Source organism: Kitasatospora sp. NPDC093102 (genome assembly GCF_040683915.1).
Lineage (GTDB): Bacteria > Actinomycetota > Actinomycetes > Streptomycetales > Streptomycetaceae > Kitasatospora.
This window is the reverse complement of record NZ_JBFBFA010000027.1, coordinates 1-57,671: the sequence shown is the minus strand read 5'-3', so window position 1 is coordinate 57,671 and position 57,671 is coordinate 1. Positions and strand designations below refer to the sequence as shown.

At 69.8% G+C, this 57,671-nt stretch carries 43 protein-coding genes and 1 tRNA gene (1 of these 44 running past the window's edge); 23 read left to right on the top strand and 21 right to left on the bottom strand.

Going from position 1 to position 57,671, the window contains the following annotated elements:
- Window positions 1-696, top strand: partial view of a ribosome biogenesis GTPase Der gene (gene der, locus AB0O11_RS27115; protein ID WP_363392005.1) — the 3' end only. The gene continues 759 nt to the left of window position 1, outside the view; the window shows 696 of its 1,455 coding nt (coding positions 760-1,455); its start codon lies beyond the left edge, outside the window; the stop codon is at window positions 694-696.
- 116 nt (window positions 697-812) lie between these two features.
- Here der and AB0O11_RS27110 read toward each other — a convergent pair whose 3' ends face one another.
- Together AB0O11_RS27110 and AB0O11_RS27105 are read right to left on the bottom strand one after the other, a co-directional pair.
- Window positions 813-1,688, bottom strand: a complete 876-nt coding sequence (locus AB0O11_RS27110; protein WP_363392003.1) for a hypothetical protein — start codon at window positions 1,686-1,688, stop codon at window positions 813-815.
- Window positions 1,689-1,905: 217 nt separating this feature from the next.
- Entirely contained in the window at window positions 1,906-2,760 is an 855-nt protein-coding gene (locus AB0O11_RS27105; protein WP_363392002.1) for a hypothetical protein, read from the bottom strand.
- Between the two features lie 590 nt (window positions 2,761-3,350).
- On the opposite strand from AB0O11_RS27105, the gene AB0O11_RS27100 reads away from it, so the two are divergent.
- The 6 genes from AB0O11_RS27100 (at window position 3,351) to AB0O11_RS27075 (ending at window position 8,968) form a co-directional block, all read left to right on the top strand.
- On the top strand, window positions 3,351-4,127 hold the full coding sequence (locus tag AB0O11_RS27100; RefSeq protein ID WP_363392000.1) for a transglycosylase family protein: 777 nt from the start codon (window positions 3,351-3,353) through the stop codon (window positions 4,125-4,127).
- 390 nt (window positions 4,128-4,517) lie between these two features.
- Entirely contained in the window at window positions 4,518-5,210 is a 693-nt protein-coding gene (locus AB0O11_RS27095) for an alpha-ketoglutarate-dependent dioxygenase AlkB (protein WP_363391998.1), read from the top strand.
- A gap of 182 nt (window positions 5,211-5,392) precedes the next feature.
- Entirely contained in the window at window positions 5,393-6,262 is an 870-nt protein-coding gene (locus tag AB0O11_RS27090; protein ID WP_363391996.1) for an acyl-CoA thioesterase II, read from the top strand.
- Between the two features lie 196 nt (window positions 6,263-6,458).
- Window positions 6,459-7,295: a DUF1684 domain-containing protein gene (locus AB0O11_RS27085; protein ID WP_363391994.1), complete on the top strand. Its 837-nt coding sequence runs from the start codon at window positions 6,459-6,461 to the stop codon at window positions 7,293-7,295.
- Between the two features lie 83 nt (window positions 7,296-7,378).
- Window positions 7,379-8,761, top strand: coding sequence for an MFS transporter (locus AB0O11_RS27080; RefSeq protein WP_363391992.1), 1,383 nt, complete (start codon window positions 7,379-7,381; stop codon window positions 8,759-8,761).
- Window positions 8,762-8,894: 133 nt separating this feature from the next.
- A tRNA-Pro gene (locus AB0O11_RS27075) sits at window positions 8,895-8,968 on the top strand.
- Window positions 8,969-9,362: 394 nt separating this feature from the next.
- Here AB0O11_RS27075 and AB0O11_RS27070 read toward each other — a convergent pair.
- Window positions 9,363-9,731 (bottom strand): tyrosine-type recombinase/integrase, encoded by a 369-nt coding sequence (locus AB0O11_RS27070; RefSeq protein ID WP_363391990.1) that lies wholly within the window; start codon window positions 9,729-9,731, stop codon window positions 9,363-9,365.
- 31 nt (window positions 9,732-9,762) lie between these two features.
- Window positions 9,763-10,632, bottom strand: a complete 870-nt coding sequence (locus AB0O11_RS27065) for a hypothetical protein (RefSeq protein ID WP_363391988.1) — start codon at window positions 10,630-10,632, stop codon at window positions 9,763-9,765.
- Window positions 10,633-10,703: 71 nt separating this feature from the next.
- On the opposite strand from AB0O11_RS27065, the gene AB0O11_RS27060 reads away from it, so the two are divergent.
- A complete protein-coding gene (locus tag AB0O11_RS27060) occupies window positions 10,704-11,825 on the top strand; it encodes a Fic family protein (RefSeq protein ID WP_363391986.1) in 1,122 nt (373 codons plus the stop codon).
- Between the two features lie 190 nt (window positions 11,826-12,015).
- Here AB0O11_RS27060 and AB0O11_RS27055 read toward each other — a convergent pair whose 3' ends face one another.
- The 5 genes from AB0O11_RS27055 to AB0O11_RS27035 form a co-directional block, all read right to left on the bottom strand.
- Complete coding sequence (locus tag AB0O11_RS27055) at window positions 12,016-13,590, bottom strand: serine/threonine-protein kinase (RefSeq protein ID WP_363391984.1); 1,575 nt, start codon at window positions 13,588-13,590, stop codon at window positions 12,016-12,018.
- A 173-nt stretch (window positions 13,591-13,763) separates the two neighbouring features.
- Window positions 13,764-16,970, bottom strand: coding sequence for a type I restriction endonuclease (locus AB0O11_RS27050; RefSeq protein ID WP_363391982.1), 3,207 nt, complete (start codon window positions 16,968-16,970; stop codon window positions 13,764-13,766).
- A 5-nt stretch (window positions 16,971-16,975) separates the two neighbouring features.
- On the bottom strand, window positions 16,976-18,271 hold the full coding sequence (locus tag AB0O11_RS27045; RefSeq protein ID WP_363391980.1) for a restriction endonuclease subunit S: 1,296 nt from the start codon (window positions 18,269-18,271) through the stop codon (window positions 16,976-16,978).
- A complete protein-coding gene (locus AB0O11_RS27040) occupies window positions 18,268-20,259 on the bottom strand; it encodes a class I SAM-dependent DNA methyltransferase (protein ID WP_363391978.1) in 1,992 nt (663 codons plus the stop codon). Before AB0O11_RS27040 ends, AB0O11_RS27045 begins: the two co-directional genes overlap by 4 nt.
- A gap of 88 nt (window positions 20,260-20,347) precedes the next feature.
- Entirely contained in the window at window positions 20,348-22,519 is a 2,172-nt protein-coding gene (locus AB0O11_RS27035) for an N-6 DNA methylase (protein ID WP_363391976.1), read from the bottom strand.
- A 180-nt stretch (window positions 22,520-22,699) separates the two neighbouring features.
- Here AB0O11_RS27035 and AB0O11_RS27030 point away from each other — a divergent pair, with 180 nt between their 5' ends.
- From AB0O11_RS27030 to AB0O11_RS27015, 4 genes are all read left to right on the top strand, one after another.
- Window positions 22,700-25,129, top strand: a complete 2,430-nt coding sequence (locus AB0O11_RS27030) for an AAA family ATPase (RefSeq protein ID WP_363391974.1) — start codon at window positions 22,700-22,702, stop codon at window positions 25,127-25,129.
- Entirely contained in the window at window positions 25,126-25,494 is a 369-nt protein-coding gene (locus AB0O11_RS27025) for a hypothetical protein (RefSeq protein WP_363391972.1), read from the top strand. The genes AB0O11_RS27030 and AB0O11_RS27025 overlap by 4 nt, the downstream gene beginning before the upstream one ends.
- Before the next feature lie 154 nt (window positions 25,495-25,648).
- On the top strand, window positions 25,649-27,262 hold the full coding sequence (locus tag AB0O11_RS27020) for a hypothetical protein (RefSeq protein ID WP_363391970.1): 1,614 nt from the start codon (window positions 25,649-25,651) through the stop codon (window positions 27,260-27,262).
- Window positions 27,263-27,815: 553 nt separating this feature from the next.
- Window positions 27,816-28,688, top strand: coding sequence for a hypothetical protein (locus AB0O11_RS27015; RefSeq protein WP_363391968.1), 873 nt, complete (start codon window positions 27,816-27,818; stop codon window positions 28,686-28,688).
- 17 nt (window positions 28,689-28,705) lie between these two features.
- Here AB0O11_RS27015 and AB0O11_RS27010 read toward each other — a convergent pair whose 3' ends face one another.
- From AB0O11_RS27010 to AB0O11_RS27000, 3 genes are all read right to left on the bottom strand, one after another.
- Entirely contained in the window at window positions 28,706-29,512 is an 807-nt protein-coding gene (locus AB0O11_RS27010) for a hypothetical protein (RefSeq protein ID WP_363392048.1), read from the bottom strand.
- Window positions 29,513-29,562: 50 nt separating this feature from the next.
- Window positions 29,563-30,183 (bottom strand): hypothetical protein, encoded by a 621-nt coding sequence (locus AB0O11_RS27005; RefSeq protein ID WP_363391966.1) that lies wholly within the window; start codon window positions 30,181-30,183, stop codon window positions 29,563-29,565.
- A gap of 921 nt (window positions 30,184-31,104) precedes the next feature.
- On the bottom strand, window positions 31,105-31,263 hold the full coding sequence (locus tag AB0O11_RS27000) for a hypothetical protein (protein WP_363391965.1): 159 nt from the start codon (window positions 31,261-31,263) through the stop codon (window positions 31,105-31,107).
- Between the two features lie 1,451 nt (window positions 31,264-32,714).
- Between AB0O11_RS27000 and AB0O11_RS26995 the strand changes: the two genes are divergently transcribed.
- The gene (locus AB0O11_RS26995) at window positions 32,715-33,893 is read left to right on the top strand and encodes a hypothetical protein (RefSeq protein ID WP_363391963.1); all 1,179 of its coding nucleotides are present in this window, start codon (window positions 32,715-32,717) and stop codon (window positions 33,891-33,893) included.
- 61 nt (window positions 33,894-33,954) lie between these two features.
- Here AB0O11_RS26995 and AB0O11_RS26990 read toward each other — a convergent pair whose 3' ends face one another.
- On the bottom strand, window positions 33,955-35,529 hold the full coding sequence (locus AB0O11_RS26990; RefSeq protein WP_363392046.1) for an IS1182 family transposase: 1,575 nt from the start codon (window positions 35,527-35,529) through the stop codon (window positions 33,955-33,957).
- Between the two features lie 213 nt (window positions 35,530-35,742).
- Here AB0O11_RS26990 and AB0O11_RS26985 point away from each other — a divergent pair, with 213 nt between their 5' ends.
- From AB0O11_RS26985 to AB0O11_RS26965, 5 genes are all read left to right on the top strand, one after another.
- Entirely contained in the window at window positions 35,743-35,967 is a 225-nt protein-coding gene (locus AB0O11_RS26985) for an acyl-CoA dehydrogenase family protein (protein ID WP_363391961.1), read from the top strand.
- 20 nt (window positions 35,968-35,987) lie between these two features.
- Complete coding sequence (locus AB0O11_RS26980; RefSeq protein ID WP_363391959.1) at window positions 35,988-36,545, top strand: hypothetical protein; 558 nt, start codon at window positions 35,988-35,990, stop codon at window positions 36,543-36,545.
- A gap of 210 nt (window positions 36,546-36,755) precedes the next feature.
- On the top strand, window positions 36,756-38,498 hold the full coding sequence (locus tag AB0O11_RS26975) for an ABC transporter ATP-binding protein (RefSeq protein ID WP_363391958.1): 1,743 nt from the start codon (window positions 36,756-36,758) through the stop codon (window positions 38,496-38,498).
- Window positions 38,495-40,252 (top strand): ABC transporter ATP-binding protein, encoded by a 1,758-nt coding sequence (locus tag AB0O11_RS26970; RefSeq protein ID WP_363391956.1) that lies wholly within the window; start codon window positions 38,495-38,497, stop codon window positions 40,250-40,252. Before AB0O11_RS26975 ends, AB0O11_RS26970 begins: the two co-directional genes overlap by 4 nt.
- A gap of 410 nt (window positions 40,253-40,662) precedes the next feature.
- Window positions 40,663-40,884 (top strand): ferredoxin, encoded by a 222-nt coding sequence (locus AB0O11_RS26965; protein WP_363391954.1) that lies wholly within the window; start codon window positions 40,663-40,665, stop codon window positions 40,882-40,884.
- A 104-nt stretch (window positions 40,885-40,988) separates the two neighbouring features.
- Here the strand turns inward: AB0O11_RS26965 and AB0O11_RS26960 are convergent, their stop codons facing one another.
- The 8 genes from AB0O11_RS26960 to AB0O11_RS26925 form a co-directional block, all read right to left on the bottom strand.
- Window positions 40,989-41,627 carry an FMN-binding negative transcriptional regulator gene (locus AB0O11_RS26960; RefSeq protein ID WP_363391952.1) on the bottom strand — a complete coding sequence of 213 codons (639 nt, stop codon included), beginning with the start codon at window positions 41,625-41,627 and terminating at the stop codon, window positions 40,989-40,991.
- Window positions 41,628-41,682: 55 nt separating this feature from the next.
- Window positions 41,683-43,200 (bottom strand): FAD-dependent monooxygenase, encoded by a 1,518-nt coding sequence (locus AB0O11_RS26955; protein ID WP_363391951.1) that lies wholly within the window; start codon window positions 43,198-43,200, stop codon window positions 41,683-41,685.
- Between the two features lie 66 nt (window positions 43,201-43,266).
- Window positions 43,267-44,400, bottom strand: a complete 1,134-nt coding sequence (locus AB0O11_RS26950) for a zinc-binding alcohol dehydrogenase family protein (protein ID WP_363391949.1) — start codon at window positions 44,398-44,400, stop codon at window positions 43,267-43,269.
- 91 nt (window positions 44,401-44,491) lie between these two features.
- Window positions 44,492-45,430, bottom strand: coding sequence for a ketoacyl-ACP synthase III (locus AB0O11_RS26945; protein ID WP_363391948.1), 939 nt, complete (start codon window positions 45,428-45,430; stop codon window positions 44,492-44,494).
- A complete protein-coding gene (locus tag AB0O11_RS26940) occupies window positions 45,427-45,675 on the bottom strand; it encodes an acyl carrier protein (RefSeq protein ID WP_363391946.1) in 249 nt (82 codons plus the stop codon). The genes AB0O11_RS26945 and AB0O11_RS26940 overlap by 4 nt, the downstream gene beginning before the upstream one ends.
- 13 nt (window positions 45,676-45,688) lie before the next feature.
- Window positions 45,689-45,976 (bottom strand): lipoyl domain-containing protein, encoded by a 288-nt coding sequence (locus AB0O11_RS26935; RefSeq protein ID WP_363391944.1) that lies wholly within the window; start codon window positions 45,974-45,976, stop codon window positions 45,689-45,691.
- Window positions 45,973-46,953 carry a transketolase C-terminal domain-containing protein gene (locus AB0O11_RS26930; RefSeq protein WP_363391942.1) on the bottom strand — a complete coding sequence of 327 codons (981 nt, stop codon included), beginning with the start codon at window positions 46,951-46,953 and terminating at the stop codon, window positions 45,973-45,975. The genes AB0O11_RS26935 and AB0O11_RS26930 overlap by 4 nt, the downstream gene beginning before the upstream one ends.
- Entirely contained in the window at window positions 46,953-47,864 is a 912-nt protein-coding gene (locus AB0O11_RS26925) for a thiamine pyrophosphate-dependent enzyme (protein ID WP_363391941.1), read from the bottom strand. Before AB0O11_RS26925 ends, AB0O11_RS26930 begins: the two co-directional genes overlap by 1 nt.
- Window positions 47,865-48,245: 381 nt before the next feature.
- Here AB0O11_RS26925 and AB0O11_RS26920 point away from each other — a divergent pair, with 381 nt between their 5' ends.
- The 5 genes from AB0O11_RS26920 to AB0O11_RS26900 all read left to right on the top strand — a co-directional run.
- Window positions 48,246-48,461 (top strand): MbtH family protein, encoded by a 216-nt coding sequence (locus tag AB0O11_RS26920; RefSeq protein ID WP_363391939.1) that lies wholly within the window; start codon window positions 48,246-48,248, stop codon window positions 48,459-48,461.
- 110 nt (window positions 48,462-48,571) lie between these two features.
- Window positions 48,572-50,194, top strand: a complete 1,623-nt coding sequence (locus AB0O11_RS26915; RefSeq protein WP_363391937.1) for an amino acid adenylation domain-containing protein — start codon at window positions 48,572-48,574, stop codon at window positions 50,192-50,194.
- Window positions 50,194-50,427 (top strand): phosphopantetheine-binding protein, encoded by a 234-nt coding sequence (locus tag AB0O11_RS26910; RefSeq protein ID WP_363391935.1) that lies wholly within the window; start codon window positions 50,194-50,196, stop codon window positions 50,425-50,427. The genes AB0O11_RS26915 and AB0O11_RS26910 overlap by 1 nt, the downstream gene beginning before the upstream one ends.
- Window positions 50,428-50,436: 9 nt before the next feature.
- Window positions 50,437-51,624, top strand: coding sequence for an NAD(P)/FAD-dependent oxidoreductase (locus AB0O11_RS26905; protein ID WP_363391934.1), 1,188 nt, complete (start codon window positions 50,437-50,439; stop codon window positions 51,622-51,624).
- Between the two features lie 51 nt (window positions 51,625-51,675).
- Window positions 51,676-57,671, top strand: a 5,996-nt coding sequence (locus AB0O11_RS26900; RefSeq protein WP_363391933.1) for an amino acid adenylation domain-containing protein, incomplete at its 3' end; no start/stop codon positions are given.

Sequence of the window (57,671 nt, the reverse complement as noted above, 5' to 3'; positions counted from 1 at the left end):
GCCGGCACCACCCGCGACCCGGTCGACGAGATGATCGAGCTCGGCGGCAAGACCTGGAAGTTCGTGGACACCGCCGGCATCCGCCGCCGGGTCCACCTGACCGCCGGCGCCGACTTCTACGCCTCGCTGCGCACCGCCGCCGCGCTGGAGAAGGCCGAGGTCGCGGTCGTCCTGATCGACGCCAGCGAGACCCTCGCCGAGCAGGACACCCGGATCATCTCGATGGCCGTCGAGGCCGGGCGCGCCGTCGTCATCGCCTACAACAAGTGGGACCAGCTGGACGAGGAGCGCCGCTACTACCTGGAGCGCGAGATCGAGCGCGACCTCGTCCAGGTGCAGTGGGCCCCGCGGGTCAACGTCTCGGCCAAGACCGGCCGGCACATGGAGAAGCTCGTCCCGGCGATCGAGACCGCGCTGGAGGGCTGGGAGACCCGCATCCCGACCGCGCGCCTGAACGCCTTCCTCGGCGAGCTGGTCGCGGCCCACCCGCACCCGATCCGCGGCGGCAAGCAGCCGCGCATCCTGTTCGGCACCCAGGCGGGCATCCGCCCGCCGCGCTTCGTGCTGTTCGCCTCGGGCTTCCTGGAGGCCGGATACCGGCGCTTCATCGAGCGCCGGCTGCGCGAGGAGTTCGGGTTCGTGGGGACGCCGATCTCGATCTCGGTGCGGGTCCGGGAGAAGCGCAAGAAGAAGTAGACAGGAGTGGTCGGTCCGCGGACCGACGGCCGGAGGGCCCCGCCACCATCGTGGCGGGGCCCTCCGGCGTCTCCGGGGCGTGGGCCGGGATTCCTGCTCGGGGCGGTGGCCGGGGGTCAGCGGTGGTCGCCGCTGGGGCCCGGGGGCAGGGAGAGCATCTGGCGGTGGCGGCCGCCGGCGGACGGGGTGGGGGCGGCGAGGCCGGTGGCCGTACCCATCACCGGGGAGGGGGCGGGCGGCGCCGGGGGTGCGGGTGGGGGGACCGGCATCGGGTGCGGGGCCGCACCCAGGTAGCCGGCCGCGACCCAGCCTTGACCGTTGGTGAACTGGGCAGCCGGGACGGCGGGTTGGGCCGGGGAAGGGGACGCGGTGGTGTGGCCGGGGCCGTCGTTGGTGGGGGCGGTGGGCTCGGGGTGGCCGGCGGCGTGGCCGCGGTGGTGACCGGTGGTGTGGTTGCCGGTGTGACCGCCGGCATGGTTTCCGGTGTTGTGGCTGTCGGCGGTGTGACTGCCGGTGGTGTGACTGCCGGTGGTGTGACTGCCGGTGGTGTGACTGCCGGTGGGGGTGCCGACGGTCGCGTGGGTGCCGGTGTGGCCGCCGGCGTGCCCGTGCTGCTGAGCACCGGCGTGGCCGTGCTGCCGGCCACCGGTGGCGCCGGAGCCGTGGTGCTGGGGGCCCGGCACGAACTGGGGGAGGCCCGGCGCCTGGCCAGCGAGGGTGTGGAAGGCCTGCTGCTGGGGCGGGTACGCACGCTGCTCGCCGAGCAGTGGGTAGCCGTCGCGGACCGCGAAGCCCGTGAACTTCAGGTCCTCCTCGCCCGAGCGGTCGCCGGGCAGGGCGCGGAAGAGGCGCCGGAACTCGGAGTACAGCTCGTCGTAGATCGGCGTGGTGGAGTGCGGGTGCTCGGCGTCGTACGACGGGCGCATGCCCGGGATCGAGCGGGAGGCGGTGGCGGACCGGCCGGGGGACGCGGAGACGTCGTAGCTGTACACGTAGGGGCCAACGAGTGAGAGGGGCGGGGGATGCGGGATGTGGGGGTGCGGGTGCGTCGACGCGCCGGAGCGTGGAGGGGGCGGGTGTGCCGGGCGGGGCGCAGGTGCGCCGGGGTGTGGTCCGGGCTGCACGCCGGGGAGTGGTGGGCACACGCCCGCCGGAAGGCGGCCGTGGGTGTGGGAGGCCGTCTTCCGGCGGGTCGGGCGCGGAGGCGGATCAGGTGCCGGCGAGCGGGAGGGAGGCGGCCACCACCTGGCCCAGCGCCACCGCCCGTTCCAGCGCCTGGCGGAGCAGGTCCTCGCGGGGCTGGCGGCCGACCATGCCGGCCGGTACGGCGTACATCGTCACTTCGGAGAGCTGGCTCGCGGCCATCCGCCAGGCGTCGGTGACCTGGAGCGGCTGGTGCGCCTGCCACCAGCCGGTGCTGCCGCCGGCCGCGGCGGGCTGGAGGATCGCGTGCAGCTTGCCCATCGCGACCAGGACGGACCATCCGGGCAGCTGATCCGGGGTCTCGTCCAGGTCGGTGACGGGCTGGAAGCCGGCGTCCTGGAGCAGGTCGAGGAACTCGTCCTCGCCCGAGATGCTGCCGGGGCGGCCGACCGGCCCGGTCGGCTCGACCACCAGGGAAGCGTGCCCGACCCTGCCGTGCAGGACCAGCCCGCAGGTGATGCCGAGGATGGCGGCCTGGCCGGGGGCGGTCGGCTGGGTCGGGGCGGGGCCGACGGGCGCGGCCGGGGCCGGCGCGGGGGCGCTCGGCGCGGAGGTGGGGACGGCGAGGTCCGGGCCGCCGGGCTGGGACTGGCTGATGCTGCGGACGGCACCGGCCAGCTGCTCCTCGGAGACCGGTACGACCTGGGAGGGGATGCAGCGGGCGTGCGCGAAGGCGAGGACGGCGGTCTCCTCGCCGACGAACAGCACGGTGCTGGTGGGCTCCACGTGCGTGTCGCCGGGGGTCCGGCAGGAGGTGCACTCGTAGCTGCCGGGGGCGCGGTCGCCGCCTAGCAGGCGGTCGGCCTCGTCGTCGCCGATCTCGGACCGGACCTCGTCGCTGACGTCGAGCATGCGCGGCACAGGGTCTCCTCGGATGGAAGCGGATGGGGTTCGGGGGCGGACACGGGGAGGTCGCCATGCCCAACGGGCTCTTGTGTCAGGCGTCACGGGTGCCCGTCGAGGCTGACGGGAATTGCTTCCGATCCGACCGCGCGTCGTGTTCCGGTGGTCGCAATCTGTCGATGTCGGTACCGGGACTGCCGGAATAAAACGGTGAGGTGAGTCACGCGGCCGAGATGTTTGATCTAGGAATCAGCGGCTAAAGCGGACATTTCGGTCAGGATTGCATGGTCGTTACCGGTGGTAACCCCGGCCTGAGCTGGGCAGACCGCCGGAGTTTTGGTTTCCCCGCCGAACGGCTCGTAGCTTCTTGGTCGGCGCAACGAGCGCTACCCGGGTTCACCCCCGACGCACGGCCCCCCGGCCCGCCGGGCGCGGCAGGTGCCCGCCGACGCGATCGCTCGAACAGGTCGTCGGCGAGCGGCTGGGTGGCCGGGGCGGCAGCGGCACGTCCGACACGTGCACGGCCGCCCGACGGACGCGGCAAGCGATCGAGGCCCTTTCCAGGGCCTGGTTCCGCATGCCCGCCCGGGGCTGTCGAGAGGAACCCCATGACCTTCCGTAACGAGAACGCCGCTGCCACCACCTCCACCGTCACCAAGCGCAACCGCGTGCGGATGGCTGTCGTGGCGGGCGCCGCTGTCGCGGCCCTGCCGGTGGCCGGCCTCGTCACGGCCACCTCGGCCTCCGCCGCCTCCGTCTCCACCTGGGACGCCGTCGCCCAGTGCGAGAGCGGCGGCAACTGGGCCATCAACACCGGCAACGGTTTCTACGGCGGTCTCCAGTTCACCTCCAGCACCTGGGCCGCGTTCGGTGGCACCGCCTACGCCCCGCAGGCCAACCAGGCCACCAAGGCGCAGCAGATCGCCGTCGCCGAGAAGGTCCTCGCCTCGCAGGGCCCGGGCGCCTGGCCCGTCTGCTCCGTCAAGGCCGGTCTGACCAAGGGCGGCGCCCCGGCCGCCGTCGACACCTCGGCGGGTTCCACCTCCACCTCCGGCTCGACGGCCGCCAAGCCGGCGCAGACCCCGAAGGCCGCCGCCAAGCCGGCCGAGGCCCCGAAGGCCGCCCCCAAGGCTCAGGCCGCGCCGAAGGCTGCCGCGCCGAAGAGCGAGGCCGCGCCGAAGAGCGAGGCCGCGCCGAAGGCTGCCACCCCGAAGGCTGCCGCTCCGAAGGCCGCCAAGGGCAGCTACACCGTCAAGGCCGGTGACACCCTGAGCTCCATCGCCCCCGCGCAGGGCCTGGACTGGCACGACCTGTACCAGAACAACGCCAAGGTCATCGGCGGCAACCCGGACCTGATCTTCCCGGGCCAGACCCTGAGCATCTGAGGTCCCCGCGGCCCCCGAGGCACTGCGCGCAGCTGATCCCGGCTGCCCGGGCCTCACCGTGCCGATGCCTGATCGGGCACCGACGCGCCGACCTACCGACGTAGTGACGTACCGATGTGCCCGGCTTCCACGGCCGCTCCTCCGCCGCGCGGGTTCTCCCGCCGGCCGGGGGAGCGGCCTTCGGCGTTTCGCGGTGCTCGGCCCGGTGCCCGGGCGGTGTGAGCGCGGCGTGCCCGGGGTCGGCCGCCGTGCCGAATTCATGTGATGAGCACATAGGTGTGGGGCGGGTCGTGGTGTGGGCGGGCGCCGCCCGTGGCGGTGCTGCCGGCCGCCGCGTCGGGCGGGGTGCGGGGCTGGGCCAGGGTGGGCATGGTGCGGGAGGATGGTGGGGTGAGCCAGGGAGAGCTGTTCAGCGACCCGGGCGGGTCTCCGGGCGCGCGCGAGCGCTCCGAGCCGGCTCCCGGCGCCGTCCTGCTTCCCGGCTGGCTGGATCTCGACGCGCAGCGCCGCCTGGTCGCCGCCTGCCGGGAGTGGGCCCGCCCGCCGGCCGGCCTGCACGCCGTGCGGATGCCCACCGGCGGGATGATGTCCGTCCGGATGGTGAGCCTCGGCCTGCACTGGTACCCGTACGGGTACCGGCGGGTCGCTGAGGACGGCGCGCCCGTCAAGCCGTTCCCGCCGCTGCTCGGGGGCCTGGCCCGCAGCGCTGTCGCCGAGGCGTACGGCGCCGCGCTGGGGGAGGTCGCGGGTGCGGCCTCGTACGAGCCGGACATCGCGATCGTCAACCACTACGCGCACGGCGCGAAGATGGGTCTCCACCAGGACCGCGACGAGCGGGCGGACGCGCCGGTGGTCTCGCTCTCGCTGGGAGACGGCTGTGTCTTCCGGCTCGGGAACACCGAGACGAGGACCCGGCCGTGGACCGACCTGGAACTGCGCAGCGGCGACCTGCTGGTGTTCGGCGGTCCGGCCCGGTTCGCGTACCACGGGGTGGTGCGGACGCTGCCGGGGACGGCCGATCCGGAGCTGGGGCTGGTCGGGCGGCTCAACATCACGGTGCGGGAGTCGGGGCTGGGGGAGTGACCGGGGAGTTTCCCGGAGGTCTCCTGGGTGACAGCGCCGTCTCGTCCGTTCACCTGTTCATTGACTCGTCTACTCGTTCGAGTGAAATGGGGGCTCCGGACCGCTGCACGGGAATGACCCGGGTCGCCGGAGAATTCGAGTGAGCTGGAGAATTCGTTCGGAGTCCGAGAGGAAGCGTGCGCATGGGTACCCCCGTCGACGACCTTGTCGATCTGCTCGACCTTGAGCAGATCGAACTCAACATCTTCCGTGGGCGCAGCCCCGAGGAGGCGCTGCAACGGACGTTCGGCGGCCAGGTCGCCGGGCAGGCGCTGGTCGCGGCAGGGCGCACGGTGGACGACGAGCGCCCGGTCCACTCGCTGCACGCCTACTTCCTGCGCCCCGGGGTTCCCGGCGTGCCGATCGTCTACCAGGTCGACCGGATCCGCGACGGCCGCTCCTTCACCACCCGCCGGGTGCTCGGCATCCAGGGCGGCCGGTCGATCTTCGCGCTCACCGCCGACTTCCACGGACCGGAGGAGGGTGGCATCGAGCACCAGTACCCGATGCCGGCCGTCGCCGCCCCCGAGGAACTGCCCAGCGCCCTGGAGGAGGTCGGCTCCCGGCTCGGCGAGCTGCCCCCGTTCATCAGCCGCCGCCAGCCCTTCGACGTCCGCTACGTCGACCGGCTGCGCTGGACCAAGGAGGAGCTGGAGGGCGTCGAGGCGCGCAGCGGCGTCTGGCTGCGCACCAACGGCCCGCTGCCGGACGACCCGCTGATCCACGTCTGCGCCCTCACCTACGCCAGCGACATGACGCTGCTGGACGCCGTCCGCGCCCCGGTCGAGCCGCTGTGGGGCGAGCGGAGCTTCGACATGGCGTCGCTCGACCATGCGATGTGGTTCCACCGGCCGTTCCGGACGGACGACTGGCTGCTGTACCAGCAGGAGTCCCCGATCGCGCACGGTGCGCGCGGCCTGGCGCGCGGGCAGATCTTCGACCGGCACGGCCAGCTGGTGGTGTCCGTGGTGCAGGAAGGGCTGTTCCGTCCGCTGAAGCGCCGCGACGGATAGGTGCCGGACGGGTAGGTACGGGTAGGTGATGTGTGTGGCCCGTGTGGTGCCCCGTGCCGGCGCGTTGCCACCGTGTTGCAGTTTCGGCGGCTTCGGGCCGACGGGGATGATCCGTCCGGGCGGACGGTGTTGTGGATGACCGAGACGGGCGGCCCGAACGGCGGGCCGTCCGCGGACCGACCGGGAGGGTGGAGCGATGACGGCGACGGCCGCGGAGGACTGGAAGCACTGGAGCGACGGTCGGGCGGCGTCGGTGAGCGCGACGCACGGCCAGCTCGCACTCACCGGCACGCACTGGCTGGAGCCCGAGCCCGCCGAGATCCCCGGCCTGCCCGGGCACTGGTGGGCCGGGGCCGGGGCCGGGGCCGGGGCCGGGGCCGAGGGCGTCCGGCTTCGGGCGGCGGCGTCCGATGGCATCACGGTCAACGGCGCGGGCGCGTCGGTGGAGCGTGAGGGCGCGCCGGTGGACGGCGAGGTACTGCTCCGCCCGGACAGCGACCCGGCCGCCGACACCGCCACCCTGGGCGACCTGCTGCTCGTCCCGATCGAGCGCGAGGGCGAGCTGGCCCTGCGGGTCTTCGACCCGGCCGCGCCGCGTCGGACCGCCTTTGCAGGCATCTCCGCCTACCCGTACGCGCCCGAGTGGGCCGTGCCCGCCGTCTTCACCCCGTTCGAGGACGGCGATGCGCGGTCGGTCGTGGTCCCGAACGCCGACGGCCGGGAGCGCCCGCTGGCCGTCTCCGGGCAGATCGCCTTCACCGTGGCGGGCGAGCACCGCACGTTGACCGTCGGGCGGGCGGGCGGGCGGCTCAGCGGCGTGATCGCGGACGCGACCAGCGGCATCGACACCTACCGCTTCCGCTTCATCACCTTGCCGGCACCGGACGCCGAGGGCCGCACCGTCCTCGACCTGAACCGGGCCTACCTGCCGCCGTGCGCCTTCTCGGACCACTTCATCTGCCCGTTCCCGCCGCCGGGCAATCGGCTGGACTTCGCGGTGGAGGCTGGCGAGAAGCAGGTGCTGAGCCGGTAGCGCGTGCGGGTGGTGACGGGCCCGGGCGCGTGGGCGGGCCCCGGTGCGAGGCCGTCCGGGGATGGAGCGGAGCATGGGGGATTATGTCGAACAATCAACATTCCACGTCCTCCCCCTCGCCCGCGCCGCCCGGCTCCCCCGTGCCCTCCCCGCTCTCCCCGCCGTCCTCTGCTGAGCCCGAACCCGATCCCGGGCCGCGGGACGGACCCGGAACGGAGGCGGTCGTCGACTCACCCTGGTACCGGCGGGCATTCGCCGACCTCAGCCCGCTGCGCGACCACGCAGACTACCGCCGGGTCTGGGCCGGGCAGGCCGTCTCCTCCATAGGCCAGCAGATGACGGCCGTCGCCGTCTCCGTCCAGGTCTACGACCTGACCGGCTCCGCCTTTGCGACCGGCCTGGTCGGCATCTTCTCCCTCGTTCCGCTGGTCGCCTTCGGCCTCTACGGCGGTGCGATCGCCGACACCGTCGACCGGCGCCGACTGGGCCTGATCGGCTCGGCGGGCCTGGCTGCCGTCTCCGCCGTCCTGGCCGCGCAGGCGCTGGCCGGCCTCGGCCTGGTCGCCGTCCTGTACGCCGCCGTCGCCGTCCAAGCCGGTTTCTTCGCGCTCAGCTCGCCCGCCCGCTCCGCGATGATCCCCCGCTTGGTGCCCAGCCACCAGCTCCCGGCGGCGAACGCCCTGAACACCGTCAGCATGAACCTCGGCCTCACCGTCGGCCCGATGCTCGGCGGCGTCCTCATCGGCGCGTACGGCGCCCAGGCCGCCTACCTGATCGACACCGTCGCCTTCACCGGCACCCTCTACGCGATGTGGCGCCTGCCCGCCATGCGGCCGCTCGGCGCGCGCAAGGGCCGCGCCTCCGTCCTCGACGGCCTCCGCTTCCTGCGCGAACAGCCCAACCTGCGCACCAGCTTCCTCGCCGACCTCGCCGCGATGGTCTTCGGCATGCCGCGCGCCCTCTTCCCCGCCATCGCGGTCACCTTCTACGGCGGCGACGCCGGTACCGTCGGCCTGCTGGTCTCCGCCCCGGCCGTCGGCGCCCTGGTCGGCGCGCTCTTCTCCGGCTGGGTCGGCCGCGTGCACCGCCAGGGCGTCGCCGTCCTTGCCGCCGTCGCCGCCTGGGGCCTGGCCATCGCGGCCTTCGGAGCCCTCCACAACCTCTGGCTCGGCCTCCTGCTGCTCGCGGTCGCGGGCTGTGCCGACACCGTCAGCATGATCTTCCGCAACACGATGATGCAGGTCGCGGCCCCGGACGAGATGCGCGGCCGCCTCCAGGGCATCTTCATCGTGGTCGTGGCCGGTGGCCCCCGCCTCGGCGACTTCGAGTCCGGCACCGTCGCCGCCCTCACCAACCCCGCCACCTCCGTCATCACCGGCGGCCTCGCCTGCGTTGCCGCCGTCCTCCTCCTCGCCGCCCGCCGCCCCGCCTTCCTCACCTACGACGCCCGCCACCCGACCCCCTGATCCGCCCTCCTGAGCCTGGCAGCGAGCACCCCCCGACGTGCTGTATTGTTTTCCACGTCGCCGGGACAACCGGAGACAAGGTCGAGAAGCCCACAGCAGAGCCCCCCAGGCCCCGCTGCAGGCGCCGAGACCACGGGACGTGGCGCAGCTTGGTAGCGCACTTGACTGGGGGTCAAGGGGTCGCAGGTTCAAATCCTGTCGTCCCGACTGTGAAGTCGGTTGTGAGAGCGGGCACTTGGGAAACCAAGGGCCCGCTCTTGCTGGTTTTCGGGGCCCGTTTTTTGGTCCCGAGTGGTCCCAAAATGGTCCCCAGGTTAGGCCGCAGGTGCGTCGCCACCCGTTGCTCCAGTGGCTGGTGTGTGGATTGCTCTTCGATCTCAAGGTGAAGTGCGGGACCTCCTTGCCGTTTTGCTGGAGCGAGGCGGGGTGGCGCACTTGACCTTCGGTCAAGTGCGCCGGCCGCGGGTCAAGTGGGTCAAACTGGTTCATATCGGGGCATTTCTAAGGCCTTTCTGGCGCCTACTGCTCGCCGTGGCGTGACTTGGGCAGCATCGGAGCGGCTTGTCAGGGGCCATTTCGAGGCGATGGCAGTTACGGCGTGTTACCAGTGGCGGGTGATCTGGCCGTCGCGTTGGAGCTTCTCGAGGTGATGAGTGAGGGCTTGGCCGGCTTTCAGGATCCGGAGCACGTCGGGGTGGAAGTAGCGCTGGGTGGTGGTGATGAGCCGGTGGCCTGCGATTTCCTTGAGGATGTGCGGAAGGATGCCGGCGTCGGCCATCCAGGTCAGGCCGGTGTGGCGCAGGTCGTGGCGGCGCAGGTGTTCGTAGCCGAGGTCCCGGGTGACGTCGTCCCAGTGGGTGGCGTCGCGCAGGACTGCGGTGCTGATGCGACCGCCGCGCGGGCCGGTGTAGAGGCGGGCATCCGGGTCGCCTCGCGCCGCTTGGAGCCGCCTGATGATGAGTGGGCGCAAAGGTTCGATGATCGGGATGAGGCGGGCGACCCTACCCTTGGTGTGCTTGTCGACCAGGCCGCCGGGAGCGGGGGTGGTCTGTCGGCGGCCTGGTCAGGAGCCACTTGTCGGTATCGACGTCGCGGGCCCGGACTCCGGAGACCGCGCCGATCCTTGTGGCCGTGCAGGCGCTGTGGACGACGACATCACCCCATCCGCGATAGCGGTTGTATGAGGCCGCGACCAGGGCATCGGCGAGTTCGGTGAGGGTGTCCCAGTCGCGCAGGGCGAGGGAGCGGGGATCCCGCAGTTCGTCTTCGACTTGCTGGTATTCGCGCTGCCAGCCGGTGATGTGGGCAGGGTTTTGTTCGAGGATGCCGTCCACGATGGCCTGCTCGAAAATGCGGGAGAGCATGGCGAGGGTGTTCTTGATCGTGGAGCGGCTGCAGCCATCGGCGATCCAGCCGAAAACTGCCGCAGTGATGAGAGCAGTGGTGATCAGGCGGAGGGGGAGCCGCCCGAGCTCGGGCTCGATCCGCAGGTGCCAGCCGGCGAGGTAGGGGGCGTGTGTGGTGGTTTCCAGGCCGGTCAGGATGACCGGGAGGCGGAGGTTGACGTAGTCGCCCAACGGCATGGAGGCCAGGGACGGGAGGACGGGGCTGCCGGTGGCGTCGGCCAGGATGGTCAGCCATTGGGTGATCAGTGTCGGGTCGAGCCCATTGTGGACAGCCCCTGCCAGGAAGCTGGCCCAGGCCTGCGTCTGGGCCGGGGTGGCCTGGGCGGCCTGCGGGCGGGGGTTGGTGAGCGGTGAAGTGCGGTACTGCGAGCGCAGGGCGCTCGGCGGAGCCGGAAGGTCGGCGGTGGTGATCTCGCTGAACGGATCCGGGGCGACTGATTCCCAGGGATGCATTGAAGTACTCATGCACCATGGTTGCGCCGGTTCTGCTTGCTCGTTTGATGCCGTCATGGTGTCATTGCTTCATGCTCTATGCTGTGCCATCGCTGCAGGACATCGACCAGTCCGTCCTCGCGGAGATCGACGAGATGCGCGACCGGCTGCGTCTCCATCTGCGCACTTCACGTCGCTGGGAAGGGCAGCTGCGGCGTAACCTCACGGCGCGGGCGATCGCCGGATCGAACACGATCGAGGGCTACGCCGCGAGCGTGTCGGACGTCGAGGACATCATGGTCGGCGAGGCGCCGATCGATGCTAACGAGACCGTTACGGCCGAGATCGAGGGTTATCGGCAGGCGATGACCTACATCCAGCGCCTCGCCGAAGCGGGCGACGACTTCGCCTACAGCAAAGGCCTGCTCAACGCGCTGCACTTCATGATGCAGGGCCACCACCTGATCAAACGGCCCGGCTGGTGGCGTACCGGGCCGGTGTACGTGACCTCTGCCGAAGACCCGACCATCGCCGCTTACACCGCCCCTGATGCCCAGCAGTTGGCAGTACTGACTGACGAGCTGGTTGATTGGCTGAACGAGGGCGACCTGAACGCTCCGGGGCTGGTGCGGGCCTCGATGGCGCACCTGAACCTGGTCGCGATCCACCCGTGGTCGGACGGCAACGGCCGGATGTCCCGCGCCCTGCACACCCTGGTCCTGGCCCGGGAGGGGATCATGGCGCCGGAGTTCTCCAGCATCGAGGAATGGCTCGGCCGGGCCCGCAATACCTACCGCTACTACGACATCCTTGCCGAGGTCGGCGGCCCGGTCTGGACTCCCGACCGCGACACCCTGCCCTGGATCCGATTCTGCCTGCGCGCCCACCACCAGCAGGCCCAGAGCGTCGAGCGGCAGGTGAACACCACCCGCGAGGTCTGGACCGCCCTCGACGAAGCCGTCGAGCAGCGTGGTTGGCCCGATCGCATGCTCTATGCCCTCTACCCCGCGGCCATGGGCAACCGCCTGCGCCGCGCCACTTACCAGGCCGACGCCGAGCTGAGCGAGCAGCAGGCCCAACGCGACATCCGCGAACTTGTCCGTGCGGACTGGCTCGCCGCCAAGGGCGAGGCCCAGGGCCGCTACTACACCGCCGGCCTAGACCTCCCCGAAGCTATCGTTCGAGGTGTACGGGAACCGCGGCCCCTTCGCGATCCCTATGCCTGAGGTCCGTCCAGTGAATGCCAGCCAGAGCGCTGATTCGGGTGACACGGCCGACGCCAGCCAGCGCTGAACACCAGCTCTCACCGGTGCGGATGAAGCTATTGGCAGGAACAGGGCTGGCGAAGCGTCGGGGAGACTGGCCTGTGGGCGAGGGCTGCGGACGACGGCCGATTGCCGAATGTGCTGCGGTCATTCAGGCGCCGCCGTTCAGGTCCAGCCGGATGCGGGCGAGCGTTTCCGCGACCTCCAAGGCCAGCTCGTCCTCAGGGCCGTAGACCATGATCAGGTCTTCCTGGAGGGGCTTCAGGAGTTGCAGGGCCTCGGTGACCTTGCCCTGAGCGAGGAGGAGGACGGCGATGCCGTGGCGAAGGTCGATGGCTTCTTCGCTCACGTCGCCGTCGAGCGCGCGGACGGTGGCCAGCACGTCCTGGAGTTCGTGGAGAGCCTCGGTGACCTGGCCGAGTTCGGCACGGCAACGGGCCGCCTGGGCCCGGCACTCGCGGGCGGGCGTGCTGGCGGTCCCGGCGGTCCGGCCGAAGGCGGCGGCTAGGGCCTCGAACTCGGGCAGGGCGGCCCGGTAGTCGCCGCCGAGGAAGCGGATGGCGGCGCGCTGCTTGCGCAGGCCAAGGACCTCTTTGCTGTCAGTGCCGAGCGCGCTGGCGGCCGTTTCGACGACAGCTCCGATCACCTCGACGGCCTGGGTGAACCGCTCGTCGTCCAGGAGGAGATCCGCCTGGGCGTAGGCCTCCTTGATCGCGGCACGCACCTGCTCCAAGACGGGCAGTGGCTGGAGCTCGACCGCGGTGGGGGTGCGGACGACTGCGGGCGGCTTCGGCGCCCGGGAGCGGGGCGCGTAGGGGTGGCGGAAGAGACGGGTCGGGTCCGGGGTACCGAGGGGGCCGGCCTCGGCCTGCGTGGGCACGGAGCCAGCCGCCGGGAGGAAGGGTAGGAGGCGCTCGTAGACCTCCTGGGTGTCGGCCGGGCGGCTCTCCGCCGCCTTGCGCAGCAGGTGCAGGACGAGCGTCTCCAACGGCTCGGGCACGTCGGCGCGGAGCTGCCGCAGTGGGGCCGGCGTGGCGGTGAGGTGCTGGTGCATCAGCGCGTACTCGTTGCCCTCGAAGACCGGACGACCGGCAAGGAGTTCGTGCAGCACGCAGCCGAGGGCATACAGGTCCGTCTGCGGGGTGATCCGGCCACTGCGGACCTGTTCCGGCGACATGTACTGATGGGTGCCGATGGGGCTGCCGGTCGCGGTGAGCTTGGTGACGTCCGTCCGCAGGATCGCCGCGATGCCGAAGTCGAGGACCTTCACCGTGCCGTCACGGGCGACGAGGATGTTGCTCGGTTTGAGGTCACGGTGGATCACCGGCACGTCATGGGCGTGGGAGAGCACGGTGGCGACCTGGGCGGCGACGGCTGCGGCCCAGCTGACGGGCAGCGGGTGGTCGGGCTGGAGGTAGGCGGAGAGCGGCACGCCGTCGACGAGTTCCATCACCAGGAACAGCCGCTCGAAGCTGTCGTCCAGGACCGCGTCGAAGACCTGGGGCACGCCGGGGTGCTGGATGCGTGCGGTGATGCGCGCCTCCCGGCGGAAGCGCCGGGCGAGTTCCTCGGCCGACTGCAACGAGGTGACCGCCGCCTGCCGGATCAGCTTCACCGCCACCGGCCGGTCGAGTACGGCGTCGTAGCCGCGCCACACGTCGCCCATGCCGCCGTGACTGAGCTCTTCCAGGAGTTCGTAGCGGTTGGAGATCACGGTCGCCGGCACGCGGCTGCCCCCGTTTCTGCGTGCTTGGTCCGATGCTTGTGGTGTTGCGCGGCTGTGCGGTCCCCAGTGTGACGGGTGCGACGATCACCAGTCCAGGCTTTCGTCCGGCTACCCGGGACAGTAGGTGGTGCGCGAACGGGCCGCCCACCGTCCCGGGTCGTGGACCAGCGGCGTCAGGCCGCGTCGTCCACACCCTCCTCGCGCCTGATCATGCGCCAGGCAGCACGGCGGGCACTTCGGTTGAGGCTGGACTGGAAGCCCCGGTCCGGAGCGAAGTACCGCTTGCCGAGGTCGGTGACGATGCCGACGTAGTCCTCGACCTTGTCGGCGAACACCCGGTCGAAGACCTTGCCGAAGTTGTCCTCGTCGTTGACCACGGCGGCCTGGCGGACCTCGGTCTCGGCGAGGGTCGCGTTGAAGGCGGGCAGCAGGTCCTGCTCGGTGAAGTCCGTCCCGAACTTGTCGTTGAACTTCGCGATGAGCTCGGACAGCAGGGATTTCTCCTGCTCCTTCGTGCCGCCTGCGCCCTCCCCGACGTTCCGGATCAGGGCCGGCTCTTCCGCGGTCAGGCCCACGTCGTACTCGCCGGTCTTCTCCACCCGCAGGTGGCTGAGGTCCACCTCCCCGATGTCGACACCGCCGTCGGCCCGGCGCGGCAGCCGGTTGAGCAGGTACCGCCCGTACAGGTGGAGCCGCTCCAGATCGGGGTCGGTGTACGGGACGATCTGCGCCAGGAAGCCGTACTTGCGCACGTAGTCGTGCAGGTTCGCGCGGAAGTCCTCGGCCGTCTTCTGGTCGTCCTCGTCCTCACTGTTCAGCAGCGCCTCGAAGCGGACCACCGCCGGGGCGAGCAGTCGGTACAGCTCCGCGTGCAGCTTCTCCCACTTCGTGACGGACCCGCCAGCCTTCTCCTGCGCGGCGAAGTACGCTTCGGCGAACTCGTCCATCTCGCGTGCGGTGAGGATCGGTGCGGACATGACCCGGCTCTGCGCCTCGTAGAGCAGGTTCGGGTCGGACGGGAACGTCCGGGCCTCCAGGAAGTACGGGCTGAAGCCAGCCTTGATGTCCTCGGCCTCGTTGACGAAATCGATGACTGCGAGGTCCGCTTGTGTCTTGCGCTCGGCGGTGCGGTTCAGTCGCGACAGCGTCTGCACGGCGGAGATACCGGTGAGCGTCTTGTTGACGTACATGGTCGTCAGCAGCGGCTGGTCGAAGCCGGTCTGGTACTTCTCCGCAACGACCAGGATCCGGTACTCCGGCTTGCCCGGGCCGCCGGCACGGACGGCCTTGTCGTCGGCACGGGTGTAGGCGAAGGCCTTGGGCAGCGCGCCCTCGGACAGCCCGTCGTTCTCCTTGGGCTCGGTCGTCTCCTCGCCCTCGAAGGTGAGAGAGCCGGAGAACGCCACCAGCACACCGAGGTCCGGGTACTTGACGTCGTAGCCGAGGTCCTTGAGATAGCTCTTGATCGCACGGGACATCTGCACGGCGGACTGGCGGGACGCCGTCACCACCATCGCCTTGGCACGACCCCCGAGCCGTCCGCGGGTGTGAGCGAGGAAGTGCTCCACGATCACCTGGGCGTGCTGGGCCACGGTGTAGTCGTGGGTGAGTGCGTACCGGGCGAGCAGGGGGTTCGCCTTCTTCGGGTCGACCTCGCGCTCTTCCGGGTTCTTGTTGACCAGCTTCCAGTAGGTGTCGTAGGTGACGTAGTTGCGCAGCGGGTCGAGGATGAAGCCCTCCTCGATCGCCTGCCGCATCGAGTAGGTGTGGAAGGGGCGGTACTTGGCCTCGCCGTCGACGTCCTGGAGCGTGCCGAACAGCTCCAGGGTCTTCGCCTTGGGCGTGGCCGTGAAGGCGAAGTAGGAGAGGTTCGCGGCGCGGGAGCGCTGCGAGGCCTTGTGCTTGAGGCGCTCCTGAAGGGTCGCGGGGGCCTCGGTGCTTGCGGCCTCGGTGGCTCCCGCATCGTCGGAGTCCGCGTCGAGGCCGAGGTCGCGCAGGGCGGCGCGGACGGCGGTGGCCGCGTCGCCCGACTGGGAGGAATGGGCCTCGTCCACGATGATGGCGAAGTTGTGGCCCTGGATCTCGGTCGGGTTCTGCTTGAGGAAGTTAAGCAGGGCCGGGAACGAGTGGAGGGTGACCGTGACGATCTTCCCGGTCTCCCGGGAGAGCGCCCGCGCCAGCTGGGCGCCCTTCGCGCCCTGGTTCTCGTCGATCTTCACGACAAGTCCGGCGGTCTGCTCGAAGCTGCCGACCGTCTCCCGGAGCTGGGCGTCCAGGTTACGGCGGTCGGTGATGACGATGACCTTGTCGAACACCGGCACACCCGGCTTGAGGCCCACGGCCAGGGCGTCCGGGTCGAGACCGGCGGGATCGGTGGGTGTGTGCAGGTCGCTCAGTCGATGGGCGAGCCAGCCGATGGTGTTCGACTTGCCCGACCCGGCGGAAGCCATGACCAGGTAGTTGTGCCCGGCCCCGTGGACGGCGGCGTGGGCGGTGAGTTTCCGGACGACGTCCCACTGGTGGAAGCGGGGGAAGATCAGCTTTTGGGTGCTGCCGCCGCCTGGCGTCTTCTCCTTGTGGAGATGAACGAACCGCTGGAGGAGATCGAGCCAGTTGTCGCGCTGCCAGACCTGCTCCCATAGGTAGGAGGTGGCGTAGGTGCCGGGGGCGGTGGGGACGGGGTTGCCCTTGCCACCGGGCTCGCCCGGGCCCTCCGAGCCGGTGTTGAACGGGAGGAAGTGCGTCTTCGGTCCGCGCAGTCTGGTCGCGACGAAGACCAGGTCGGGGTCGACGGCGAAGTTCGCGACGACGCGGCTGGTGAAGACCAGCTCGCTGGGGTCACGCTTGTCACGGTACTGCTTCTTGGCCTGGTCGACGCCCTGACCGGTCAGCGGGTTCTTCAACTCGGCGGTGGCGACCGGGATTCCGTTGAGGAAGAGGGCAAGGTCGAGCCGGTTGCCCCGGTCGGCCTGCTTCGTCGCGTACTCCAGCTCACGGACGACGGTGAGGTGGTTGGCCCGGTAGTTGTCGAGGACGGAGTTGTCCTCGACCAGATTGGGGCGGAAGTACGCGACCCGGAGGAGGACACTGCGGTCCTTCACGCCCTCGCGCAGCACCTTGAGCAGCCCGTCGCTGGCGATCGCCTGCCCGAGGCGCTTCGCAAATCCGCGCTGCGCCTCGGTCTGGTCGCCGGCGTACTGGGTGGTGACCAGCTCCTCCCACTCATCGCCCTGGGTCTTGCCGATGAAGGCGAACAACTCGTTGGTGTCCAGCCCGAGCTCGGCCCGGTAGTCCTCCGGCCGGGCCTCACGCCACCCGCGCTCGGTCATCGCGGCGACGATGGCCGCGCCGAAGGCGGCCTCGGTGTGGATCGGGGGCATGGCGGTTACTCCGTAACTCCTCGACCGGATGCGGTGGACACGTCGAACTGGCCGGTGACGGCGGCGGTGATGAGCGCCTGGCGGCGCTCGGCAAGCAGGCTTACCTGGCGTCGAACCTTGTCGACAAGGGCATCAATCCGAGAATTCTGATCGTGAATCGCCTTAACGATCCCGATCTGGCTCTCAAGCGGCGGCAGCGGGATACGCAGCATCTGAAGGTCTGGCACATAGATGGTTTTATGTGTGGACCCCATAGCAAGGCGCCCCAGCAGGTCTGGTCGCATCGCCCGCAAGCACCACAACAGGTAATGCGAGTTGAGGCCTGGGCCGCAAGTCCACGTTACAAAGTCCTGACTTGTAGCCATATCCAAGCCCATGATGCCAGAATATCCCGCCGAAGCTGTCCGGCACAGGAATACGGTACCAGCTGGATGGATTTCAGCAGAGGAATTTTCCAATCCCAGCTTGCTGATTTTTTCGCGCGTTTCGTAGAGCTCCTCAATACGGTCATCGCGGACCTGCTTGACCTCGCCAGTAGTGATCCATGGAATATCGCAGTCAACCCACCAATCAGGTCGTGATCGACTGGGCGTATGGCCACTTCCCATGCGGGCCAAGAGGCCGACGCGGACCTCTTGCCAACTCGCAGGAATCGATTCGAGCCATGGAAGTATGGATGCGCGACGATCAGCTTCCTCAATACCTGATACGGCTGCGACCACGCCCGATTGTCGGCGCTCGGCCAGGCGGTCGAGAACCCTCTGCTCGGCGCTCACCAAAGCCTCGATGCGCGCGGTCTCGGCGTCGAGAAAGCCGGCGATTCGGCGCTGTTCTTCGAGCGGAGGCAGCAGGACGGGGAGCAGTCGAAGATTGTCCCAGGGCGTGTCGAACTGGGACGGAGGCATCCACTTGGAGATCCGGGCCAGCTCGGCGAGATAGGGCTTTGAGCGGAGAAGGTAGTGGAGGAATCGGGGCTCCGTTGCCGAATCGGCGCGACATACGAAATACGCTGGGCTCACGATCCCTTGGTTTCGCGATACGCCAAGTCCGCCCTGCCAGGTTCGCAGCTTATTGAAGACAATATCGCCTGGACGGACGACCAGGTAACGCGACAGGTCCTCTCCGAGCCGGTTGTGATTATCCGGCCGCGAATCGCGCGGCACAACGCCGGCTTCCAGATATACGGAAAGCGGCGGCAAGTCCGGGCGGCCAGTCTCTTTCACTCGTGGTGCCACAGCCCACAGCGACTGCCACATCCATCCATTGGGGGCAGTAATGTTAGAGAGAACTCCAGTCGTCACTCCGTCACCTCCCCAAGAAGCACCTGAATCTCTGCCTCCAGCGACTTCAGTTCCGCGTCGATTTCCGCCAGCGGCCTGGGCGGCTGGTAGACGTAGAATTGCCGGGTGAACGGGATCTCGTAGCCGATCTTTGTCTTGCTGTGGTCAATCCACGCGTCCGGCACATGCGGCAGGACCTCGCGCTTGAGGTAGCCATCGACGTCCTCGCCCAACGGCACGTTCTCGAAGTCGCGCAGGTCAGGATCCGGCTCCGGCGCGTTCTTTTGTAGCTGGACCTCGCCGTTCACGTCTCGGACACCGATGGTGTCCCGCATGGCCTTCGCGAACGGTGCACCAGTCGGCCAGGCCAGGCCCGCCGCGACGACCGCGTCCTTGAGCGCGACGAACGCCTCTGACTTGGTCGGCCAGCTCTTACCGTCCAGCGTCCGTACCGCGGTGACGAACTCCTCCGCATGCTTCAACTTCTGGACAGGCTTGGTCTCGGCCAGCGCCGCCAGGGTCTCTTCCGTGACGTCGAACCTCAGCTTCAACGGCCGTTCGACCGTGATGCGCTGATAGCCGAAGTCCTCGTTCTCGAAGACCTTGACCTTGCCGTGGAGCGGGTGCTCCGGATCGCCTGCAACCTGCAAGGCTTCCCCGTACAATCGGGTGATCTCGCGGATTTGCTGCTCGTTCAGCTCCTTGCGCTTGTCGCCGAGCGACTTCCGCATCTTCACCCAGTAGTCCCGCGCGTCCAGCAGCACGACCTTGCCCTTGTGGTCGGCGGACTTCCGGTTGGTGAGGATCCAGAAGTACGTAGAGATGCCGGTGTTGTAGAAGAGCTGGTCGGGCAGGGCAACAATCGCCTCCAGCCAGTCGTTCTCCAGGATCCATCGGCGGATGTTGGACTCGCCGGACTCCGCCGCGCCCGAGAAGAGCGGGGAGCCGTTGAAGACGATGGCGACCCGGGAGCCGCCACCTCCGTTGACGTCGACCGGCTTCATCTTCGAGAGCATGTGCTGCAGGAAGAGCAGTGAACCGTCGTTGATCCGCGGCAGACCGGCGCCGAAGCGTCCAGAGTCGCCGAGGGTCTCGTACTCGTGCTCGACGTCTTCCTTGACCTTCTTCCACTCCACGCCGAACGGAGGGTTGGCAAGGAGGTAGTCGAACTTCTCGCGCCTGTGGCCATCGTCGCTGAAGGAGTTGCCGAAGGCGATGTTGTCCGGGTCCTGGCCCTTGATCATCAGGTCGGACCGGCAGATGGCCCAGGACTCGGGGTTGAGTTCCTGACCGTAAGCCTTCACCTCGGCGCCCGGGTTGAGAGCAGTGATGTGGTCCTCGGCCGCGCTGAGCATGCCGCCGGTGCCGCAGGCTGGGTCCAGGATGGTACGCACCGTTCCAGGGAGGCTCAGCGCGTCCGCGTCCGGCCCCACCAACAGGTTGACCATCAGCTTGATGACCTCGCGCGGGGTGAAGTGCTCACCTGCGGTTTCGTTCGACTGCTCCGCGAAGCGCCGGATGAGCTCCTCGAAGATGTAGCCCATGTTGTGATTGGACACGACCTCGGGGCGCAGGTCGAGGTCGGTGAACCGGCCGATGACCTGGTAGAGCAGCTTGGCGTCGTCTAGCTTGCGGATCTGCTGGTTGAACTCGTACTTCTCCAGGACCTCGCGGGCGTTGTCGGAGAACGAACCCACGTAGAGCTGCAGGTTTTTCGCGGCGTTCTGCGGGTCGCCGGCGATCTTCCGCAGGGTGAGGGAGCTCCTGTTGTAGAAGGAGTGGCCGGAGGCCTTGCGCAGGAAGCGGTCCTCGTCCAGCTCCTGGCCAGCGAGCTCGGCGGCCCGCTCCGCGACCTTCTCACGGGTCGGCGCGAGTACGCATTCCAGCCGCCGCAGGACGGTGAAGGGCAGGATCACCTTTCCGTAGTCGGACTGCTTGTAGTCACCGCGCAGGAGGTCGGCGACGGACCAGGCGTGGTTCGCCAGCTCCGTATGCTTGCTGCTGTTCAAAGGGTTTCCCCGGTCTTCTCTCGGGTCGTCCGCCACTCTCAGCGGAACGTATGCAGTCTGGTCGATGTGTCGTGCCGGCCGAGGCAGTTCAGCCGGATTGGTGCTGGTCGCCGGACATCGGCGGCAGGAGCGCGCCTACGGTGAGTCCCGCGGTCACCGCGTTCGCGGCCTCCGCGGCCAACGCCGCGGTGCGATGGGCGGCGACGCGCAGCTGGTAGGCGCGGCGGAAGGCGTCGCCGTAGTGGCGTTGCTCCGCCAGCGGCATGAGGGGGACGCGCAACCGCGCCGGGTTGACCTGGACCATGGTGGTGCCGGTCGAGGCGGCGGTGATGTTGTCGGCTGCGCCGAGGAATCCAGCGAGGAACCACGGGTCGAGGCGGGCCGGGTCCGGACGGAGGAGGTGCAGGGCGGAGCCGAGGAGCGCGCCGGCATCGCTCTCGTCCGCGACCCGGGTCATCAGTCCCGTAGAGCTTGGGCTGGAGACTGCGCGCAGCAATACGTCTCCCTCCGCGACCGTTTGGCTGATGTCCGGATGGGCATCCCCGGTCGCGCCCGAGGGCGCGCTGCCGGCCAAGACATCATGTGCCGTCAGCACCGGCTGGTACCCGGTTTCCTCAGTGACGACGCCTCCGCTCTTGGAGTCGCGTCCGCTGCCAAGCGCCGCCGACCGGACAACCGCGAGGGCGCCTCCGCGGGTGAGGTCGGCGACAGTTGCGGTACGCCATTCACGCATCGACGTACTGGCCGTCTCCCATTTCGCCGCTCCGCTGAGCGTGGCCAGTTCGTCCAGTTGCGATCCCAGTTGGCCATGCAGCGCGGTGATCCTGCCAACGAGCGCCGCCGGGTCGACATCGGCCGCGGCCGTGCGGACCTGCCGGCCCGGGGTGAGGTCCACGACATCGTCGAGAAGGTCGACCACCGGGACGGCGCGGGCCAGCCCCGACTCGTCGGTAAAACCGTCGGGCTGGTCTCGATACGCCTTCCATGGTGTCAGCACGCGCTCCGCGAGGCCGGCCCAGTCGAAGGCGGCACTCCCCGGTGAGCCGCTCCTTGTGACAGTGCCGACACTGCCCTCGCCGTCTCCATCGATGAAGAGTACGGAGGTGCGCTCGGCGGCGCCGGGGTCGGGCCGCTGCAGTATCCAGATGTGCAGGGCGATGTGCAGCGGGTAGGCGACGCGGGCGGGCAGGGAGACGACGGCGCGCACGGCCCTGCTGCGGACGAGTTCGGCTCGGATGCGGCGGGCGGAGGTGCGGAAGGCGAGGGCGGGCGGCAGCAACATGACGACGTACCCACCGGGCTCGACATGTGCCAGTGCGTGCTGGACCCACGCCAGCTCCGACTCGAAGCGTGAGGGCACGCCGTAGGCCCATCTGGGGTCGTAGGCGAGTTCGTCGTGGCCCCAGTCGCGGTCGCCGAAGGGCGGGTTGCACAGCACGGCATCGACCGTCAGGCCCGGAAAGGCGTCGGCCCGCAGGCTGTCACCGGCGGCGATCACGACCTCCTCCGCCCCCGCAGCCGAGGCGGGCTCGTCAAGTTGAAGGGCCACTGAGGCCCGCTGCGCTTGAAGCGCACGGATGTCCTGTCCGTACAGCTCACGTGCGCCGCGCCTGCGGGCGGCGGCGAGGAGCGTGCCGCTGCCGCAGGCGGGGTCGAGCACGCGGGTCACGGTGTCGGGCAGCAGTCCTGCCATGAGGTCGGCAAGGCCCCGGGGAGTGCGGTAGGTACCGCTGGCCGCGCTCTCGTCGAGGTCGCGTTCGGCGAGGACGTCCAGCGCGGCCTGCGCACCCGGACCGCGTACACACGCCAGGAGCGCGCGGATCACACCGGCGTCTTCGGTCTCGTACTTCACGGACCGGGTCTCGGATGTCGTCCGGGCGGCCAGGAAATTGTTGGCAGCTGTGGCGAGCCGGTCGTCGGGCAGTTCAAGAAGCTGGCCCGATTCCTGCTCCGGAAGCCGCGCCGCACCTGCCAACAGTGGGAAGAAGCGGGCGGCGTCTACGCCCGCCCCGAGAAGCCGCAGCGTCGTCCGCAGATCCTCCTCGGGTGACGCGGCAGAGGTGTGTCCCCGGCTTCGGAGCCACTGCTGTACGGCGCCCAGGTCGTAGAGCGGGCTGCTCTCGGTGCCGCCACTGGGCGCGGGGAAGTCGGCATGGCGCCGCCGCCAGTTGCTGACGGTGGCGCGGGTGACCCCGACGATACGGGAGATCTCTGCGGCCGTCACCTGTGCGGACGGCGGCGTCACTGACTTTTGCGGCATGGAGCCCCGCCCCTCTCGGAAGTGGACGGTAAACACTCTACACCACCCGTCAAGGCATGCATTCGATTGACAATGCTTTCAGAGATCTGCTTATCTAGATCTGCTTGCACAGCTCGTGCTGCCGTCGTCGCCACGGCAGCCGTGTCATCGTCCCCACCTCCTCTTCTCCAGGAGCGCGCTATGACGACCAGCACCAGCCCCGCACCCACCGCACCCGCACTGCCGGCATCGCCGATCGCGGCCGTCGTCCAGCGGCTGGAGTCCGCTCCGCTGTCCGAGGAGGTCGACGCACTGGTTCGCGAAGCTCTGGACGGTGTTGAAGGCTCCGAAGCCGCCGCCGTCCGTGGCGCCTACCTGAAGTCGATCACCGTCGAAGGCTTCCGCGGCATCGGGGAAGCTGCCACGCTCCACATCCCGCCGGGCCCGGGCCTGACGGTGATACAGGGGAGGAACGGCAGCGGCAAGTCCAGCTTCGCCGAGGGAATCGAGGTCGCCCTCACCGGGCGCAACCGCCGTTGGGAGGACGAGGACGGCAAGAACGTGCAGACCGCGCAGCAGGACGGCTGGCGTAACCTGCACCACTCCGGACCGCACCGTCTCGAGCTGGAACTCCTCGCGTCCGGCCGGGTCCGACCGCTCACGATCACCCGTACCTGGGCCGACACCACGTCGTTCTCCGAGTCCGAGTCGGCGGTCCTCGGACTCGGGCCGGCCCCGCTGCCGCTCGCAGCTCTCGGCTGGGCGGAGGACCTGCGGTCGTTCCGGCCGATCCTCTCCTACAGTGAGCTCGGCCAGATGATGAGCGCCAAGCCCAGCCGGATGTACGACCGGCTCGCCACGCTTCTGGGCCTCGGGACGCTCAGCGAAGCCGCCGATCGGCTCGCCGCACGCGAACAGCAGCTGACGCTGAGCGAGAAGCAGGCCAAGACCGCGCTGCCGCCCCTGGTGGCGGCCCTCGCGGACGTTCCGGACGAGCGCGTCCACGATGCGGTGACGGCGCTCAGGCAGCGCGTCCCGGACCGTGAGCGCATCCGCGCCCTGATCGCGGGGGCGCCGCTCGCTGACACGACGGAGCTGGCCCGGCTGCACCGGCTGGCCGCGCTCAGCGGCCCGGACACCGACGCGGTGACCGAAGCCGTCGCCCGACTGCGGGAGGCCGTCGCAGCGGCCGAGGACGTCCGGCACAGTGACGCCGGCACCGCGCTCGCCCGCGCCGACCTCCTCGACCGGGCCCTGCGGCTGCGCTCCCAGCACCCGGCGGACCACACCTGCCCGGTCTGCCGTAGTGCGGACCGCCTGGACGATGCGTGGGCCGCCGCGGCAGCCGCCCAGGCCGACCTGCTCCGTGAGGAGGCCGCCGAGGCCCGGTGCGCGCAGCAGGCCGTGCGGGACTCCACGGACGACCTGCGGGCACTGATCCATAACCGCGCGACCGACCTGCCCGATCACCTGCACGTCCTCTGGGATGAATGGGTCGCCTGCCGCGGCATTCGCGACCCGCACGAGCTCGCGGCTCGCGCCGAGAAGCAGGCGGCGGCACTCGCCGACGCCTGCCGGCATGTCCGCCAGGAGGAGAAGCATCGGCTGGCGGAGCAGGACGAGCAGTGGCGCGGCGTCGTCCCGCAGCTCGCATCGTGGCTCGCGCTGGCCGATGCGGCAGCCGCCGCCAAGCCGCTGCTGGCCCAGGTCAAGAAGGCGAGGGCATGGCTCAAGGAGGTGCAGGCCGACCTGCGCGAAGCCCGTATGCGCTCCATCGCCGAAACTGCGCAGAGCATCTGGCAGTACCTCAGCCAGGAGAGCAACGTCGCCCTCGGTGACGTCACGCTCAAGGGCTCCGAGACGTACAGCGGCCGGGGCGTGGCACTGAACGTCACCGTGGACGACGTCGACGCCTCCGCGCTGGGTGTCGTGAGCCAAGGCGAACTGTTCTCCCTCGCGCTGGCCCTGTTCCTGCCCCGGGCCATGGCCCCGCAGAGCCCGTTCGGCTTCATCGTCATCGACGATCCGGTGCAGTCCATGGACCCTCGGAAGGTCGAGGGCCTTGCCCGGCTGCTGGAAGAGATCGCCCGGACCCACCAGGTCGTGGTTTTCTCCCATGACACCCGGCTGCCGGACGCCCTGCGTTTCCACCGGATCAAGGCCACGATCCTCGAGATCGGCCGGTTCCGGCGTTCGAAGGTGACCGTCCGCTCCGTCGACGATCCGGTCAAGCGTGAACTGGCCGCCGCTCGTGCGGTCGCCAGGGACAACAAGGTCACCGCCGCGGTCCTCAACGAGGTCCTGCCCGGCCAGTGCCGCCTCGCTCTGGAGGCTGCCCTCCAGGAATCGGCTCGCCGGACCCTCCTCGGTACCGGCGTCGGCCATCTCGCCGTCGAGGAGCGCATCGGCAAGGCTCGTGAGCTGACCGACCTGGCCGCCCTGGCCCTGTTCGGCGAGAGCCGGAGCAAGGCCGACGTGTACCGGGAGATCGGCCGCCGGCTCGGTTCCGATGCGAGCGACATCGTCGGACTGTGCAACAGGGGCGCCCACACCGCCGTCCCGGACACGGCCGACGCCGTCACATTCATCAACCGAGTGGCCACCACCGCGGAAGGACTGCGCTCCCTGTGACTGCTGCACCCGAGGTACTGACCTCAGCGACCCGCATCACCGCCGCCACCTCGCTTCTCGACTCCGGACCCTCCGGGGCCGCGCACCCGCGCGCGGCGGTGTTCCTGCTCCGCCGCGCGCTGGAAGCAGGGTTCGACTCGTACATCTATGCCCGCCGGCCGGCCCTCGCCCGTTGTCGGACGGAGACCAAAGTCGTCTGGCTCGCCCACCACCTCGATGCCCGGCTGGCCGGCCGACTCGCGGCGGTCTGGCGCAACCTCAGCGGGGCATGTCATTACCATCAGTCCGCCCTGCCTCCGACCGTTAGCGAACTCCTCGGATGGCGGGACGAAGTCGCGTTCGTGCTGCGAGGCCTCCGTACCTGAGCTCGGCGATCGCCTGCCCACGCATGGCTCAGGACAGGGACCGCGTCGTTGGAAGGGCTGTTCTCAAGCCGCGCGCCGGTAGGGAAATGAGACGGCAGCAGCACCGAACAGGCCATGGCTAGTATGCGCATGACTGTCAATCAAGGGGGATGACATGGGGAACGTGGAGAGGCCCGAATTCCTGCCCGGCTGCGACATGCCAGCATGCGACAGGAAGGCGGACGATGCCACCCTGACCTGCCTCGTTCGGTTGGCCGATGACTCGCTCGACGACCACTGGCGGACTTCCAGTCTGCAAGCGTGTGAGCTACGCGGCGGCGCAGCGCTCGCGGCGGCGTCCTTCATCGTCCAGGCACCCGGTCCGTGGCATGAGAACGTCCAGCGGATCCTTCGTCTGTCCAAGGTAAGCATTGACCGACCGAGCTATTCCGCTTCCGAGTACACGGCCGGTCTCTGCTACGTTGCAGGCGCCAAGGACCTTCCGGCAGGACTGCGCCACCGGGCGGCCGACGACTTGGTGCACCGCGCGAATGATCTGGGCTACCAGGAAGCCTGCTACCTGCTTCCCCGGAACAGCTGGGATTGGCTGGCGGACGCCGTACGTGACGGGTGGGCACTGTGGACGGCGAACCTCTTCGCTGAGGACGAGGCCGCCCCGCTGACAACCCGCATGCGGGTAGGCCTGGCTCTCGCGGAGCACAAGCAGCCCGCTGGGTACGTACCTGAGGCCGTGGAACGGCTTGTCGCGCACCAAGGCGCATCGAGCGCTGCTCGGCTCGGGCTCGTCGAGGCCGTGGCGCAGCGCGCCCCGAAGGATGCCGTGAGCCTGCTCTGTCTTCTTGCATCGGACCCGATCGTTCAGGCCGGGCACCGTATGCACGCCATCGGGCTGCTCGACAAGATCGACCCACCGAAGGCTGAGGAGATGCGGGCCTTGCAGACCCGCCTCCCTTCTACCCAAGTGGCCCGTAAGCAGCGCCGGGACGCTGTCGAACGTGCACAGCGGGAAGCCGCGGCAAAGTACGAACGGGAGACCCCCGAGGCGGTCCTGAGGCGGCTTGACGCCGAAATCGAGGAGCTTCTGGACGACCTGCGCCACCGTGGCTCGGCGGACTCGTTGGCCGATCAGCTCGACAACCACATCGCGGAGGACAGCTGGGAGGGGGTTGCCCAGGATGTTGCCGACATGTGCAGTGTGATCCGTGACGAGAACGTCGAATCCTCACTCCGCCTGTTGGAGGTTCTCACGCGGATTCGGTACGGCGATGGGCCTGGTTCGTTCACGGAGGCTCCCGACTCCGAGGAACTCGGTGCCCAGCAGTTCCCGCGGCTGACTCGGGAAGAGCTCGACGAGTACGCACGCACTGAGGCAGAGCGCGCCTGGGCGTTGTGGAGAAGTCTCGTCGAAAAGCACGGCTGGGATAGCGACCAGCTTGGTGAACTCGACCGCCAGGAGGAGGAGGTGAATCAGAACATGCGCGATGGCGTTGAGCTCAGGGCCGGCGATCACCTACGGCAACTCCATGAACACCTGGTGTGGGAACTATGGCCCAGCTTTGCGGGCGCTGTAGAGCGTAGGGACTATGGCGTTGCACGAGCCCTGTTGGCTGTCGCTGCCCTCCTTGCAGATGAGGCAGAACATGCCCTCACACTCTGGAGAGCTGCCTCGGCAGAGAACTACGCCTTCGACCCACTGACGATGTCATGGCCTCGAGAGTTCTGGCTGGTTCTGGAGAAATGGAAGGGGCGCTGGGCCTCCATCCAGTAGCAACGATGGGCATCCGGCCGCTTGGCATTAGACACGGCCGGAGCCGCAGGTTTCCGCGGTTCCCGGGGCTCTCCGCACCCAGCCAGCTGTTGGGCATCAACAGCTCAATCCTTCTGGCCATAGGGCTGCAGTCATACTGTTGGCAAATCCTCAAGTTGCCCCGGATTGGTGGACAATCTGCCGCTTTGGGACACTGGGCCCTTCGGGGAGGAGTGCATCGGGCCGAGGCCGCGTCCGGCCTACCCGCCGGAGTTCCACAGGGCAATTGGCGCCATTACGGGCGCCACTGCCGGGTTTTTTGCGGCGGAGTAGCTGATGGGCTGTCGGACTAGCATTTCGCACCGTGACCGGAGGTACTAGAGGCGCCGTCCGGCCCGCATCGTCGGAGCCGCGCCAGAACCCGATCCAGGGGCGACTCCCCACCCCGCCAAGTAGGCCTTTGTCTTGCTGAATTAGGGCATCGGAGGCGTTCGGATAGCGCTTTATTGATCAAAATTGATCACTTGTGATCAAAGGCGGAGAACTCAGGCATCGGTGACATTAGGGTCAGAGGATGACTATCGCTACTGAAGGGTCGGAGGAGCCGGAGGAAAACCCCGTCTCGCGGATCGTCAAGGTAACCCCCGAAATTGCCGAAACTTTCCTGTCCCGGGCTTCGGTCAATCGACGCCTGGATATGGGGCGGGTGAGAGTCCTGGCAGGGGCCATTCTCCGCGGCGAATGGAAGTTGACTCATCAGGGAATCGCCTTCGACAAAGATGGCGCACTTATCGACGGTCAGCATCGCCTCCATGCGATTATCGAGGCCAACACTCCCGTGGAGATGTTCGTTGTTGACGGGCTGTCAAGAGACGTTTTCCCGGTTCTCGACGTCGGAAAGAGTCGGAGTGCTGCGGATGCGCTGTTGTCAACCGGTGCGAAGTACCGGCCCCTGCTTTCCTCCACCATCCGTCACGTGAGTCTCTTCAAGGCGATGCCAAACGATCCCTGGAGCGGCGCCCGGGCCTATGTGTCGAACGACCGGATCCTGGCCGCATTCAACGAGGATAAAGACAGGTATGGGGAGGCGGTGAGCATCGGTCGTGAGCTTTCCAGGCACCTGTTCGCGAGTCAGACGGCAGTCGCGGTAGGTTTTTTCGTGACCACCGAGGTGGCGCCTGCCGCGGATATCGACGAGTGGATCTCGGGTCTCAAGTCTGGTGCGAGTCTGGATCCTGGCGATGCGCGGCTTGCTCTGCGAGAGGTGCCGAGGGACATGCAGAAGCGGGGTTCCAAGCGCAGGATGGACATGCGGGACCAGGTGGCGATCTATATTAAGGCCTGGAACGCCTGGGTTGAGCCGGAGAGGGCTGGCGAATTGCGTCTTCGGCGTTTGAGGAAGGGGGAGAAGATGCCGATGCCGATCGAGGTGAAATTCGAGCGCTAGAACACGATATGGATATTTTAGGGGAGGTTGCTGCGAACAATCACGTTCCCCGCCTCTCCCAGTACGACTACCTCCCGGCCCAGGGACTTGGCGACCCGCTCGATAAAATCGCGCGAAATCGACTGCGAGGAACCACATGAACTCTGCGCGACAATGACTACGCTCTCGCCCTCCCAGGAGGAGCGGACGGCCTCCCAACCGATCTTTGCGAATGAGGATGAAATGAACTTCTCTTCGCTGATTCGGCGAATTTCCCGAGGCGGCCTCCTCGGTGTCCCTTCCGCCCGTAGCGCATATCTCTCGATTTCCGCCATGCGTTGATCGAGCTGTCGGGCAATGAGGAGGATCTCTTCCGTCATATCGGCCTCGGATCGCTCCACCGTGTTCGAGAGATTATCCCTCAGTGAAAGTGCACTGATGTTCCTCATCTTATTCTCAAACTCTGGCCAGCTTCTCCAGAAGGCGCGTTCCAATCTTTCGCGCGGGATTGCCAGGCCATCCGAGGCGTCATTAATGTCGAAAAGAAGCTTCTGTACGTCATCCTCGCTGTCCCCGATGACGGCCTGGAACTGGCTGAGAGGGCTGATGAGATTGGTAGCTTTCATGCCGATCAGGAACGGGACGACGTATCCGCCATCGACCTGCTTGGAAAGGGCCCCGGCTTCAAAGTTGATCCAAGTAGAGGCTTGATTCTCCGGGGTTGTGCAGATGATTCCGAAATTTGTTTCTGAAAGCTCATCGGTGATCTCTCGAACCCCTCTTCTCCCCGCGGAAATGTCCAGGCTGGAGAGCCAGGGGTTGATGTATTGGAGGACGTCCGGCAGCCAGGACCACAGGGCTTCAGCAGTCTTCTTAGAGCGCTCTCCGGACCAGCTCAGAAATACCTTGATGGCGATCTCCTTCCGTTTTGCTCAACGTGCTGATTGATCGAATGGGTCCGGCCGGCCTCACGCGCCGCCTTGAGCAGGAGTGCCTGTTCCGCCTTGAGTAATCCGTACGACTCACGGACGTAGGACAGGAATCTGTTTCCCGGGTGGCGAATCAGGGTGGATTTGCTCGGGACGGCTCCGTCCCAGTCCGCCAGAAGGGCGTCGTAGGTCGCTGCGTGCGCGCAAAATTCCAGGACCACGGGCGGCATTTCTCCCCCAATGATTAGGTCACCCCGGGCGGTGATGATCTCTCGCATCTTCTGGGCCGTCGGGGCGAAAACCGCTTCCACCCACGTGCGCCACCGTGCCTCCTCCAGCTCCGGCAGCCGAATCTCAGCCGGGCCTTCACCACTGGATAGAATGTAGCGTCTGCGGTACTCGCTCCACGCCTTCTCGTTCGTTTCCGTGAGAACGAGAAGTGGTCCGTAGAGGTCTTTTAATTGACTGCTCACCCATTCGATTCGAGCTTTCCTCAGAGACCTGCGAGTCTCTCCTTGATGGTTCAGCCAGTATGCCATGACGGCAATCAGGATGCTGGCGCAGGCCGTTACCATTGCTGCGATCATCGGAATCTCCATGGCTCCGCTTCGTGTGGCATTGAAGCACGGCACAGGAGCATCTTGCCACCTTGTGAACATTGATAATCTAGGCAGTCAAGGCAGAAGTTTGATAATTAGCCAATAATACTTCCCGACTGTTACTGTGATGTTGTCAGATGCCGCAATAATGGTTGATAGTCCGAAAAGTCTTTCAAGTCACCCGAGGTGCCCCGGGCCGCCCAGGATCGCCGCCGCTGCCCGGTTCGGCCTCACCATTCGGGCCGCACGGTGCGGAGGGTAGGACGGCGATCGGTCCTTGTCCGCGCGGGGAGCGGGCTCCGCTGAAGGGTCATCATGTACCGTCGCTTGCTGCGACTGAGGCGGGTTCAGAACTCTGGGGTTGCACGAGACCCTGCCGCGCTGCGCACGCTGTCCCATGGGCCTCTCGCTTTTGAGCTCGGGGATCCCGGATCCAAGGCCAGCCGTCCTGCCGGGCGATTTGGTGGAGCGCGGGGCACGTTAGAACCGGCTGGACAAGAAACGCCACAGGCTGATGGGTAGTCGACCTTGATCTGCCCACGGAGTCCGGGCTGGGCAGCGGCAGCGCGCGACTTTGGCGGTGAAGGGCGGCCATGGCGCTGGGGGAGAGGCTGATCCAGGCGCGGCTGGCCTTGGTCTTCGGCTGATTGAAGTGGAGGGCGTTGTTGTTCACGGCCGACAGGGGCCAACGGACGAAGAGCTTGCGGTCCATGAGATGGACGTCGGACCAGTGAAGGGCGAGGATCTCACCGCGGCGCGTGCCGGTGCCGAGCACGGCCCCGAACAGGTCGGCCAACCGGTCGGCGTAGTGTTTCGCGATATACCGTAGGAAGGCTGCGGCCTCCTCCGGGGTCCAACAGGTGCGCTCTTCGGCGTGGGGCTTGGGTGGCACGCAGTGCCTGGCCGGGTTTACCGCAGTCGCCACGGCCGGACCGCGGCGTTCAGCGCGTTGCGCAGCGTTGAGGCGATCCGGTAGATCGCGACCCGGACCCAGCCAGCCCTCCGCTGCGCGGTCACCCAGTCGTCGATCTGCTTCGGCGGCAGGTCCAGCAGGCGGCGTCCGAACACGTGGATCAAGTCCCTTGCTGCGTATGCCTCGTATCCGGCGTAGGTGTTCGCAGTGAGCTCCTCTTTTCCTCGTCGCCAGCCACTCCCGCAGATAGCCGGCCACGGTAGTACTGCGCTCCTCGTACGTCCCGTTCAGCTCGCCGTCCAGCACCGCCTCCAACTCCCGCGCGGCATCGGCCTCGGTGGCGAAACACTACGGCGCCAGGTGCGGCGCTTCGCCGTCCTCGGGCGCCAGGTCGATGTAGTACGTCGACCTCCCATGCTCCGACTCCTCCAGCAGCCGCACACGCCACGGCCTCAACTGCCTGCCGCCCACGTCTCGGCACCCACACCGCCGGTAGACCCACCCCGCAGTGCACGCTGTCCCATGAGCTTCTCCTTCTTGAACGTGGTGGGAGAGCGTGTGGGACAGTCCGTGAGGCACATCAGAGCCGATCGGCGAAGACACGCTCAAGACGACACACCGTCCGGGAGGTCACAATCCGTAGCTGGTGGGTAGTCGACCCTGATCCGCGCGCAGAGGCCCGGGCAGCCACCGGCCACGCGCAGGGGCTGCTGTGCGCTGTTGATGTCGTCTGCTGAAGAACCGCCAGATTGCTGTCACTCGTTGTGACTGGAGCGGGGTCCAGAGCCCTGGGGACCACTTGGGGACCAGCTTGGGACCGCAACTGGTGAGCGCCAATGAGCACCCACGGGCGAAAGCGGGCGTCCATACACGAACTTGACTCTGACGGTGCGCCGGCCAAGATCGGCGCTTTTTTCGGGAGGGATTTCTTCGGATCGTCCCAACATTCCTTGATTCAAGTGCAGTTGAGCAACAGAGAGAAGCCGAGACCATGAGGTCTCGGCTGTCGACACTACTTGAACTCCTTGACTGGGGATCAAGGGGTCGCAGGTTCAAATCCTGTCGTCCCGACGTGAGTCGGAAAGGCCGTTGGCCGGGAGAAATCCCAGGTCGGCGGCCTTTCGTGTGACGCCTCGTCAGTGAAGCGAGCCACCCGCGAACATCCCTAAACGATCTTGCTGGGGACCGGCTGGGGACCAGCGTGCTCCCGGCGGACCCGGCAGGCCCGCTGTTGGGGACCAGCTGGCCGAAGGCCCACCTGTCCCCACCTGTCCCCACCTGGCCGCAATAGCGGCGGACCCGGCAGCAGTAACACCCGTTCCGTGAATTCCGACGTTGCGCCCGCACCACCCGCGCGGTGAATTCCCCCGCGTGCCGGGGAATCGACATCCGACCGGGCCGGGAGCGAAGTCCGACTCCGCCCCGGGAACTCGAAGTTCACCGGGCCCGCAGGCCGGAATGTGGGCCGACCCCGTGAGTCTGGTCCCAGCGGTGCTGCCACGCACCGTTGTTGACCCTCCACAGGCGCGGTCCGGACTGCTGAGCCCTCGCCGGCAGAGCCGGGCGGGCGGGCCGGGCTGTCGTAGGGCAGCCGTAGGCTTCGGCCATGAGTACGGTGCACGCCAGGGTCTGGCGCTTCACGGTCGAGAAGGGGTCCGCCGGCGCGGAAGCGGTCCAGGCGGTCGAGGTGGGCCAAGGGCCCCTCCCGGTGTCGCTGGCCGAACTGGTCAGCATCAACGCCCTGGCCTGCGACCTGCGCAGGACGGTGGACCACAGTGTGCGCGACCACGAGATCAACCTCCTCCTCAGCTACCTGGCCGGGGACGCGGGGCCGGGGCCGCTCGGGGTCAAGTGCGCCGCGCTGGATTCGAGCTCCGGCCACATCCGCCGTTTCGTCAGCGAGTGCACCGGGCTCGGGGTCATGACGGCCGCCAGCGAGACCCTGTTCGACTGGAAGTCCGGTGTGGACGGGCTCAGCAGCTTCGACGTCCTGCCCGACAAGCTCGTGGGCACCTATGCCACCACGGGAGTGCGCCCGGACCTGCTCTACGACCTCCCCGGCGGCCTGCTCGCCGGAGAGGCCCGAGGCCGGCGCCGCGACGCCAAACAGATGCTCCCGGCCGTCAAGGGGACCGCGGACCAGAAGCAGCGACTGCAGAAGCTCGCGACCTGGTCGGTCGACCACGGCAACCACCCCTACTTCATGAGCTGGGTCTGGCTCGGCACGGGCGGCGTCTACGTCGACATATTCCTGCCCGAGGACTCCCCGGCCACGGCAGGGCTGAAGACTGGATGGATCGAGAAGCCAGGCAACCCGCAGCCCTGGCGCTTCTCTGTTCCCCGGCCCGACCCTCGGCGGGTGATGCGGGAGGACCCGGAGGACGACCCCGTTTTCCACGTGCTGGACGAGGATCCCGATGGCACGGACGAGGCGAGCAGCGGCGGTGCCACGAACGCGATCGACCGGGCCCGGCCTCTGGTCGAGGCGGCGATGGACCGGGCCTTCGGCCGTGAGGAGACCCCGCTGGGCGACCTGCACGGCGTGCCCGTCCGCGGCACCTGGATCCGGGCTGACGCCGTCGGCCCGGCGCGCCACGAAGTCCTGGTCGGCGTTCTCGGCGAGCACGTCCCCGTGGACCTCCGCGCCCACCGCCGTCGCTTGGCCGCTGAACCACGGAGCAGGCTCGACCTGTTCCTCGACGGCCGCCTGCTGACTCTCGTGAATCCGGTGGGCGAACCACGGCCCAGCTGGGGGCAGATCGCTGAGGAAGTCGTCGGAGCCTAGAAGTTTGCTGAAGATCTTGCTGATGGAGGGGCTGTCCCGGTTGGGGACAGCCCCTCCATTGCTATGTGGTTGCGGGGGTGATGGTCCAGGTGTGGCCTGTGCGGGTGAGTCCGAGGTTGATCAGTCGGCGGAGGTTGAGGGCGGCGGCACGGTTGTGGAGCCAGGTGTTGTTTTTCAGGACGCCTCGGTAGGGGACGCGGCGGTTGCCCCGGGCGGTGAGCCAGGCGATGGCTCGTTCGACTGGTGGCCGCCAACGGCGGTACTCGGTCTGCCAGTCGGGGTCGGTGGCGCTGTGGCGGGCCGCTTTGAGGCGGTCGTACTGGGGGTGGACGTTGAAAGTGCGGCCGGTCTTGGAGCGGGTGCAGCGTTCGCGTAGTGGGCAGGTGCGGCAGAAGGTCTTGAACTGGGCCTGGCGGTTGCCGTTCGCGAGGGGACGGCCGAGGGCTTTGGTGTGGCCGGCCGGGCAGGTGACGGTGCCTGCGGCGGTGTCGACGCGGAAGTCGTCGGTGGTGAAGCCGCCCGGGACGGCGGGCCGCAGCGGTGGTGGTTTGATGACCAGGGTGTGGCCGTCGGTTTCGAGGGCTTCGAGCAGGTCGCCGGTGCCGTAGGCGGTGTCGCCGAGGATGGTCAGGTCCTCGGTCTCGTCGGCGAGCAGGGTCTGGGCGACAGCAGCCTCGTGGTTGTCCGCGCCGCTGCCGGAGGTGAGTTCGACCTCGGTGAGCAGGCCGGTCTCGGGCTCGGTGGCGGCGTGGGCGCGGAAGCCGTCCTGGTGGCGGGTTCGGTTCTTGTGGATGTGCCTCGCCTCGGCATCGACGGTGGACACGATGCGGTCGTGTGCGGTGCCGCGGGCGATCCGCCACCGGCCGTCGCGGCCGTCGGATCCGTCGGCGATCTCGACGTCTTGTCCGGCGACCAGGGCCAGCAGGCCGAGGGCGTCGGCGGCTTTCTCGTCGAGCTGGCGTTCGGGCAGGCGGCCGAGCAGGTTGAGTGCGTCGGTGACCAGCGCGTCCACGAGCTCGGCGCGGGCGTGCTCGTCGTTCCAGGCGATGCGGGGCTTGCCGGGGTCGGTGTAGTCGTGCGCGGTGCACCAGGTGGCGGCGGTCTGCTCGGCGTCGGGCACGTCCCGGATGACCCGGCGGATCGCGGCGACGAGCTGGGTGACGGTGTCCTGGGTGGCGACCGCGTCGTCGAGCACGGTGGAGTCCAGGGCCCGTCGGTGCTTGCCTTTGAGGACGCCGGTGGCCGCGACGACCTCCTTGACCTTGGTGAACAGCCGGTTCGGGTCAGTGGAGCGCTGCAGTCGGCGTCGGAAGTAGGCCAGCAGCGACGGATCGAACGCGGTGTCGTTGAGGCCCAGGCCGCAGGCGGCCTTCCACCGCAGGTCGCAGCGCAGTTCCTGGACCGTGTCGAAGTCCGACAGCCCGTGCAGGCTTTGCAGCACCACCGTTGCCGCCAGGACCTGCGGCGGCATGCTCGGCCGCCCGTTCCTCGACGGATACATGTCCGCGAACATCGAGCCCGGGAACAGCACCTCCCGGTGCTCGGCCAGGAACGCGAATACACTCCCCGCCGGGATCAGCTCCCGGCAGGTCTCCCACACATCCGGCCCGACCAGTTCCCCGGCCCATTCCCCCATCGCCACGAAACGAGTCTGGCCCCACCACTCGCGTGGTGGGGCCAGAACCTGAAAGATTTTCAGTGAACTTCTAGATAGCCACTGAGGACTGCACGCGGCGGAGGAGAAGAACACGATGCCGGACTCGTCGCCCAACGGTGCCCAGCAGCAAGAAGCGGCCTCCCCTCGGGGAGGCGCAGGGCCTGCGGTCAGGTGAGCAAGGAGCAGGGGGAGATGGAGGCCGTCAACCACACCCTGCCGGCGAAGTACCGGGCCTCGACGATCGCCGTCAAGGCGGCCGCCGACGCGGTGCAGATCCACGGCGCCCAGGGCATCGGGGCGGAGGCGTCCGTCCAGCGCCACCACCGGGACGCCAAGGTGATGGAGATCATCGAGGGCACCACGCAGATCCAGCAGACCGTGCTCGGTCAGTTCGCGGTCCGGGCGGCCCGGCTGTGAGCGAGCTCGGCACGGGAGCGGTGACCTACGGTCAGCTGTCGGTCCTGCGCTCGCTGGAGACGCACGGACCCGACCACCGGTCGGTCGCCAATCCGGTCAGCGTCCGGGAGGTTCCGTTCGGTCTCGGGGCCGCCCAAGTGATGGACGCCTGGCACCAGTTGGTGGCGGCGCACGAGTCGCTGCGGACCACCTGCGACCTGAGCGGCCCGGCGCCGGCCCAGACCGTCCACCCGTGCCGCCCGTCCCGGGTGGCGGCGGTGGAGCCGGCCGACCCGACCGCCTTCGCCAAGCACGACAACTTCCTCGGCGAGGTGGATGCCGAGCCCGCCGCGGGGTCGGCCCTGCACACCGGGATCGAGTGGCGTCCGTCCACCCAGCGGTCCGGGCCGAACTTCCATCTGGCGGTGGCCACTGGGAAGGGGACCCTCATCGGCGTGGGCGCGAGCCGCGACTATCTCGAAGGGAATCTCCCGGCCGTTCTCGCGGCCTCGATCGAGGCTGGCCTGATCAATATCTCCAAGGGCTCCGAGAGTTCCCTGGCCGATGTTTCACTGGACAATCCATGGCGGATTGTCTGAGGGGCAGAAGAATGCGGGGGAGAAATTGCCCCCCCCTCACGCCGGCTCCTCGCAACTGGGTAGAACCAGCTCCAGAAGCCTGCGCAGATGCTGCGAAGCTGCTTCTTCATGATGAACACCTCCTTGTCCGTGGTGACTGTAGCCACAGGCAGTCGGGAGGCGGAAGAAAATTCTGGATCAGGCCCAGGAAGGACGGTTAGGGTTTCGCTCATGATGGATTCGTGCGCCGACCCGGGAACTCCGGATCACCGGAGTGCCGCGCGTTACCTGTGGTGGCTGACCATGAGCCAGCGCCGGCGGGTGGCGGGTGGCGCGGTGATCGGCACCCTCTGGATGGTCTGCCTGCTGCTGCCGCCGTACCTGATGCAGCGCGCGATCGACGACGGGCTCCAGCCGGGGAGGACCGGAGTCCTGGTCGGCTGGGTGGCCGCGCTGGTGGGCGCCGCGCTGCTCAACGCCTGGCTGGGCATCATGCGCCACCGCATCATGACGCGGGTCCGGATGGACGCCACCTTCCGGACGATCAAGGCCGTGGTTGCGCACTCCACCCGGCTGGGCGCCGAACTGCCCCGGAAGGTCTCGGTCGGCGAGGTGGTCAGCATCGGGGCGGGCGACGTCGCGCAGATCAGCCAAACGCTGACGATCACCGGACCGGGCGTCGGCGCCGTCGTCGCCTACCTGGTGGCGGCCGCGCTGCTGCTGTCCGTCTCCGTCCCGCTCGCCCTGGTGGTCCTGCTCGGGGTGCCGCTGCTCGCGGTGGTGGTCGGCCCGCTGCTGGAGCGCCTCCAGGGCGCGGAGTCCAAGTACCGGGAGCGGCAGGGTGCGCTGACGGCCCGGATCGGGGACATCGTCGGCGGCATGCGCGTGCTCAACGGCATCGGCGGCAAGGAACTGCTGGCCGGCCGCTACCTGCGCGGCTCGCAGGCCCTGCAGGCCGAGGGCTACCGGGTCGGTGCCGTGACCAGCTGGATCCAGGCGCTCTCGGTCGGCCTGCCCGCTCTCTTCCTCGCCCTGGTGACCTGGCCGGCCGCCCGGATGGCCGCCGAGGGCACCATCACGATCGGCACGCTGGTCTCCGTCTACGGTTACGTGGCCGTCCTGGTGGTGCCGGTCTCCAGCTTCATCGAGGGCGGGTACGACCTCACCAGGGGCCTGGTGGCCGCCGGGCGGGTGATCCGGCTGCTCGGCCTGAAGCCCGCCGTCGAGGACGCCGCGACACTCCGGCCCGCTCCTGACGTAGCGTCGAGCCTGCACGACACCGAGACCGGTGTGGAGCTGGCCCCGGGCCGGCTGACCGCGATCGTCAGCGCCCGCCCGGCCGAGTCCGCCGCCCTGGTCGACCGGCTCGGCCGGTACCGCGGATCCGCCGCGACCTGGGGCGGGGTGCCGCTCGCGGACGTCGCCCTGGCCGAGGTCCGCAGCCGGATCGTGGTGGCGGACAACGACGCCGACCTCTTCTCCGGCCCGCTGCGCGCCGTGGTCGGCGGCCGGTCCGAGCACACCGCCCCGGCCATCGCCCAGGCCGTCCGGGACGCCGCCGCGGAGGACATCGTGCAGGCCCTGCCCGACGGTCTGGACGCCCCCGTCCAGGCGCAGGGCAGCAACCTCTCCGGCGGGCAGCGCCAGCGGCTGCGGCTCGTCCGCGCCCTGGTGGCGGACCCGGAGGTGCTCCTGCTGGTCGAGCCCACCTCCGCCGTGGACGCCCACACCGAGGCGGCCATGGCCGCCGGGCTGCGCCGGGCGCGGGCCGGGCGCACCACCGCCCTCACCTCGACCTCCCCCGTCCTGCTGGAGCAGGCCGACACCGTCTGCTACCTCGTCGACGGCCGGCTGGCGGCGGCCGGCCCGCACCGGGAGCTGCTCGCCTCCGAGCCCGGCTACCGCGAGCTGGTGGCACGCGGCGACCACGAACCAGCCACCGAGTCCACGCCCGCCGAGGAGGCCGTCCGATGACCGCTCAGACCGAGACCGCTCCGGGGCGGCTCCCGATCGCCGAGCCCGCCGAGGTCCGTCGGGCCGCCGTGCGCCTGGTGCGCCAGGACGGCCGTGCGCTCGCCACGATGCTGATCCTCAACGGACTGGCCGCGGCGGCCGGACTGGGCGGCCCCTGGCTGCTCGGCCGGATCATCGACGACGTCAGGGGCGGAGCCGGGACCGGACACGTCGACCGGCTCGCCCTGGGCATCCTCTGCTTCGCGCTCGCCCAGCTGCTCCTCGGCCGCTTCGCCCGCTACGCCGCCCACCGCTTCGGCGAGCGGACCCTGGCGCGGATCCGCGAGCAGTTCGTCGACCGCTCCCTCGCCCTGCCCGCCTCGGTGGTCGAGCACGCCGGCACCGGTGACCTGATGACGCGCGGCACCGCCGACGTCGGCACCGTCGGCACCACCCTGCGCGACGCCGGGCCCGAGGTCTCCGTCGCCCTCGTCCAGGTCCTCCTGATCCTGGCCGCCATGCTCGCGGTCAACCCGTTCCTCGGCATCTGCGGGGTGCTCTGCCTGTCCGGGATCTGGTTCGCCACCCGCTGGTACCTGCGCCGTGCCCACGCCGGCTACCTCGCTGAGGGTGCCGCCAACTCCGCCCTCGTCGAGATCCTCACCTCCACCGCGGCGGGCGCTCGCACCGTCGAGGCGCTGAGCCTCCAGGAGCGCCGGATCGCCGCCGCCGCCGAGGCGGTCGAGCGCTGCCGGGTGGCCCGCACCCGCACCCTCAACCTGCGCACCGTGCTCTTCCCGGTGGTCGAGTTCTCGTACATCGCCCCCGTCGCGGGCGTCCTGCTGCTCGGCGGCGCCCTGCGCGGCACCGGCGCGGTCACCACCGGCGCGGTGGTCGCCTGCGCCCTCTACTTCTGGAAGCTCTCCGAGCCGCTGGACAAGGTGCTGCTCTGGCTCGACCAACTCCAGCGCAGCAACGCCTCCTTCGCCCGGGTCGAGGGCATCGGCCAGGTGGACGCCCCGGTCGTGACCGGTGGCGGCGAGCCGGTGGACGACCGGATCGACGTGGTCGGCGTCCGGTACGCCTACCAGGGCGAGCGGGACGTCCTGCACGGGGTCGACCTCACCGTCCGCCCGGGCGAGCGGCTGGCGGTGGTCGGCCCCTCCGGTGCCGGCAAGTCCACCCTGGGCCGACTGCTGGCCGGAGCGGAGGCGCCACGCACCGGCCGGGTGACGGTGGGCCAGGTGCCGGTCACCGAGCTCGACCCGGCGCAGCTGCGCCGGCACGTCGTCCTGGTCTCCCAGGAGCACCACGTTTTCCTCGGCACCGTCCGGGACAACCTGCTGATCGCCGCGCCCGCTGCCACCGACCAGGAGCTGCACACGGTGCTGGCCGCCGTCGACGTCGACTGGGTGGACGAGCTGCCGGACGGGCTGGACACCGAGCTCGGCGCCGGTGGGCACCGCCTGGACGCCCAGCAGGCCCAGCAACTCGCCCTGGCCCGCGTCGTCCTGGCCGATCCGCACACGCTGATCCTGGACGAGGCGACCTCCCTGCTCGACCCGACCACGGCCCGGCACACCGAACGCGCCCTGGCGGCCGTGCTCAAGGGCCGCACCGTGATCGCCATCGCCCACCGCCTGCACACCGCCCACGACGCGGACCGGGTGGCGGTCATGGACGGCGGCCGGGTGACCGAACTGGGCAGCCACAGTGAGCTGTTGGCGGCCGGCGGCGGGTACGCGGCGCTGTGGAAGTCCTGGCACGGCGCCTGAGCGCGGCCGTCTGCCACTGACCAGTACTTTCCGAACTTACGGTGAACTGCTTCTGCGGTAGGAATTCGGTGCGACCGCGGGAGACCTTACGTCCCCCGAGTCGACTACGCAGTGTTACCGGACGGGGCCGGGTGCGTCGGCCTTGAGTGGGTGGCTGTGCTGTCTCGCTGCCTGAGTGTGATCACGAGTCCGCCCGGCCTCGGCGCAGCGGGCCGGCCGGGCAGCGCTCGGTAGGGCGGCTCCGGTGGCTGACCGCCGCGCTGCGGGAGCGGATTCAGTACCGCGTCCGATGCGATACGGGTACCGCGGACGGCCTTCGTGCCGGGCGGGCGCTTTGACCGAGCTGGAGGCACAGGGGCCTCATCGGGATATGCTCGGATCACCGCCGTCCGATGAAATGGGGAGCTGCCATGGGTCCGCGGGTCGACGGGACGGGCGAGGGGAACGGTCGGATCCGGGTGGACCGGGACCGGTGTGTGGGCGGGGGGATGTGCGCCCTCGTCGCTCCGGACGTCTTCACCCAGGACGACGACGGGTTCATCGAGATCATCGAGGGTCAGGAGCACGGCGACGGGCCCGAGGTGCGCAAGGCGCTGCAGGCCTGCCCGGTACGGGCCATCAGGATCGACTGAGCGGTGAACCGCCGCTGCCCTGCCCGGCATGGCGGCGCAGGGCAGGGCAGGGCAGGGCAGGGCGGAGCAGCGGTCCCCGGTGTGGGGCCGGGGCGTCGCCGTGGTCAGGGCAGTCGCTCCATCAGGCCGGCCACCGCGCGGCAGCGCGGGTCCGGCTGCCCGTCGAACGAGCGCCGCACCCGGTCGCGCACCTCGCCGCTCTGCTCCTGGCTCAGCTTGAACATCCCGTCGGCGCCGGTCACCCGGACGCGGAAGGCGCCGACCCCCGGCAGGATCTTCCGGAAGTAGCCGATCGACTCGGTCATGTCCCAGCCGCTGCCGAACCGGCCCTCGAAGGCGCGCACCGTGGCCATGACCACCTCGAGCGTCTCCTCGGTCGAATCGAGCTTCTCGACGGTCCCGCGCACGTGCACCGAGGTGAAGTTCCAGGTCGGTGCGGCCGGCGTGTAGCCGTAGACGGTCGGTGTCACGTACCCGTGCGGCCCGGTGAACGTCAGCAGCGCGGCGTCGCCGTTCTCCAGGGCCGCCCAGTGCGGGTTGTCCCGGTTGAGGTGGCACAGCAGGACGCTGCCGGACAGGTCGGCCGATCCGGTGTCGAAGGATTCCGGGATCGACGGGAGGTGGGTGGCGAACGGAACGCCTCCCGCCGGGCCGTTGCTCGTCATGAGCCCCAGGGGGTTGTCCTGGATGACGTCGATCATCCACGAGCTGTCGGCGGGGCGGTAGAAGGGGGGGACGAACATCGAGATCTCCATCGACTAGTGCGTGGACGGTTCCGGCCGTGGCGGTGGGCGCACCTCAGCCCGCCAGGGGCGGGCCGAACCAGGTGACCAGGGCGGTTCGGAGCGCGGCGGTGTCGGGGCTGGCGCCGACGGCGTTCGCCCAGGCGACGTGGCCGTCCGGGCGGATCAGGAGCGCGGCGGGAACGGGGACCTCGTCGCCGCCCGGGACGGGCCAGCGGTCCTGCTCGCTCCGCGCCTCGACGTAGCCGACGCGGTCGGCCCACCTCTCGGCGACCGCCGCCAGGTCGGCGCTGCCGCGCAGGTCGAGCAGGACCGGGCGGGCGGCGTGCAGCAGTTCGTGGACGCGGGTGGCGCTGTCGGCCGTCTTCAGGTCGGCGTCGGGTACCCGCAGGCCTGCCAGCGGGTGGCCGCTCTCGACCGGGTAGCGGACGTCCAGCGCGGTGATCATGCCGCACAGGTACCGGTTGACGTCGTCGAACATGATGAGCGAGCCGAGCACGTCGCGCAGCGCGTCCGTCAGGGCGCCGGGGCGGGCCAGGGCCGACTGCGCCCGGGTGTTGTTCAACACCCGTTCCGCGACGGGGTGGCGCTCGGCGTGGTAGCTGTCGAGCAGGCTCACCGGCGCGCGGCCGCGCACCACCGAGGCGAGCTTCCAGCCGAGGTTGACCGCGTCCTGCACGCCCACGTTCAACCCCTGCCCGCCGGCCGGGTAGTGGATGTGCGCCGCGTCGCCCGCCAACAGCACCCGGCCCTCCCGGTACCGCGAGGCCTGCCGTGCGGCGTCGCTGAACCGGGAGACCCACCGCGGGCTGTGCATGCCCCAGTCGGTGCCCGCGAGCCTGACCAGTGCTTCCCGGAGCTGCTCGAAGGTCGCGGGCTCGTCGCGGTCCGCGACGTGGTCGTACTCGGACGTGATCACCCGGTACCAGCCCGGTTCGAGGGCGATCACCGAGAAGTGGCCGCCCGGACAGCGCCGCATGAAGATGTACTCCTCCGGCAGGTCGGGGAGTTCGACGTCGCCGAGCAGTGCGGTCATGGTGGCCTCGGTGCCGGGGAAACCGATGCCCGACAGCTTGCGCACCGAGCTGCGCCCGCCGTCGCAGCCCACGAGGTAGCGGGCGCGCAGCGTCGCCGGTTCCGGCTGCGCCGTGCCCAGCTCGACCGACACGCCGAGCGCGTCCTGACGGATCCCGGTCACCTCGGACGACCAGCGCACCCGCACGCCGAGTTCGGCCGCCCACTCCTCCAGCAGCCGCTCGACGGTGGACTGCAGGATCATCAGCGGACGGGGGTGCCTGGAGTCGGACTCGTCGAAGTCCAGCCAGAGGCCGGAGAAGTGGCCCACGGACTGGATCTCGCCGGCGGCCAGGAAGGGCTCCAGGACTCCGCGCTGGTCCAGCACCTCCAGCGTGCGGGCGTGCAGCCCGCCGGCCCGCGACTCTCCGGTCCGCTCGGCGAGCCGGTCGACCACCACCACGTCGACGCCCGCCAGCCGCAGCTCGCAGGCGAGCATCAGCCCGGTCGGCCCGGCACCCGCGATCATCACGTCCGTGTCCAGCCCGGCGTGTCCCACGTCGTCACCCTCCTCTGGCTGTGCCTGGTACTGCCACCCACGTCACTCGCACGTTCCCGGGGCCGGTCAGAGCGGGTTCACCCGGTACATCGGGAAGTACGAACCGATCCTGCCGTTCGCGTAGTCGTCGGCCAGCTCGGGCACCTGGTCGAAGTCGTAGACCACGTCAGACCCCTGAGGTGCCATCCAGCCCTCGGCCTCCTGGAAGTCCCGGATGCCCGGAGAGTCCGGCAGCCGCCACACGTGGGTGTTCACGTGGATGTGCCGGGCGATGCTCTCGGCTCCCCGTAGGTGGTTCAGGCGCATGCCCGCCTTCCAGCCGCACGTGGTGACGACTCCCTCGCGGGCCAGGGAGCCCAGGGTGACGTCGTACAGGGGCTCACCGATGTTGTCCACGAAGATCGCGACTCCGTGGCCGTCGCTGAGCTCCCTGACGAGCTGCTGGAACTCCTGGACCGATGTGCGGCGTTGCCGGTGGCGCTCGCGGTCCGTCCGCTCCTGCGGGGTGGGCTGGGAGAGGCTGGGGAACCGGCGGCGGTCCACCGCGGTGATGCCGTGCTCGCGCAGGAAGGCGACGCGCTCGTCGGAGCCCGCCGTCATCGCCACCCTGAATCCGGCCCGTTTGGCCAGCATCAGCTCCGCGAAGGCCACGCCTCCGCCCCACCCGAACACCAGGTGGTTCGCCGGATCGTCGTCGGCGATCTGGGTCCGCCAGCACCCGTACGCCTTGCGCCAGTTGTCCCAGGCGGTGAAGTACCGTCCGTACGCGGCCCACTGGGGCAGCGAGTACGTCGTGCCGTCCGGGACGGGCAGCAGCAGCCGCGCATCCAGTTTCGACCGCCGGGCCAGCAGGCCGATGGTGCGGGGAGCGTCGTAGGCGTAGGCGAGTTCGGCGTAGCCGAAGCGGTCGAGCTTGCCGAAGGGCATGAGCAGGCACAGGTCCCCTTCCCGGACCTCGACCTCCCGGCCGCTCGCGTTGACCTTGAGCACGCGCACCACGCCCAGGTTGCCGAGGACCACCGCGTCCTCACCGCGGCTGCTGCACACGTCGATCGGTGAACGGGTCAGCGCGTGGTCGATGTTGGCCTCCCAGGAGCCGAGGATCGGCTCCACGAGAGCCTCGCCCTCCTCCAGCGGGCCGAAGGCGAACCGGTCGCGCCGCAGTGCGCCGCCGGGCCCGCCCTGGTGCGGTCCGGACACCGCACCCGAGTGCAGGACCCAGGCTTCTGGCCTGTAGATGACAGCCTCCTGTGATCGATGTGATCGCGTATGTTCCCCGGGCCCGGTGTGCTCAGGGGGCCGTGACGGCCGGGATCCGGTAGTCCACCGAGACGCCGCCCCACGCCTCGCCGGCGCCGTAGGCCACGGCTCCGAGGCGCCCTTCGGCCGGCAGGGAGCCGGCCTCCAGTTCCGCGGCGAAGGCCAGCGGGATCGAGGCGGACGACGTGTTCCCGAGGTGCTCGATCCGGTTCGCGAAGGGCACGCCGAGATGGTCGGTGAAGCTGCGGACCTGTTCCAGGATGCGGCCGTTCGCCTGGTGGCCGACCAGGACCGTCGGCGCGGGGCCGTGGTCGACGAGGTACTGCGCCGACTCCGTCATCCGGCGTACGGCGCGGTCGTACACCTGCGCGCCGTCCAGGTGGATGCCGCCCTCGTCGGTCTCCCGCATGAGCGCCCCCTGGGAGCCGTCGCAGCCGGCCACCTGGCGGAAGGCCGCGAAGTCGGCGCGGTCCTCCAGCAGGACGGCCGCGCAGCCGTCGGCGAAGATGCACGCCGTCTGCCGGTCCGTGCGGTCCACGAGCCGGGACATGGCCTCCACCGAGCACACCAGGACCGACCGGGCCTGCCCCGCGTCGCACAGTGAGAGCGCGGTGACCAGCCCGTAGACGAAGCCGCAGCAGGCCGCGTTCATGTCGAAGGCCAGCACCGAGGGCCCGAGCCCCGCGCGTTCGGCCACCTCCGGCGCGATGCCGGGGATGCGCCGGCGCACCGAGGTGCTGACGACGACCAGGGCGCCGATCGTGGAGGGGTCGTCCATCCTGGTCAGGATCGGTGCGCAGGCCTCGGCCGCCACCTCCGCCAGCGGGGTCGCGTCCGGCAGCCAGGAGCGGGTCGCGATGCCGCTGCGGCGTCGGATCCACTCGTCGGTGAGACCGAGCGGCGTGAAGTGCTCGTTGTCGACCGTCCGGCCCGGCTTCGCGGTGGCGAGGTCGACGATGCCCGCGCTCATCCCCGGTTCGCCAGCTTCACGAAGTAGGTGCCGAAGTCGCTCAGGAAGGCGAAGCCCGCGGTCGTCGTCAGGTCCCCCGTGACCTGGAGCTCACGCTCGATCTGCTGGTGCAGCTCGACCAGGTCGAGCGAGTCGAGGTCGAGTTCGGAGATCGGCCGGGCCAGGTCGTCGGGGCCGAACGACGGGTGGCGTTCGCGCACCTTGGCCAGCATGATCTCCGCGAGGCGCTGTTCGATGTCGCTCATGTTCCTTCTCCGCTCAACCGACTGGATCGTGGGACTGCTGGGTGTGGGGAGGCTCCTCGGCGGCCAACCGGTACAGCACCTCACCGGACCTGAGGATCGTGCCGGTCCTGGCGCAGTGCTCGGTGACCCGTCCGCCGTGCTCCGCCACGATCTCCGTGCTGGCCTTGTCGGTCTCGACGACCGCGATGACGTCCCCCCGCTCGACCCGGTCGCCGACCCCGGCGACCCACTCGACCAGCAGGGCCTCGTCCAGGCTGTGGCCGAAGCCGGGGACGCGCACGTCCACGCGGGAGCCGCTCACTTCGTCATCTCCAACACCTCGTTCGTGATCTCCCGGACACCGATCAGGTACTCCTTCTCGAAGTCCGCCGGGGGGTAGGGGCGGCGCTCGGGCGCCAGCCGGCGCACCGGCGCCCGGAGCAGGTCGAAGCCGTGCTCGACGACCGACGCGGCGACCTCGGCGCCGATGCCGACGTCCTTCGAACCCTCGTGCACGACCAGCAGCCGCCCCGTGCGGGCGACGGATTCCAGGACGGTGTCCAGGTCGAGCGGGGCCACCCAGCGCAGGTCCACCACCTCGACGTCGACGTCGGGGTCGAGCGCGTGGGCCACTTCCAGCACCTCGTGGGCGATCGCGCCGTACGTGGCGACCGTCAGGTCCGTGCCGCGTCGCACGATCCGGGCCGCGGTCGGCGACCTCGCCGGCTCGGGGGCGCGGTCGGGCAGGTTCTTGCGCCAGTACAGGCGGATCGGCTCGTACACCACCACGGGCGAACCGAGCGTCACCGCGTGCCGCAGGATCTGGTCGGCGTCCTCGCCGGTGGAAGGGCATGCCACCGAGATGCCCGGGAAGCGGGCGAAGAGCGCCTCGTTGGACTCGCTGTGGTGCTCGACGCCCCGGAACCCGCCGCCGGTCGGGATCCGCACCACCAGGCTGGGGCTGATCTGCCCGCTCCACCGCTCGCCGATCCGGGCCGCCTGGGTCACCAGCTGGTTCATCGCGGGAAAGGTGAACCCGTCGAACTGGATCTCGCAGACCGGGACCAGGCCGCTCATCGCCATCCCGACGGCCTGCCCGATGATGCTGGACTCGGCGAGCAGCGAGTCGCGCACCCGGTCCTTGCCGAAGCGGTCCCGTAGGCCGCGGGTCACCCGGAACACGCCGCCCAGGCGCCCGATGTCCTCGCCGAGCAGCAGCAGTTCCGGATGTTCTTCGAGCAGGTCGGCGAGGGTCGCGTTGATCGACTCCGCGAGGGTGGCGGACCGGACGGGGCTCATCACGCGTACTCCTTCATCAAGCGCTCGCGCATCTCCCGCACTTCCCCCTCGACGGCCTCGAACCACGCGGCGTCCACCAGACCCAGCCCGCTCAGCCGGGCCGCGTAGGCGCTCACCGGGTCCGCGGCCCTCGCCCGTGCGATGTCCTCGCTGCTGCGGTACGTCTCCTGGGCGTCGATGGTCGTGTGTCCGTGGATGCGGCCGGTCTGGATCTCGACCAGATAGGGGGCCCGCAGCCCGCGCACGTGGGCGGCGGCCCGGGAGCACGCCGCGAAGACGGCCTCCGGGTCCTGGCCCGGGAGCCGGAGCGACTCGATCCCGAAACCCCGGGCGCGTTCGGCCAGTGAGGTGCGCATCTGCTCCTCGACCGGCGTCGACAGGGCCCAGCCGTTGTTCTGGCAGACGAACAGCACGGACGCCGACTCGACGGCGGCGAGGTTCATCGCCTCCGACATGTCGCCCTCGCTGCTGGCGCCGTCGCCGATGTACACGACGACGAAGTCCTCCCGCTGCTGCAGGCGCTGTCCGATCGAGTAGCCGACGGCGTGCAGCGTCTGCACGGCCAGCACCAGTGTGTAGGGGAAGAACCCCAGCCGGCGCGGGTCCCATCCGCAGAACGTGCGGCCGGTCCACTGCAGCAGCAGCTCGCTCGGTGTCACGCCGCGCAGGAGGGCGACCGCGTGCTCGCGGTAGCTGGGGAAGACGGTCGGGGCGGGACCCACGGCCAGCGCGGAGCCCACCTGTGAGGCCTCCTGCCCCTGGCAGGACGGCCAGAGGTCGAGCGCGCCCTGCTTCTGGAGCTGGCAGGCCTCCTCGTCGAGGCCCCTGGCCACCAGCATGTGGCGCAGCAGCCGGCGCCGGGTCTCGTCGTCCGGCGCCGTTCCGTACTCGGATTCTGACTTCAGGATCATGGATCACCAGCCGTCGGTTCGTCCGGGCTTTCCGTCGCCGTGCCGTGCGCTCGCGAACCCCGGCGGGAGTGGATTGACTGGACCCGAATTGGATTGGGCCCATTCAGGGGAAACGTCTCGCCATGGTGACACAGGACCCCGAGGGGACACAGGTCCCGGAAGACGGCCGGGAGTTCGCCGATTCCGTCGTCCTTGCGGCTTTGGCGGCCGGGTCCTAGCGTCCCCAACCGGGGCGCCGGGATTCCAGGGTGCCCGCGGCGGCCGGATGTCCCGTCGACAGGACAATGCCGGCCGGTGAACCGCCCGGCCCTGGACTTCCTCCTCTTGAGTCGCCCCGTTTTTCATCCCCGAGTCACGTCGCGACTGTTAAGGACGGTGGCAGTGAGCACGAACCCCTTCGACGACGAGAACGGCAGCTTCTACATCCTGGTCAACGATGAGGACCAGCACTCCCTGTGGCCGGCTTTCGCCGAGGTGCCCGGAGGCTGGCGGGTCGTCTTCGGTGAGGCGCCCAGGACCGAATGCCTGGAATACGTCGAGCGGAACTGGACCGACCTGCGTCCGAAGAGCCTGCGGGAGGCCATGGCGGCGGACTGATTCGAGGGCGCCCCGGGGGCCGCCGACCGCGCGACGTACTCCGCGGGGCGCCTCGCGCCGGCCCGGGCCGCCCGACGCCGCCGGTCGGACCACCACACAGGAGTTGGTTGATGATCCTCCAGGGAAAGCGGGTCCCCCTGCCCCCGGTGCCGGTCGTGCACCAGCGGTTCGAGGCGCACGCCCGGGCCACCCCCGACGCCGTCGCCGTCAGCTGTGCCGGACAGCAGCTGACCTACGCGGAGCTGGACGCGAGCGCCAACCGGTTCGCGCACCTCCTCGCCGCGCGCGGACACGGTCCAGGCTCCAGGATCGGGATCTGCCTCGACTACTCGGTCGACCTGGTCGTCGCCGTCCTCGGGACGCTGAAGGCGGGAGCGGCCTACGTGCCGTTCGACCCCGCCTACCCAGCGGCCAGGCTGCGGCTGCTGTTGGGGCAGATCCCCGATCTCGCCCTGGTCGTGGCCGGACCGGCGACGGCCGGGCTGGTGGAGACGGCGGCCGCCGAGGTCCTCGCCCCCGAACGGTGGTCCCAGGAGCTCGACGGCCTCCCGGCGACCAGCCCCGACGTCGTGGTGACCGGGGACGACCTGTGCTACGCGGTCTTCACGTCCGGGTCGACCGGCACGCCGAAGCTGACGGGGGTCCGGCACGAGGGCTGGTTCAACCTGTTGAACTGGCTGGAGCTCGAACACGGCCTGCACCGCGGGTCGCACAACCTGGTGGTCAGCGCGTTCGGGTTCGATCTCTCCCAACGCAGCCTGATGATGCCGTTGTTCTGCGGGGCCACCCAGTACCTGATGGCGAGCCGCAACTTCGACGCCGCGCTGACGTACCGCATGCTGTCCCGGCACGACATCCGCACGGTGCACTGCGCCACCAGCACGCTGTACCTGCTGGTGGACTGGGAGACCGCGCGCGGGGGCGAGGCGCTCGCCGGGCTGGACTACCTGCTCTTCGGCGGGGAGCCGCTGCACGTCGAGCGGATCGCCGACTGGGCCCGGGCCGAGCGCAACACCTGCACCCTCCTGCACCAGTACGGCGTCGCCGAGTGCACGGACGTCGCGTCGTCGTACGACCTCGCCGGCCACCGGCCCGGTGAACACGACATCACGCCGGTCGGCAGGCCGGTCCACAACACCGAGATCCACATCCTCGACGAGCGGTCCCGCGGTGTCGGGCCGGGGGAGTACGGCGAGATCTGCCTCCTCGGAGCCGGCGTCGGCACGGGCTACCTCAACGGCACCGGACCGGAGTCCGAGCGGTTCTCGACGGTGGTGGTCGACGGCGTCCCGCGCAGGATGTACCGCACGGGCGACCGCGGCCGCGTGACCGAGGCCGGGGAGCTCGTGGTGGCCGGCCGGATGGACGCGCAGGTGAAGGTGCGGGGCATGCGCATCGATCCCGCCGACGTCGAACGCGCGCTCGGCAGGCTGGCCGGGGTCCGGCAGGCCGCCGTGGTGGCGGCGGAGACCGGCTCCGGCGAGACCGAGCTGATCGCGTTCGTCGTCCCGGTGGGGGAGGAGCTCGCCGAGAGCGAGGTGCGCAACCGGCTGCTGGAGGCACTGCCGCGGAACATGGTCCCGGCCAGATTCCTCAATATCCGGCGGATTCCGCTGAGTCCGCACGGAAAAGCGGACCGCGGGGCACTGGTCGAGGAGTTTCGGAGCCGGTGCTTCGGCGGCGGTGCGACGGCCCGGACGCCGGGCCTCGATGGCAAGCGGGAGGACCTGTGATGATTGCCGACGCGGTGCGGGCCATTTGGTGCCGGGAACTCCAGCGCGACGACATATCGGTCGACGACGACTTCTTCACCTTGGGCGGCCACTCCGTGATCATGGCCAGAATCCAAGGGGCATTCATCGAGGAACTGGGCGTCGAGGTCCCGGTGGACCAGCTCTTCCTCAACCCGACGGTGGCGTCGATTTCCGCGCACATCGAATCCCTGGACGCGGTAACTCAACGGTAAGTGAGGGCCATGTACGACGTAGTTGTCATAGGCGCCCGTTGCGCAGGTGCGCCGGCGGCCATGCTGTTCGCCCGGCAGGGTTACCGCGTCCTGCTCCTGGAGAAGGCGCGCTTCCCGCAGGACACCTTGTCCTCGCACTACATCCATCAGCCGGGCGTGGCGCTGCTCGACCGCTGGGGGCTGCTCGACCGGCTCCGCGACGCGGGCTGCCAGCCGATCGACCGTCAGAGCTACGACGGCCCCGGCGTCCGGCTGGAGGGCTTCTCGCTGCCCGTCGACGGCCGGCGGACCACGTACGCGCCCAGGCGGTTCGTGCTCGACCCGATCCTGGTGGCGGGCGCCGTGGCGTCCGGCGTGGAGTTCCGGGAGGCCTGCACGGTCAACGACCTCGTCTTCGACGGCGACCGGGTCGTCGGAGTGCGGTACACGACGCCCGGAGGCGTCGAGACGACGGAACGGGCGCGGCTGGTCGTCGGCGCGGACGGCATGCGATCGCTGGTGGCCCGCAAGGTCGGTGCGCCGAACGTCGTCGAGTACCAGCGGATGACCTGCACGTACTACAGCTACTGGGCCGACGTCCCCGGGCACTTCGAGCTGCACGAGCGGCCGGGGCGCTGGATCGGGGGCATCCCCACCAACGACGGCCTGCGGCTGGTCATGGCCTACTTCCCGCAGAGCGAGTTCGCCGAGGTCCGCACCGCGGTCGAGCCGGCCTTCCTGGAGGCCGTCCGCACCACGGCCCCCGAGCTGTACGAGCGGATGTCGGCGGGCAGCCGGGTCGAGCAGTTCTACGGCACCGGGCACCAGCAGAACTTCTTCCGCAAGGCCCAGGGGCCCGGCTGGGTGCTGCTCGGTGACGCGGCGCACCACAAGGACTCCATCACCGCCCGCGGCATCACCGACGCCTTCCTCCAGGCCGAGTCGCTCACCGGGCACATCGGGGAGGACCTGCACGACGAAGCGGCGCTGGGGATCGCGCTGAAGCGCTACGAGGGCGGCCTGACCGACCGCTTCTTCGACCTCTACCAGGGCGCGCTCAACGTGGCCGAGCTCAAGCCCGGGAGCAAGACGGAGATGCTGCGGAAGCTGGTCGGCCACCAGAACCTGATCGACCGCTACTTCTCGACGGTGTCGGGCGCGTGCTCCATCGACGACTTCTACAACGAAGAGCTCTTGGCGGTACTCGACCAGAGCTGAGTGGTGTATTGCCCCAGCTCGTTCCGCGGATTTGGAGACACCTTGATCCCGTTGTCATTCGCGCAGCGCCGACTGTGGTTCGTCGACCGGTTCGAAGGCCCGTCGCCGACGTACAACGGCGCCTTCGCGCTGAGGCTGACCGGCGAGCTGAGCGTGGGTGCGCTGGAGTCGGCGTTCCGCGACGTCATGGGCAGGCACGAGATCCTCCGCACGGTGATCGTCGAGGACGGTGACGGCGTGCCCCACCAGCGGGTGCTGCCGTTGGAGGAGGCCCGGTTCGACCTGCCCGTCGTCGACGCGGCGGGGGAGGAGGAGCGGGCGGCGGCCCTGGAGGAGACCGCCACCGCCTCCTTCGACCTGGCCACCGACGTGCCGATCCGGGCCAGGCTGGTGCGCAGCGCACCGCGCGACCACACCCTTGCGCTGGTCGTGCACCACATCGCCCTGGACGGGGAGTCCATGGGGCCCCTGCTGCGCGATCTGACCGTGGCGTACGCGGCCCGCAGCGAGGGCCGGGCGCCGGGGTGGGAGCCGTTGCCGGTGCAGTACGCCGACTACACCCTCTGGCACCAGGACGTGCTCGGTGACGAGTCCGATCCGGACAGCCTGGCCGCCCGGCAACTGGCGTACTGGCGGCAGGCCCTGGTTGATCTGGCGCAGCCGCTGGCCCTGCCCACCGACCGTCCGCGCCCCAGGCGGGCGAGCCGGCGCGGCGACCTGGTCCCGTTCTCCGTCGGCCCCGACCTGCTCCGGTCCGTGGAGAAGCTGGCCGCGCAGGAGGACACCACCGTCTCGATGGTCATGCACGCCGCGCTGGCGGTCCTGCTGCACCACCTCGGCTGCGGTGACGACGTGCCCATCGGCGCACCGATCGCCGGCCGCACCGACGAGGAACTGCGGGACCTCGTCGGGTTCTTCGTCAACACCTGGGTGCTGCGCGTCGACCTGTCGGCCAACCCGACCTTCCGCGGGCTGCTGCAGCGGGTGCGGGAACGGGCGCTGGCCGCGTACGACAACCAGGACATGCCGTTCGAGCGGCTGGTGGAACTGCTCAACCCGGACCGGTCCACCGCCTACCACCCGTTCTTCCAGGTGATGCTCTCCTGGCAGCCGCCGGTGCCGGAGCTGGAGATCCCCGGTCTCGCGGTCCGGGCGGAGCGGCTGGAGACCCGGACGGCCAAGTTCGACCTGTTCTTCGACATGGTCCCGGCCGGCCCGGGCGGGGCGACGTGCCGCCTGGAGTACGCCACCGACCTGTTCGACCGGGACACGGTCGAGGGCCTGGCGAACCGGTTCGTCACCGTGCTCGGCCGGATCGTGGACGACCCCGGGCGAAGCGTCGGCGGCATCGACGTGCTCGACGGGGACGAGCGGGACCGGCTGCTCCACCGGTTCAACGAAACCTCCACCAAGGTGCCGAAACTGACGATCCCTCAGTTGTTCGAGGAGCAGGTGGCCAGGACGCCCGACGCTCCCGCCGTCGTGTACCAGGACCGGACCCTGACCTACCGGGAGCTCGACGACCGGGCGAACGGCGTGGCGTGGGAGCTGGTCCGGCGGGGTGCCGGTCCCGAGGACCTGGTGGTGCTCGCGCTGCCGCGCACGGAGGACCTGGTCGTCGGCCTGCTCGGGATCCTCAAGTCCGGTGCCGGCTACCTGCCGATGGACCCGCAGTACCTCGGCGGCCGGGCGGCGAGCGTGCTGTCCGAGGCGCGCCCGCGCTTCGCCGTCACCGACACCGGGACCTGGCGGACCCTGCCGCAGAACGACGTCCGGACCGTCGACCTCGACCGCCGCGCCGAATGGGAGCCGCCCGAGGGGGCGCCGGACGACTCGGACCGCACCGCGCCGCTGGGCCCGGACAACCTGGCGTACGTGATGTACACCTCCGGCTCCACCGGCAAGCCGAAGGGCGCGGCGATCACCCACCGCAACGTCGTCAACGGGGTGCGGGAGCTGGCGCGCGTGCTGGACGCGCCGCCCGGCTGGCGGATGCTGGCCGGCACCTCGGTGAACTTCGACGTCTCGGTCTTCGAGCTGCTGACCGTCCTGTCCACCGGCGGCACGGCCGAAGTGGTGCCGAACGCCCTGGCGCTCGGCGAGCGCGACGGCTGGCAGGGCCACGTGATCAGCGCGGTCCCCTCGGTGCTCGGGGAGCTGGTGGGCCATCTGGACAGGACGACCGACGTGCGCACGGTCGTCTTCGCGGGCGACGTGCTCACGGCCCGGCTGGTGCGGCAGGTGCGCGAGGCCCTGCCCGGGGTTCAGGTCGTGAACGGCTACGGGCAGAGCGAGAGCTTCTACGCCACCGCGTTCTCCCTCGGGGCGTCTGAGGAGTGGTCGGACGGCGACGTCGCGCCCATCGGCACCCCGCTGGGGAACATGCGCGCCTACGTGCTGGGCCCGGGGCTCGCCCCGGTGCCGCAGGGGGTGGTCGGCGAGCTGTACGTGGCCGGGACCTGCCTGGGCCGCGGCTACCAGGACCGCCCGGGCATGACCGCCGAGCGGTACGTGGCCAGCCCCTTCGGCCCCGCGGGCGAGCGGATGTACCGCACGGGCGACCTGGCCCGCTGGAACGCGCGGGGCCAACTGGAGTGCGTCGGCCGCAGCGACGGCCAGGTGAAGGTGCGCGGCTTCCGCATCGAAACCGCCGAGGTCGAGGCGGTGTGTGCGCTGCACCCCGGGATCAGCGAGGCCGTGGTGGTCAGCCGGGAGGCGTCCCCCGGCCGGCGCCGGCTCGTCGCGTACGTGGTGCACACCGGTGGGGGCGGGGTCGGTGACGACGGCGCCGGAGGCATCGCCGACGTGGACATGCAGTCCGGCGTCTCCGCAGCCGAGCTGCGCGACTTCGTCGCGGCCCGGCTGCCCGACTACATGGTGCCGTCGGCCTTCGTGGTCCTGGGCCGGATGCCGCTCGGGCCGACCGGCAAGCTCGACCGCTCGGCGCTGCCCGAACCGGACTTCGTGGGCCGGACATCCCGGGAGCCGCGCACCGAGACCGAGAAGATCATCACCGCGGCGTACGCGGACGTCCTCGGTGTCGACCAGGTCGGCGTCGACGACGACTTCTTCGCGGTGGGCGGGGACAGCCTGCGTTCGATCCAGGTGGTGGCGCGGGTGCGGGCCCGGGGCCTGGAACTCACCACCCGGGAGATCTTCGAGTGCCGTTCGGCGGCCAGGCTGGCCGAGCTGGCTTCCACCCGCAGGTCACCGGTGCCCGCGCTCGCGGAGGACGAGGACGGCGGCGTCGGCCAGGTGCCGCTGCCGCCGGTGGCACGGCACGTGTTCGAGCACGGCGGCGGGATGAACCGGTTCGCGATGGCGATGACGCTGGAGCTGCCCGCCGGGATCGAGGCGGGCGGGCTGGCCGCGGCGCTGGACGCCCTGCTCGACCGGCACGACCTGTTGCGCGCGCGGCTGGTGCGCGGCGACGAGCTCTCCCTCCAGGCGCGTCCGGCGGGCACCGTGCGGGCGGCCGACCTGATCAGCCGGGTCCCCTGCGACGGCCGGTGGGAGGAGCCGTCCTCGCTCGCGGCGGCGAAGGCGGAGCTGGACGCCGCGGCCGGGCGACTGGACCCGGAGGCCGGGAGGATGGCGGACTTCGTCTGGTTCGCCGCGGAGTCGGGGGAGGGCCGGCTGCTTGTGGTGCTCCACCACCTGGTGGTGGACGGCGTCTCCTGGCGGATCATCATGTCCGACCTCGCCGAGGCGTGGCAGCAGGTCCGCTCCGGCCGGACGCCCGAACTGCCCCCGGTCGGAACGTCGTTCCGCCGCTGGACGGACGCGCTGCGGACCGAGGCGCTCACCCCGCGGCGGGAGGCGGAGCTGGAGTACTGGCAGGACCTGCTCGCCGTGCCGAACCCCCCGCTGGGCACGCGGGCCTTCGACCCGGCGGTGGACGTCATGTCCACCCTCGACAGCGTGCGGGTGCAACTGCCCGCCGACGTCACCGAGGCGGTGCTGACCGCACTCCCCACGGCGTTCCGGGCCACCGGGGCCGACGTGCTGCTCGCCGCGCTCGCCCTGGCGGTGAACCGGTGGCGAGGTGCGGACGACTCCACCCTGGTCCGCTTGGAGGGGCACGGCCGCGAGGAGGACGTCGTGCCCGGGGCCGACCTCTCCCGGACCGTCGGCTGGTTCACCAGCATGTACCCGGCCCGGATCGACGTGCGGGAGGTGGACCTGGACGACGTGCTGGCCGGCGGCCCCGCGGCCGGGAAGGCGATCAAGCTGGTCAAGGAGCAGCTGCGCGGGATCCCGGACAAGGGCGTGGGGTACGGACTGCTGCGCCACCTCAACCCGCGGACCGCGCGGCGGCTCGCCGACTGCCCGGTGCCCCAGCTCGGGTTCAACTACCTCGGCCGGATCTCCGGAAGCGACGTTCCCGAACACCTGCGCGCGCACGGGTGGGGACCGGCGTCCTGGGCCGCCGAACTGACGCCGGCGCCCGACCCGGACCTGCCCGCGCTGTCCGCGCTGGAGGTCAACGCGGTCGCCACGGACTCCCCCGACGGCCCCCGGCTGCAGGCGGCCTTCCTGTTCCCCCGCGGAGTGCTGTCCCCGGAGGGGGCCGCCGAACTCGCCGAGATCTGGGTCGAGGTGCTGCACGGCATGGCCGCGCACGCTGCACACCCGGGGACCGGCGGGCTCACCCCCTCGGACGCCCCGCTGGTCCCGGTGCGGCAGGACGAGATCGAGGCCTGGGAGGCGCGCTACGGCCGGCTGGCCGAGGTGTGGCCGCAGGCCCCGGGACAGTCCGGCATCCAGTTCCAGGCCGCGCTCGCCGACGGCGCCTTCGACGTCTACCACATGCAGTTCGTGCTGCACCTGTCCGGACACGTGGACCCGGCGCGCATGCGGGAGGCCGGGCAGGCGCTCCTCGACCGGTACCCGAACCTGCGCTGCGCGTTCCTCACCGGGGCCGACGGCGATCCGGTGCAGGTCGTGCCCGAGCACGTCGCCATGCCCTGGCGGCACATCGACGCGACCGGTCGCGGCGAAGCCGGGCAGGAAGCGGCGCTCGACCGGGCCCTCGCCGAGGACCGGGCCGACCAGCTCGATCCCACCCGGCCGCCGCTGATCCGCCTGTCCCTGCTCACCTGCGGTCCGCAGCGGGCGAAACTCGTCATCACGGCACACCACACGCTGTTCGACGGCTGGTCGTCGACCTCGGTGATCAGGGACCTGATCCTGCTGTACGCCGGGACCCGCGAGTTCCCCCAGGTCCGGAGCTACGGCGACTACCTGGCCTGGCTGTCCACGCGGGACCGGCAGGAGTCGGTGGCCCGCTGGAAGGCCGAACTGGCCGGCTTCGACCGGCCCGCCCTGGTGGCCGCCGGCATCACGCCCAACGGGAAGGCGACCGCCCACGGACGGGTCGAGGTGCCGCTGTCGATCGAGCGGGGGAAGGAACTCGCCCGGCGCGCCGCGGAACTCGGCGTCACACTGAACACGCTCCTGCAGGGGGCGTGGGCGGTCCTGGTCTCGAAGCTGACCGGGCAGCAGGACGTGGTGTTCGGCGCCGCCGTCAACGGCCGCCCGGCCGATCTGCCCGGTTCGGACGAGATGGTCGGCCTGTTCGTCAACACCCTGCCGGTCAGGGTGCACTGCCGACCGGACAGCAGCATGGCCGAGGTCATCACCGGGCTCCAGGAGCGGCAGACCGCGCTGCTCGACCACCACTACTACGGACTGGCCGACATCCAGCGCGACGTCGGGATGTCCACCCTGTTCGACACGATCATCGCGTTCGAGAACTACCCGTTCGACCGCGCGGGCATCAACGCCGCCAACACCTCGGCGGGCATCACGATCGACGGCATCCGGCCGATCGCCGGCTCGCACTACCCGCTCACCCTCAACGCCTCCGACCCCTACCTGCGGCTCTCCCTCGACTACCAGAACAACGTCTACGACCGTGCCGGGGCCGAGGCCGTCGGCGCCCGACTGGTCCGTGTGCTGGAGCAGTTGGCCGCGGATCCGCGGGTGTCGGTGGGTGCGGTGGACGTGTTGGGGGCGGCGGAGCGGGAGTGGTTGGTGTGGGAGGC

Excerpts from the sequence above, each read along its gene's own strand:
- AB0O11_RS27100 (WP_363392000.1), top strand. The coding sequence starts at position 3,351 with ATGACCTTCCGTAACGAGAACGCCGCTGCCACCACCTCCACCGTCACC.
- AB0O11_RS27090 (WP_363391996.1), top strand. The coding sequence starts at position 5,393 with ATGGGTACCCCCGTCGACGACCTTGTCGATCTGCTCGACCTTGAGCAG.
- AB0O11_RS27085 (WP_363391994.1), top strand. The coding sequence starts at position 6,459 with ATGACGGCGACGGCCGCGGAGGACTGGAAGCACTGGAGCGACGGTCGG.
- AB0O11_RS27080 (WP_363391992.1), top strand. The coding sequence starts at position 7,379 with ATGTCGAACAATCAACATTCCACGTCCTCCCCCTCGCCCGCGCCGCCC.
- AB0O11_RS27065 (WP_363391988.1), bottom strand. The coding sequence starts at position 10,632 with ATGAGTACTTCAATGCATCCCTGGGAATCAGTCGCCCCGGATCCGTTC.
- AB0O11_RS27050 (WP_363391982.1), bottom strand. The coding sequence starts at position 16,970 with ATGCCCCCGATCCACACCGAGGCCGCCTTCGGCGCGGCCATCGTCGCC.
- AB0O11_RS27035 (WP_363391976.1), bottom strand. The coding sequence starts at position 22,519 with ATGCCGCAAAAGTCAGTGACGCCGCCGTCCGCACAGGTGACGGCCGCA.
- AB0O11_RS27030 (WP_363391974.1), top strand. The coding sequence starts at position 22,700 with ATGACGACCAGCACCAGCCCCGCACCCACCGCACCCGCACTGCCGGCA.
- AB0O11_RS27020 (WP_363391970.1), top strand. The coding sequence starts at position 25,649 with ATGGGGAACGTGGAGAGGCCCGAATTCCTGCCCGGCTGCGACATGCCA.
- AB0O11_RS27015 (WP_363391968.1), top strand. The coding sequence starts at position 27,816 with ATGACTATCGCTACTGAAGGGTCGGAGGAGCCGGAGGAAAACCCCGTC.
- AB0O11_RS27005 (WP_363391966.1), bottom strand. The coding sequence starts at position 30,183 with ATGATCGCAGCAATGGTAACGGCCTGCGCCAGCATCCTGATTGCCGTC.
- AB0O11_RS26995 (WP_363391963.1), top strand. The coding sequence starts at position 32,715 with ATGAGTACGGTGCACGCCAGGGTCTGGCGCTTCACGGTCGAGAAGGGG.
- AB0O11_RS26990 (WP_363392046.1), bottom strand. The coding sequence starts at position 35,529 with ATGGGGGAATGGGCCGGGGAACTGGTCGGGCCGGATGTGTGGGAGACC.
- AB0O11_RS26985 (WP_363391961.1), top strand. The coding sequence starts at position 35,743 with ATGGAGGCCGTCAACCACACCCTGCCGGCGAAGTACCGGGCCTCGACG.
- AB0O11_RS26975 (WP_363391958.1), top strand. The coding sequence starts at position 36,756 with ATGATGGATTCGTGCGCCGACCCGGGAACTCCGGATCACCGGAGTGCC.
- AB0O11_RS26970 (WP_363391956.1), top strand. The coding sequence starts at position 38,495 with ATGACCGCTCAGACCGAGACCGCTCCGGGGCGGCTCCCGATCGCCGAG.
- AB0O11_RS26965 (WP_363391954.1), top strand. The coding sequence starts at position 40,663 with ATGGGTCCGCGGGTCGACGGGACGGGCGAGGGGAACGGTCGGATCCGG.
- AB0O11_RS26960 (WP_363391952.1), bottom strand. The coding sequence starts at position 41,627 with ATGTTCGTCCCCCCCTTCTACCGCCCCGCCGACAGCTCGTGGATGATC.
- AB0O11_RS26945 (WP_363391948.1), bottom strand. The coding sequence starts at position 45,430 with ATGAGCGCGGGCATCGTCGACCTCGCCACCGCGAAGCCGGGCCGGACG.
- AB0O11_RS26940 (WP_363391946.1), bottom strand. The coding sequence starts at position 45,675 with ATGAGCGACATCGAACAGCGCCTCGCGGAGATCATGCTGGCCAAGGTG.
- AB0O11_RS26930 (WP_363391942.1), bottom strand. The coding sequence starts at position 46,953 with ATGAGCCCCGTCCGGTCCGCCACCCTCGCGGAGTCGATCAACGCGACC.
- AB0O11_RS26925 (WP_363391941.1), bottom strand. The coding sequence starts at position 47,864 with ATGATCCTGAAGTCAGAATCCGAGTACGGAACGGCGCCGGACGACGAG.
- AB0O11_RS26915 (WP_363391937.1), top strand. The coding sequence starts at position 48,572 with ATGATCCTCCAGGGAAAGCGGGTCCCCCTGCCCCCGGTGCCGGTCGTG.
- AB0O11_RS26910 (WP_363391935.1), top strand. The coding sequence starts at position 50,194 with ATGATTGCCGACGCGGTGCGGGCCATTTGGTGCCGGGAACTCCAGCGC.
- AB0O11_RS26905 (WP_363391934.1), top strand. The coding sequence starts at position 50,437 with ATGTACGACGTAGTTGTCATAGGCGCCCGTTGCGCAGGTGCGCCGGCG.